At 33.6% G+C, this 57,671-nt stretch carries 45 protein-coding genes and 1 tRNA gene (1 of these 46 running past the window's edge); 30 read left to right on the top strand and 16 right to left on the bottom strand.

Going from position 1 to position 57,671, the window contains the following annotated elements:
- Positions 1-199 precede the first annotated feature (199 nt).
- Positions 200-276 (bottom strand) — tRNA-Gln (locus tag VDP25_RS06280).
- Positions 277-427: 151 nt separating this feature from the next.
- Here VDP25_RS06280 and VDP25_RS06285 point away from each other — a divergent pair.
- Both VDP25_RS06285 and VDP25_RS06290 read left to right on the top strand, forming a co-directional pair.
- Positions 428-3,826 carry a glycosyltransferase family 117 protein gene (locus VDP25_RS06285; protein WP_334467931.1) on the top strand — a complete coding sequence of 1,133 codons (3,399 nt, stop codon included), beginning with the start codon at positions 428-430 and terminating at the stop codon, positions 3,824-3,826.
- A gap of 6 nt (positions 3,827-3,832) precedes the next feature.
- Complete coding sequence (locus VDP25_RS06290; RefSeq protein WP_334467933.1) at positions 3,833-4,501, top strand: polysaccharide deacetylase family protein; 669 nt, start codon at positions 3,833-3,835, stop codon at positions 4,499-4,501.
- Positions 4,502-4,537: 36 nt separating this feature from the next.
- Here the strand turns inward: VDP25_RS06290 and VDP25_RS06295 are convergent, their stop codons facing one another.
- Complete coding sequence (locus VDP25_RS06295; RefSeq protein ID WP_334467935.1) at positions 4,538-4,834, bottom strand: thioredoxin family protein; 297 nt, start codon at positions 4,832-4,834, stop codon at positions 4,538-4,540.
- 108 nt (positions 4,835-4,942) lie between these two features.
- Positions 4,943-6,172, bottom strand: a complete 1,230-nt coding sequence (locus tag VDP25_RS06300; RefSeq protein WP_334467937.1) for a metallophosphoesterase — start codon at positions 6,170-6,172, stop codon at positions 4,943-4,945.
- 185 nt (positions 6,173-6,357) lie between these two features.
- Here VDP25_RS06300 and VDP25_RS06305 point away from each other — a divergent pair, with 185 nt between their 5' ends.
- From VDP25_RS06305 to VDP25_RS06330, 6 genes are all read left to right on the top strand, one after another.
- Positions 6,358-9,291: a GH92 family glycosyl hydrolase gene (locus VDP25_RS06305; protein ID WP_334467939.1), complete on the top strand. Its 2,934-nt coding sequence runs from the start codon at positions 6,358-6,360 to the stop codon at positions 9,289-9,291.
- Between the two features lie 108 nt (positions 9,292-9,399).
- On the top strand, positions 9,400-11,070 hold the full coding sequence (locus tag VDP25_RS06310; protein ID WP_334467941.1) for an MFS transporter: 1,671 nt from the start codon (positions 9,400-9,402) through the stop codon (positions 11,068-11,070).
- A gap of 15 nt (positions 11,071-11,085) precedes the next feature.
- On the top strand, positions 11,086-12,087 hold the full coding sequence (locus tag VDP25_RS06315) for an isoaspartyl peptidase/L-asparaginase family protein (RefSeq protein WP_334467943.1): 1,002 nt from the start codon (positions 11,086-11,088) through the stop codon (positions 12,085-12,087).
- A gap of 62 nt (positions 12,088-12,149) precedes the next feature.
- Complete coding sequence (locus VDP25_RS06320) at positions 12,150-14,075, top strand: tetratricopeptide repeat-containing sensor histidine kinase (protein WP_334467945.1); 1,926 nt, start codon at positions 12,150-12,152, stop codon at positions 14,073-14,075.
- A 103-nt stretch (positions 14,076-14,178) separates the two neighbouring features.
- The gene (locus tag VDP25_RS06325) at positions 14,179-14,868 is read left to right on the top strand and encodes a LytR/AlgR family response regulator transcription factor (RefSeq protein WP_334467947.1); all 690 of its coding nucleotides are present in this window, start codon (positions 14,179-14,181) and stop codon (positions 14,866-14,868) included.
- A gap of 218 nt (positions 14,869-15,086) precedes the next feature.
- Positions 15,087-16,601, top strand: a complete 1,515-nt coding sequence (locus tag VDP25_RS06330) for a hypothetical protein (RefSeq protein ID WP_334467949.1) — start codon at positions 15,087-15,089, stop codon at positions 16,599-16,601.
- Positions 16,602-16,831: 230 nt separating this feature from the next.
- On the opposite strand, the gene VDP25_RS06335 is transcribed toward VDP25_RS06330, so the two are convergent.
- A complete protein-coding gene (locus VDP25_RS06335; protein ID WP_334467951.1) occupies positions 16,832-18,244 on the bottom strand; it encodes an aldehyde dehydrogenase family protein in 1,413 nt (470 codons plus the stop codon).
- A gap of 277 nt (positions 18,245-18,521) precedes the next feature.
- Between VDP25_RS06335 and VDP25_RS06340 the strand changes: the two genes are divergently transcribed.
- Entirely contained in the window at positions 18,522-18,782 is a 261-nt protein-coding gene (locus VDP25_RS06340; protein WP_215927893.1) for a hypothetical protein, read from the top strand.
- A gap of 109 nt (positions 18,783-18,891) precedes the next feature.
- Here VDP25_RS06340 and cphA read toward each other — a convergent pair whose 3' ends face one another.
- Positions 18,892-21,534, bottom strand: coding sequence for a cyanophycin synthetase (gene cphA / locus VDP25_RS06345; protein ID WP_334467956.1), 2,643 nt, complete (start codon positions 21,532-21,534; stop codon positions 18,892-18,894).
- A 97-nt stretch (positions 21,535-21,631) separates the two neighbouring features.
- Here cphA and VDP25_RS06350 point away from each other — a divergent pair, with 97 nt between their 5' ends.
- Positions 21,632-22,495 carry a cyanophycinase gene (locus VDP25_RS06350; protein ID WP_334467958.1) on the top strand — a complete coding sequence of 288 codons (864 nt, stop codon included), beginning with the start codon at positions 21,632-21,634 and terminating at the stop codon, positions 22,493-22,495.
- Positions 22,496-22,726: 231 nt separating this feature from the next.
- Here VDP25_RS06350 and VDP25_RS06355 read toward each other — a convergent pair whose 3' ends face one another.
- Positions 22,727-24,733, bottom strand: a complete 2,007-nt coding sequence (locus VDP25_RS06355; RefSeq protein ID WP_334467961.1) for a T9SS type A sorting domain-containing protein — start codon at positions 24,731-24,733, stop codon at positions 22,727-22,729.
- Positions 24,734-24,814: 81 nt separating this feature from the next.
- Here VDP25_RS06355 and VDP25_RS06360 point away from each other — a divergent pair, with 81 nt between their 5' ends.
- Positions 24,815-25,141, top strand: coding sequence for a hypothetical protein (locus VDP25_RS06360; RefSeq protein ID WP_334467963.1), 327 nt, complete (start codon positions 24,815-24,817; stop codon positions 25,139-25,141).
- Positions 25,142-25,339: 198 nt separating this feature from the next.
- Here the strand turns inward: VDP25_RS06360 and VDP25_RS06365 are convergent, their stop codons facing one another.
- A complete protein-coding gene (locus tag VDP25_RS06365; RefSeq protein ID WP_334467965.1) occupies positions 25,340-26,269 on the bottom strand; it encodes an isoaspartyl peptidase/L-asparaginase family protein in 930 nt (309 codons plus the stop codon).
- Positions 26,270-26,634: 365 nt separating this feature from the next.
- Between VDP25_RS06365 and polA the strand changes: the two genes are divergently transcribed.
- The 4 genes from polA to VDP25_RS06385 all read left to right on the top strand — a co-directional run bounded on the left by polA (position 26,635) and on the right by VDP25_RS06385 (position 34,070).
- Positions 26,635-29,487 carry a DNA polymerase I gene (gene polA, locus VDP25_RS06370; RefSeq protein WP_334467967.1) on the top strand — a complete coding sequence of 951 codons (2,853 nt, stop codon included), beginning with the start codon at positions 26,635-26,637 and terminating at the stop codon, positions 29,485-29,487.
- 77 nt (positions 29,488-29,564) lie between these two features.
- A complete protein-coding gene (locus VDP25_RS06375; protein ID WP_334467969.1) occupies positions 29,565-30,791 on the top strand; it encodes a DNA cytosine methyltransferase in 1,227 nt (408 codons plus the stop codon).
- A gap of 1 nt (position 30,792) precedes the next feature.
- On the top strand, positions 30,793-33,168 hold the full coding sequence (locus VDP25_RS06380; protein ID WP_334467971.1) for a sensor histidine kinase: 2,376 nt from the start codon (positions 30,793-30,795) through the stop codon (positions 33,166-33,168).
- Positions 33,165-34,070, top strand: coding sequence for a hypothetical protein (locus tag VDP25_RS06385; RefSeq protein ID WP_334467973.1), 906 nt, complete (start codon positions 33,165-33,167; stop codon positions 34,068-34,070). Before VDP25_RS06380 ends, VDP25_RS06385 begins: the two co-directional genes overlap by 4 nt.
- A 337-nt stretch (positions 34,071-34,407) precedes the next feature.
- Here VDP25_RS06385 and VDP25_RS06390 read toward each other — a convergent pair whose 3' ends face one another.
- Both VDP25_RS06390 and VDP25_RS06395 read right to left on the bottom strand, forming a co-directional pair.
- Positions 34,408-34,773: an endonuclease domain-containing protein gene (locus VDP25_RS06390; protein WP_334467975.1), complete on the bottom strand. Its 366-nt coding sequence runs from the start codon at positions 34,771-34,773 to the stop codon at positions 34,408-34,410.
- A 345-nt stretch (positions 34,774-35,118) separates the two neighbouring features.
- Positions 35,119-36,045: a T9SS type A sorting domain-containing protein gene (locus tag VDP25_RS06395; protein ID WP_334467978.1), complete on the bottom strand. Its 927-nt coding sequence runs from the start codon at positions 36,043-36,045 to the stop codon at positions 35,119-35,121.
- Between the two features lie 614 nt (positions 36,046-36,659).
- Here VDP25_RS06395 and VDP25_RS06400 point away from each other — a divergent pair.
- Positions 36,660-37,826 (top strand): glycoside hydrolase family 3 N-terminal domain-containing protein, encoded by a 1,167-nt coding sequence (locus tag VDP25_RS06400; RefSeq protein ID WP_334467980.1) that lies wholly within the window; start codon positions 36,660-36,662, stop codon positions 37,824-37,826.
- Positions 37,827-38,361: 535 nt separating this feature from the next.
- Here the strand turns inward: VDP25_RS06400 and VDP25_RS06405 are convergent.
- Both VDP25_RS06405 and VDP25_RS06410 read right to left on the bottom strand, forming a co-directional pair.
- Positions 38,362-39,015 carry a hypothetical protein gene (locus VDP25_RS06405; RefSeq protein ID WP_334467982.1) on the bottom strand — a complete coding sequence of 218 codons (654 nt, stop codon included), beginning with the start codon at positions 39,013-39,015 and terminating at the stop codon, positions 38,362-38,364.
- A gap of 10 nt (positions 39,016-39,025) precedes the next feature.
- Complete coding sequence (locus VDP25_RS06410) at positions 39,026-39,943, bottom strand: hypothetical protein (RefSeq protein WP_334467984.1); 918 nt, start codon at positions 39,941-39,943, stop codon at positions 39,026-39,028.
- 333 nt (positions 39,944-40,276) lie between these two features.
- On the opposite strand from VDP25_RS06410, the gene VDP25_RS06415 reads away from it, so the two are divergent.
- Entirely contained in the window at positions 40,277-40,414 is a 138-nt protein-coding gene (locus tag VDP25_RS06415) for a hypothetical protein (RefSeq protein WP_334467986.1), read from the top strand.
- A gap of 7 nt (positions 40,415-40,421) precedes the next feature.
- Here the strand turns inward: VDP25_RS06415 and VDP25_RS06420 are convergent, their stop codons facing one another.
- Positions 40,422-42,053: an ABC-F family ATP-binding cassette domain-containing protein gene (locus tag VDP25_RS06420; RefSeq protein ID WP_334467988.1), complete on the bottom strand. Its 1,632-nt coding sequence runs from the start codon at positions 42,051-42,053 to the stop codon at positions 40,422-40,424.
- 167 nt (positions 42,054-42,220) lie between these two features.
- Here VDP25_RS06420 and VDP25_RS06425 point away from each other — a divergent pair, with 167 nt between their 5' ends.
- The 13 genes from VDP25_RS06425 (at position 42,221) to VDP25_RS06485 (ending at position 55,479) form a co-directional block, all read left to right on the top strand.
- Positions 42,221-42,364 (top strand): hypothetical protein, encoded by a 144-nt coding sequence (locus VDP25_RS06425; RefSeq protein WP_215927940.1) that lies wholly within the window; start codon positions 42,221-42,223, stop codon positions 42,362-42,364.
- A gap of 44 nt (positions 42,365-42,408) precedes the next feature.
- Positions 42,409-43,392 carry an L-threonylcarbamoyladenylate synthase gene (locus VDP25_RS06430; protein WP_334467992.1) on the top strand — a complete coding sequence of 328 codons (984 nt, stop codon included), beginning with the start codon at positions 42,409-42,411 and terminating at the stop codon, positions 43,390-43,392.
- Positions 43,393-43,551: 159 nt separating this feature from the next.
- Positions 43,552-44,007, top strand: a complete 456-nt coding sequence (rplM, locus tag VDP25_RS06435) for a 50S ribosomal protein L13 (RefSeq protein ID WP_215927944.1) — start codon at positions 43,552-43,554, stop codon at positions 44,005-44,007.
- A complete protein-coding gene (gene rpsI, locus VDP25_RS06440; protein ID WP_215927946.1) occupies positions 44,008-44,394 on the top strand; it encodes a 30S ribosomal protein S9 in 387 nt (128 codons plus the stop codon).
- Positions 44,395-44,606: 212 nt separating this feature from the next.
- Positions 44,607-45,392 (top strand): 30S ribosomal protein S2, encoded by a 786-nt coding sequence (gene rpsB / locus VDP25_RS06445; RefSeq protein ID WP_215927948.1) that lies wholly within the window; start codon positions 44,607-44,609, stop codon positions 45,390-45,392.
- A gap of 81 nt (positions 45,393-45,473) precedes the next feature.
- Positions 45,474-46,448 carry a translation elongation factor Ts gene (tsf, locus tag VDP25_RS06450; protein ID WP_215927950.1) on the top strand — a complete coding sequence of 325 codons (975 nt, stop codon included), beginning with the start codon at positions 45,474-45,476 and terminating at the stop codon, positions 46,446-46,448.
- Between the two features lie 216 nt (positions 46,449-46,664).
- Positions 46,665-47,372: a UMP kinase gene (gene pyrH, locus VDP25_RS06455; RefSeq protein WP_215927952.1), complete on the top strand. Its 708-nt coding sequence runs from the start codon at positions 46,665-46,667 to the stop codon at positions 47,370-47,372.
- A 45-nt stretch (positions 47,373-47,417) separates the two neighbouring features.
- A complete protein-coding gene (gene frr / locus VDP25_RS06460; RefSeq protein ID WP_215927954.1) occupies positions 47,418-47,972 on the top strand; it encodes a ribosome recycling factor in 555 nt (184 codons plus the stop codon).
- A 103-nt stretch (positions 47,973-48,075) separates the two neighbouring features.
- The gene (locus VDP25_RS06465; RefSeq protein ID WP_334467996.1) at positions 48,076-49,356 is read left to right on the top strand and encodes a DUF5686 family protein; all 1,281 of its coding nucleotides are present in this window, start codon (positions 48,076-48,078) and stop codon (positions 49,354-49,356) included.
- A gap of 76 nt (positions 49,357-49,432) precedes the next feature.
- Complete coding sequence (locus VDP25_RS06470) at positions 49,433-51,835, top strand: efflux RND transporter permease subunit (RefSeq protein WP_334467997.1); 2,403 nt, start codon at positions 49,433-49,435, stop codon at positions 51,833-51,835.
- A 36-nt stretch (positions 51,836-51,871) separates the two neighbouring features.
- On the top strand, positions 51,872-53,317 hold the full coding sequence (gene asnS / locus VDP25_RS06475) for an asparagine--tRNA ligase (RefSeq protein WP_334467998.1): 1,446 nt from the start codon (positions 51,872-51,874) through the stop codon (positions 53,315-53,317).
- Between the two features lie 76 nt (positions 53,318-53,393).
- Entirely contained in the window at positions 53,394-54,860 is a 1,467-nt protein-coding gene (rpoN, locus tag VDP25_RS06480) for an RNA polymerase factor sigma-54 (RefSeq protein WP_334468000.1), read from the top strand.
- 10 nt (positions 54,861-54,870) lie between these two features.
- Positions 54,871-55,479: a hypothetical protein gene (locus VDP25_RS06485; RefSeq protein ID WP_215927964.1), complete on the top strand. Its 609-nt coding sequence runs from the start codon at positions 54,871-54,873 to the stop codon at positions 55,477-55,479.
- Here the strand turns inward: VDP25_RS06485 and VDP25_RS06490 are convergent.
- The 4 genes from VDP25_RS06490 to VDP25_RS06505 all read right to left on the bottom strand — a co-directional run.
- Complete coding sequence (locus tag VDP25_RS06490; protein ID WP_334468004.1) at positions 55,474-56,181, bottom strand: porin family protein; 708 nt, start codon at positions 56,179-56,181, stop codon at positions 55,474-55,476. The two genes, VDP25_RS06485 and VDP25_RS06490, sit on opposite strands and share 6 nt — an antisense overlap.
- Positions 56,182-56,272: 91 nt before the next feature.
- Positions 56,273-56,737: an ExbD/TolR family protein gene (locus VDP25_RS06495; protein WP_334468007.1), complete on the bottom strand. Its 465-nt coding sequence runs from the start codon at positions 56,735-56,737 to the stop codon at positions 56,273-56,275.
- Positions 56,738-56,748: 11 nt separating this feature from the next.
- Complete coding sequence (locus tag VDP25_RS06500; RefSeq protein WP_334468009.1) at positions 56,749-57,384, bottom strand: ExbD/TolR family protein; 636 nt, start codon at positions 57,382-57,384, stop codon at positions 56,749-56,751.
- Positions 57,385-57,390: 6 nt separating this feature from the next.
- Positions 57,391-57,671 carry the 3' portion of a hypothetical protein gene (locus VDP25_RS06505; protein ID WP_334468010.1) on the bottom strand. The gene runs 160 nt beyond the window's last position, so 281 of the gene's 441 nt are visible here — the last part of the coding sequence; its start codon lies beyond the right edge, outside the window; it ends in the stop codon at positions 57,391-57,393.

The following is a 57,671-nucleotide window of genomic DNA, read 5'->3' on the forward strand; positions in this document are numbered from 1 at the left end:
ATCTTTCAATGCTAAAATAAAAGCGTTCAGGGCACAGTTTAGAGGGGTCAAGAATGTGGAATTCTTTCTGTTTAGATTAACTACAATCTTTGCTTAAACACAACTTTTGATCTTGATCCAAAATCAGACTAAATCTAAAATTAACTAATATTCTAAAATTAAAAAATCCTAATCAATTACTGATTAGGATTTTTTCTTTTGGTTGGCCTACTAGGTTTCGAACCTAGACTCTTCTGTACCAAAAACAGATGTGTTAGCCAGTTACACCATAGGCCAATCTCTCATTTTGAGGGTGCAAATTTAAAACAAAGTTTCACTTAGACAAAAAAAAACAATAAAAATTTTAAAAATACTTAACGTTAACTTAAAAATGTAGCCATTTAGGTAATAATTAGTAAATTCGCCAGCATTAATAATCAAGGTTTTCATGACAGATTTTAACTTTAAAAAGTGGAACAACATTCTAGGATGGTTTGTTTTTACAGTAGCAGTTGTAGTTTACGGGCTTACTATTGAACCAACAGTGAGTTTTTGGGATGCTGGCGAGTATATTTTAACTTCATCTAAGTTACAAGTAGGACATCCACCGGGAGCACCGTTATTTCAAATGTTTGGAGCTTTTTTCTCCATGTTTGCGTTAGAACCTTCACAGATTGGTGCCATAATGAACATGATGAGTGGTGTTGCAAGTGCATTTACCATTCTTTTTATGTTCTGGACCATTAGTCTTATGCTTGTAAAACTTACAAAGTACAATGAAGACAAAAACCCAGGTAAAGCATGTGCTATTTTAGGAAGTGCTTTAGTAGGAAGTTTAGCTTTTACCTTTACCGATTCGTTTTGGTTTAATGCCGTAGAAACCGAAGTGTACGCCATGGCTACATTAATAATGGCTATTCTATTCTATTTAGGCTTACGTTGGGAACAAGATATGAACAAGCCACGAGGTAACCGTTGGTTAATCTTAATAGCCTTTGTCATTGGACTATCTTTTGGTGTTCACTTTATGGGACTCTTAACGATTCCTGCCATAGGTCTTCTATATTACTTCAAGAATTACAAAACCATTACCGTTAAAAACTTCATCATAGCAAATATTGCTTCAGCTGCAATTCTGCTTTTTATATTTAAGTTACTACTGCCTTCAACATTAAAACTTTTTGGATACTTAGAAGTCTTTTTTGTAAACTCTATTGGTTTACCTTTTAATTCAGGAACTATTATTACTGGATTAATGGTTATCGCTTTATTTTATTTTGGGCTGAATTATACGCGTAAGAAAGAGTTGAAACACGCTAACACATTAGTACTATGCTTAATGTTCATCTTTATAGGATTCTCGTCTTGGATGATGCTTCCAATTCGTGCGAATGCGCAGGTTGTTATTAACGAAAACAACCCTTCAGATGCTAGAGAGCTTTTAGCTTATTACAACTTAGAACAATATCCTGAAACCCATTTATTTTATGGACCACAGTTTACAGAATCCTATTCTGGTGCAGATAAAGACGAACCCTTTGTAGACGACAAAAAGAATTATGAGCGTGATGATGAAGCTGGAAAATACGTCATTATTAACGATTGGGAAAAAAGCAAACAAAACTACAATCATGAGCATGCTTCAATTCTTCCAAGAATGTGGAGTGCTGAACATGCCGAAAATTATATGATGTTTACAGGTTTAATTGACTTTAGAGTTGATCCTAACCTACAAGTACGTGCCTACAACGAAGCAATGAATGCAGGTTTAACCGAAGACCAAGCTTCACAATATGCTTTAGGAGAAAAACAACAATTTGACCAGCTTGTTTATGATTTTAAGAGACGTGTTGCCGAAGGAGAAATTGACTATGAAGGTTATAATCAGTTTTTAAGAAACTACGGTCAGCAATATTTAATTGTTGAAAAACCATCATTTGTAGATAACATCATGTATATGTTTCAATACCAATTTGGCTACATGTACTGGCGTTATTTTATGTGGAATTTCACAGGACGACAAGACGACATTCAAGGACGATACACACATAAAAACGGAAATTGGATTTCTGGTATAAACTTTATAGACTCGTGGCATTTAGGGCTATCTCAAGATAATTTACCAACAGACGTTCTAGAAAACAAAGCCAGAAACACCTATTACTTCTTACCACTACTATTAGGTTTAGTAGGCTTCTTTTTCTTGATGTATTCGGATTTGAAACGTTTTTGGGTATTAGTCGTCTTCTTTTTGCTAACAGGCTTAGCCATTCAGTTTTACACCAATATAAGACCATTTGAACCTAGAGAACGTGATTATTCTGTTGTAGGCTCTTTTTATGTTTTTGCTATCTGGATTGGTTTTGGAGTTTACGCCATCTACGATCTTTTACAATCAAGTATAAAAACAAAATTTTTAGCTCCTGTTATTACTTTAGCTTGTCTTATTATTGTGCCAGGTGTCTTAGCTGCGAATAATTGGGACGACCACGATCGTTCTGGTAAGTACACCACAAATTCTATGGCTCGTAAATATCTAGAGTCCTGTGCACCTAATGCAATTCTATTTACCATTGGAGACAACGACACATTCCCATTGTGGTATTTACAAGAAATTGAAGGAGTACGTAGAGATGTACGTGTAATAAACACCAGTTTATTTCAAACAGATTGGTACATTGACCAAATGAAACGCAAGGCTTACGAGAGTGACCCTATTCCTTCACAGCTTACTCACAATCAATATCGAGGAGCCACAAGAGATGTTATTATTAGAAGAGAAATTACCAAGGACACATTACCTATTAAGGACTTTATGGATTTTGTATCTAGTGAAAAGCCAAGTACCAAACTCAAATATGTAGTTGAAAGACAAGGTGAAGACCCAGATCAATATCCTAAACACTTATTAAATTCTAATTATTACCCATCACGCTATATAAGCATTCCTGTTAATAAAGACATGGTTCTTAAAAAAGGAATTGTAAAACCGAAAGATGCAGACAAAATAGAAGACAATCTTTTTACTGAAATTAGCTCTAGCTACATTTATAAAAACAATCTATTAATGTTAGACATTATTGCCAACAATAATTGGGAACGTCCAATTTATTTTACTGGTGGTGCTTTTGGAGCCGAAGATTATATTTGGCTAAAAGATTATTTACAACTCGATGGCATGTGTTATAAATTAGTACCTATTAAAACACCTGTAGACAGAGCTAATCCTTATGACATGGGACGTGTAGATCCAGACCTTATGTACGACATGGTGAAAAACTGGGAATGGGGAGGCAGTGGAGAAGACCTCTATTATGATATTGAAACCAGAAGAAATGGAATTACCTATAGAGGCAATTTAGCTCGACTAATAGAACAGTTAATTAATGAAGATAAATTAGATAAAGCCGAAGAAATTGCAGACATCGCTATGGAAAAAATGCCTGTAGATAAATTTGGTTTCTATTCTTTATTAGAGCCTTATGTGAGTGCATATTATGAAATAGGAAACGTAGAAAAAGGACGTGCCCTTTACAAAGATGTCGCTAAAAAATACCAAGAAAACTTGGTATACTATAGCAGCTTAGATATAGAAGACCAAGAATTTATGGTTGGTGAAGAGATTTATATAGATATACAACGTTACAGAGCCTTAATTGATATTCTAGTTATATATAACGATAAAGATTTTGCATTACAGGAAACCAAAACATTTAATAGCTATTTAAGCTTGTTTGACGAACTTATGAATCGCTATAGTGACGAAGAGCTACCTGAAGTGCCAAACGATATTGATATACAAAGTACCATTAAAGACACTATTGAAAGAATAGCACCAGAGAATTAAACTCTAATGAAAATTATTCCAGCTAAAATACCAGGGTTTGTGAAAGCTTTATTTCCAAATTTTATTTGGAATATTGATACAACTAAAAAAGAACTCTTTTTAACCTTTGATGATGGCCCAACTCCTGAAATTACAGATTGGGTGCTTCAAACTTTAAAAGATTACAATGCAAAAGCAACATTTTTTTGCATTGGTAGTAATATTGAGGCAAATATTGAAATTTTTCAAAATATAATTAAAGAAGGACATTCAATTGGTAATCATACTTACAACCATTTAAAAGGTTGGAAAACGAAAACGAAAATGTATCTTGGGAATGTTGAACTTACCGACTCCGTTATTCAGTTTCAAATTCAGAATTCAAAATTTTTAACAGATAACAATAAACCGTCATCAAAACTATTTAGACCACCTTATGGTAAGTTTAAAAATAAACAAAGTAAAAAATTGTTGAAATTAGGATACAAAATCGTGATGTGGGATATTTTATCTTACGATTGGGATAAATCTGTATCAAAAGAAACTTGCCTTAAAAATATAACATCAGCAGCCAAAGAGGGAAGTATTATTGTGCTTCATGATAGTATAAAAGCATCACGTAATTTAAAATATGTACTCCCTAAGGTTTTAGAATATTACAGCAAAAAAGGTTATGAATTTAAGAGCATAACATAATACTTGATAGGTTTTATAAACCTTTATCAAAATCACCTAAACATACTCTTGAATAATATTAATCAACGTATTAGCGTCTTGTTCTCCACTATGGCGCCATTTCATTTCTCCATCTTTATAAATGATTAATGTTGGTAGACCTTTAACACGCAATGCTTCTGCAAGTTCTTTATTTTTACCGACATCAATTTTTATAACTTTAGCTTTATCACCTAATGAAGCCGCAACATCTCTAAGCACAGAATGCATAGCAACAGATTGATCATTCGCTTCAGTGTAAAAATCCAGAAGTACTGGAATTTCAACATCTATTAATTCCCCAAATTTTGACATACGTTTTAGTTTTAGTCAAATATACAAGTACTTCAAACTCACAAAAACCTAGTAATTTATATCCGTGAGTTAGGTACTCATATCATAAAAATAAGCAATTCTTTACAATTATGCACTTTTCGTTCCTCTTTTGAGCTCAATTACAGTGATTTCTGGCCAAATTCCAACACGTCCAGGATATCCTAAATAACCAAAACCTCTATTTACATTGATGTGCTGGCCTAGTTCTGTATAAATCCCAGCCCATTGCTTGTAACGCCATTTTGCAGGACTCCATTTTATCCAACCAGGAATCTCAATTCCAAATTGCATACCATGTGTATGGCCACTTAAAGTTAAATGATAATGATACGAATCATTAACCACAACTTTATCCCAATGACTAGGATCATGACTCATTAGTATCTTAAAATCATCTTTATGAACTTGCTCAGAAGCTTTCTTTAAATCTCCAGCTTGCTTAAAACCTCCTATACCCCAATTTTCAACACCGATTAAAGCAATACGCTGACCTTCTTTTTCAAGAAATCGGTTTTCATTTAATAACAAATCGAAGCCTATTTCTTTCTGAAGGGTTTTTAAATCTTCTAAATTTTGCTTTTTAGCAGCAGCAGAACTCCAATCTACATAATCTCCATAATCATGATTTCCTAAAACAGAATACAATCCATCCTTAGCTCTTAATTTTCCAAAAGTATCCTTCCAAGGTAACATTTCAGACGCTTTATTATTTACCATATCTCCTGTAAATAACAAAATATCAGATTCTTGTTCATTAATTAAATCTACGGCATACTCAATTTTTTCTTTGTTATCAAAACTACCCGAATGTATGTCACTTATCTGAGTTATTCTATACCCATCAAAGGCCTCTGGTAAATCCTCAAAATGAAGCGTATAATTAAGAACTCTAAAATTATATTTGCCTTTATACATGCCGTAAAGCAAAGATGAAAACGGAATAGCAGCCAAGCCTAAAGCAACCTGACTAATAAATTTTCTGCGTGATGGAAAATAGAATGCCTCTTTCTGAGTCATGGCCTTTTGGTACAGACCAATTGCTCCTCTTATAATATCTTCTCCAATTAAAATTGGGACTAATACCAAATTAAAAGCTAGAAATGTTAGTAAAAACCCAAATGCGTAACTTTTGCCTGGTGTCAGTACACGCCCTTCATTACCAGATGTAAACTGAAAAATAAAATTTCCCACAATAACGATAGCTATACCAAAGAATACATAGTATATCCAAGTTTGTTTAGTTACAGTTCTTATGGCCTGAAAACCATAAACCGTTAGAATTATAAATAAAATAGCAAATAGTATCCAGCGAATCATCTTGTTTTTTTGAGTTTACAAATTTAAAGCTTATAACAAGCGACCTATCTTATGAAAGTGTTAAAGATTTTTCAAGCTTAATACTCAGAACGTCAAAATAGAAACCAGACAAAAAGGACTCCCCTTAAAAACAGTCTTAATTTCATTTTACTATATTAGATGCATTATAATTAATTGTCTTTTTGATGAATTTTAAACCAACCGCTATTGTAATTGCGCTTACACTTCTTATAAGTTGTAATACCTCAACTTCAATTACCGAAGCTCAAAAAGACCAACCACTAACCCACTACGTTAATACCTTTATTGGCACAGGTGGTCACGGACACACTTATCCTGGGGCAACACTGCCTTTTGGGATGATGCAGTTAAGTCCTGATACACGCTTAGACGGTTGGGATGGTTGCTCGGGCTATCATTATACAGACCGTTATATTTATGGGTTTTCGCATACGCATCTAAGCGGAACAGGCATTAGCGACTATGGAGATGTGCTTTTAATGCCAACAAACGAAATCAATTTTAATAATGGAGCTGATGGCAAAAAAGGCTATCGTGCACATTTCAGCCATGATAATGAATTTGCAGAACCTGGCTATTATAAAGTCCATTTAGATTCAACAAATATTAATGTAGAACTTACCGTTGCTCAACGAAGTGGTGTTCATAAATACGAATTTCCAAGTTCTAAAAATCAATATGTGATTTTAGATTTAGTACATCGTGATAAGGTTTTAGATGCTAAGATTGAAAAAATATCGGACACTGAAATTGTTGGTTATCGCCATTCTGAAGCTTGGGCAAAAGATCAACGTTTATACTTTATTATAAAAACATCGCACCCGTTTAATGATGTGTTACAATCACCACCAGAAACAGGAATACCAGGAGCCAGACGATCTGCTTTAAAATTTATAAACCCAAACAACGAGCCTGTTTATATGAAAGTCGGCATTTCAGCCGTTGATATAGATGGTGCACGTAAAAATCTAGAAGCCGAAGTTTTAAACAAAGATTTTGAAACCGTTAAACAAGAAGCCCAACAGATTTGGGAATCGCAACTTGAAAAAATAGTAATTGAAAGCAACGATTTAGATAAAAAGACCAATTTTTATACAGCATTATACCATACTATGCTAGCACCACAATTGTATCAAGATGTTGATGGTCGCTATAGAGGCATGGATTTAGAGATTCATAAGACAACCGATTTTAATTATTACTCAGTATTTTCTCTTTGGGACACCTATAGAGCAGCACATCCGCTTTACACCATTATAGAACAAGACCGCACCAATGATTTTATCAAAACCTTTTTAGCAAAATATGACGAAGGTGGCATTATGCCTATGTGGGATTTAGCAGGAAATTACACGAATTGTATGATTGGCTATCACGCCGTACCAGTCATTGCAGATGCCTATTTAAAAGGCTTGCGCGATTACGATACCGAAAAAGCTTTTGAAGCTATGAAGTATTCGGCAACCAGAGATAAATTTGGACTTGAAGCATATAAAAAATATGGATTCATTCCTGTGGATGAAGAAAGCGAATCGGTTTCAAAAACACTAGAATACGCTTATGACGATTGGACCATTGCGCAAATGGCAAAAGCCATGGGTAAAACGGAGGATTACAAAACTTACATTCAGCGTGCGCAGTACTACAAAAATGTATTTGATCCGGAAACCAACTTTATGCGAGGACGTTTTAAAAACACCTGGTTTACTCCTTTTGACCCTTACGAAGTGAATTTTAATTACACCGAAGCCAACGCTTGGCAATACAGTTTTTATGTTCCTCAAGATATTTCAGGATTTATAGAACTACTTGGAGGAAAAGATCAGCTAGAAGAAAAATTGGATGAATTATTCAATGCCAAAACAGAAATATCCGGACGTCACCAATCGGATATCACAGGCTTAATTGGGCAATATGCGCATGGCAATGAACCTAGTCATCATATGGCTTACCTCTATAATTTTGTGAATAAACCCTATAAAACGCAAGAGAAAGTGCATCAAATTTTAACGGAGTTGTATCGTAATGATCCCGATGGCGTTTCAGGAAATGAAGATTGCGGACAAATGAGTGCTTGGTATGTGTTGAGCTCTATGGGTTTTTATTCCGTAACTCCAGGAAGTAATGAGTACATCATTGGAACACCTCTTTTTGATAAAGCAACCATAAGTCTTGAAAGTGGAAAGAAATTTTCAATAATAGCCAATAATGTTTCAGATAAAAATAAATATGTCGGTTATGTACTTTTAAACGGAGAGCTTCTAGACAGAAGTTACATTTATCATAATGAAATTGCGGAAGGTGGAATTTTAGAGTTTTTTATGACAGACTCTTATTCTCGTTGGGGAAGTGAAAAATGGCAAATGCCTATCACCAAAATTACAGATCATATTATTTTGCCTTCACCTTTTATTGCAAAAGGAGATATTACGTTTAGAGATTCGACCGAAGTTGTGTTATCTACCTCTGAAGTTGATGCTAAAATTTATTATGCTGTAGATGACAATGATTTCAAAATTTATGACACCCCATTTACTATTTCAGAAGATACACAAGTAAAATTATATTCCGAAAAAGGGAATTTAAAAAGTCCGGTATTAACCACATCATTTTTCAAAATTGATCCCAATTTGAGTATTACTCTTGAAAGTGATTATGCCAATCAATATAGCGCAGGAGGCAATGATGCACTTATTGATGGTATTAGAAGTACCAAAAATTACAGAACTGGAAGCTGGCAAGGTTATGAGGATAAAGATATGGTTGCAACTGTTAATTTAGGCACTGAGAAACCTATTAATTTAATCGCAGTTAACTTTTTACAAGATCAGGATGCTTGGATTTTTTACCCCACGGAAGTTCAGTGTTTTGTTTCAAAAGACAATAAAACATTTAAAGCTTTGCCTCCACAAACTATAAATTCGGCTGAAAAGAATAGTGCAATAGCCATTAAAACAATTGAATTTAAAATTCCAAAAACGAAATATAAATATGTAAAAATCGTTGCGAAAAAACTTGGCAAAGTACCAAAATGGCATGTTGGCTATCCTATGGATGGAAGAAGTTGGATTTTTGTGGATGAAATTTCAATAAAATAGCATAACATTCAATACTTTTAAATCCGATTAGAATTAACCATTTAAGATTGTATTAGCAACAAAACACAATTTAAGCAAGACCTTTAAACTAACTAACCATTTATAACAATGAACAATCAAAATAACAAATCAGCATTAGCAACTCTATGTACGGTTTTCTTTTTCTGGGGATTTATTGCAGCATCAAATAGTGTCTTTATTCCATTTTGTAAAACCTATTTTAATATTGACCAGTTTCAATCGCAATTAGTTGATTTTGCTTTTTATGGTGCCTATTATATTGGTGCGCTATCATTATTTGTAATGTCTAGTGCTGTAAAGCGTGATATATTAAATAATTGGGGTTACAAAAATGGTATTGTTTACGGCTTGCTGTTATCTGCAATAGGAGCTTTTGTAATGTATCCTGCAACTGCTGGTGCAGAACAAGGCCAAACAGAGGTATTCTATTTTGTGCTTATCGCTTTTTTCATTGTAGCACTAGGATTTTCATTACAACAAACTGCAGCAAACCCGTTTGCCGTTGCACTGGGTGATCCAAAAACAGGCTCACATCGCTTAAATTTAACAGGAGGTATAAATTCCTTTGGTACAACTATTGGCCCAATTGTAGTAAGTCTTGCTATTTTTGGATCTGCTTCTTGGTCTACTGAGCAATTAGCTGAAAAAATTAACACCAATGAAATTACCTTGGTCACCGTACAAGTTTTATATATGTGCGTTGGTGCTTTATTTTTAATTGCAGCAGCACTATTTCATTTTTCAAAAAAACTACCAGCTCTTAAATCCGAAACCGCTTTTGAACCCGCTAATAAAGCTAGAAACTTATTAATTATTTTAACCTTAGTTATCGTCGGTTGTTTTGGTTATATTTTTAGCACGTACTCAGGTGACGCTGTTGCTACTGAAGACATAGAGCACACTAGATTAATCATTTTGTTTATTGCACTATTGGCAGTAATAGCAACTGTTTTTATAGCAAACTCTAGTGCTTCTAAAAATCCGGATGGTTGGGGAGCCATGAAATACCCTCAACTTGTTTTAGGCATGCTAGCTATATTTACTTATGTTGGTGTAGAAGTAACCATAGGAAGTAATCTTGGAGAGCTTTTAAAGCAAGGTGTAGAAAACACTGGTTTAAATACTATAGGTTTACCTGTCTTAAATGATTCGGAATTAGGAAAATATATTTCCATGTATTGGGGAGGACTAATGATTGGACGATGGGTTGGTGCTGTTACTGTTTTTAATCCAAGTAAAGGGTTAAAAAAAGTACTTCTAATTATAGTACCTTATGTGGCCTTTGCTGTAATCATTTTGGCTAATTTGGTTAAATACAGTTTTACAGCAAATGAAATTCTATTTTTTGCCATCTGTATTGCGGTTCAAATTGGAGGTTTCTTTTTAGCAAAAGACAATCCTGTTCAAACTTTAAAAATATTCAGTCTTTTAGGAATGTTAGGAATGCTTATTGGTCTCTTTACTTCAGGTAATGTTGCTTTATTTGCCTTCTTGTCTGGTGGTTTATTTTGCTCAATTATGTGGCCTTGTATTTTTACACTAAGTATTGCTGGCTTAGGAAAATACACCTCTCAAGGTTCAGCTTTTTTAATTATGATGATTTTAGGTGGTGCTATTATTCCTCCTGTACAAGGAAAATTGGCAGACGTCTTTAATATTCAAACCTCATACTGGATTGCTGTAGCTTGTTTTGGGTATTTATTATTCTATGCCTTTAGAACAAAAACGGTTTTAGACAAACAAGGTGTTACATATTAATGAAAATAATTTTCGATGAAAAGACGCGATTTTATAAAAAACACATCGTTAACCGGAGTTGGTTTTGCTGTTGGTAGTACACTTGTAAATTGTGCAGAAAATTCTACTGAAACGAAAGCATCAATAGTTAATGTAGAAAAAGCCTCACTACCAATAGTCATTGCAACTTGGCATGTTGAAAACGCCACAGCCAAAGCTATGGAAATATTAAAAGAAGGAGGAAATGCTCTAGATGCCGTAGAACAAGGTTGCAGAATAGAAGAAGCTAACGAAAAAGGACAAACCGTTGGTATAGGTGGTTTGCCAGACAGAGATGGTAATGTTACTTTAGATGCCTCCATAATGGATAAACATGGAAATTGTGGATCTGTAGTATATCTTCAAAATATAACCCATGCCGTTTCTGTGGCAAGAAAAGTGATGGAAGACACACCACATGTAATGCTCGCTGGTGAAGGCGCCAAACAATTTGCCATTTCAAAAGGCTTTAAACCCGAAAATCTACTAACTGAAGCTTCAAAAAAAGCATGGGAAAAATGGAAAATTGAAGCCAAATACAAACCCATTATCAATATAGAAAATCATGATACCATTGGCATGTTAGCCATTGATAAAAATGGAGATATTTCTGGTGCTTGTACTACAAGTGGCTTAGCTTACAAAATGGGAGGACGTGTTGGTGATAGCCCAATAATAGGTTCTGGATTGTTTGTAGATAATGAAATAGGAGCATGCGCAGCTACTGGTTTAGGCGAAGAGGTCGCAAAAACTGTCGGTAGTTTTTTAGTTGTAGAGTTAATGCGGCAAGGCAAATCTCCTCAAGAAGCCTGTGAAGAAGCAATTAGCAGAATTGTAAATAAACCTAATAGCAATTACAAGAATTTTCAAGTAGGATATATTGCTCTTAATAAAAAAGGAGAAACAGGAAGTTATTCAATTCATCAGTGGTTTAGTATGACTAAATTTCAAGATGGAAAAAACGAACAAATTCAATCGGATTATTATAATAAAACATAAATGCTTAAATTGTAGGAAATTAACCAACCTACATAATATTGAAATATACTTATTTTATATTCTTGCTCAGTTTTTTAAGTTTTCTGCCAGCACAGAACAATTTAGATAAGCAAAAAGTCATAGACTCATTAATTAGCACTGTAGATACTTACACTGATAATTATGAAAAAATAAGAGTCCTTACAAGTAATGCTGGCCAATTTCGATACTCAAAAGATTCGCGTGCTTTAATTGATAAAGCCATCAGCATTTCTAAAACAAACAATGATGCTAAGCTATTTGCTAATTCATATTATTCCTTAGGAAACTTCTTCTATTACAACAGCCAATTAGATTCCGCTGAGATATATTTAGACAAATCTATTTCTTATATCAATGATGAGACAATGCCCTTTTTAAGAGCCTCTAACTTAATGACCAAAAGTGGTATTTATAGAAAACAAGGCAATATTCCCTTAGCACTTGCCACAATGTTGAATTCTAAACGTGCTTTAGATAAAATTGACACGTTAAAATTAGATAAAACTCAACGTCGCAAATTTAAAGGAGAAAGCTCTGTACTCAATAATTCATTAGCAAATTATTATAATCAAATGGAAGAATTTGACAAGGCTTCCATTTATTATGAAAATGCTTACAAAGCGTCTTTGAGTCTTGACTCTTATGTAAATGCTGGAATTATTATTTCTAATGAAGGTGAAATGCTATTAAATCAGGGACGTCTTCAAGAGGCTTTAAAACAATTTGAAGAAGGAAAAATATTAAAAGAAAAAGGGAAAGCTCCAATGCGTTTTATTATGAGTTCGGCCTTAAACATTGGAAATGCACATTCAAAATTAAAAAACTATGATGAAGCTTTAATCTTTTTGAAACAAGCTCATGATTATTATGATAAAGCTGGTGTTACAGAAAACTTAACCATTGCTAAAAATTATCTTGGTAATCTTTATTTCGAAACTGGAAAATACAATTTAGCTATAGAAAATTGTAACACTGCTAAAGATTTAGCCTTGAAAGCAGGAAATTTAGAATTAACTTCTGAAGCCTGCGATTGCTTATCCAAATCATATAAATCTATAGGAAGCTATAACTTGGCTTTAGAAAATTACCAATTATACACCAAGACTAAAGATTCTATTTTCAATGAAAACAACATTAAAAAACAAACGCAGCAAGAAATGGAATATGAGTTTAACAAAACTCAAGAACTTAATGCCATTGAATTAGAAGCTAAGGAAAAACAAAGTAAATTGTATTCTTACTTAGCTGCATCAGGCTTGCTGTTAGTTTTAGTTTTAGGGTTTTTCTCTTATAGAAATAAAAAGCAGAGTATTACACTAGCCAAACAAAAGAAACTATTAGAAGCATCCGTAGATGAAAAAAATGTACTACTTAAAGAAACACATCATCGCGTAAAAAATAGTTTTCAAATTGTATCTAGTCTCTTGTATTTACAATCTGAAAGTGTTGTAGATAAAGAAGCTAAAATTGCCATAAAAGAAGCTGAAAACAGAGTCCGCTCTATGGTATTAATTCATCAAAAATTATACAATAAGGATGAATTGGTAGGCATTAATACGCAAGATTATTTCAATGATTTAGTACGCGATATTTTTGAAAGTCATCAATTTGAGTCAGAAACCATTACATACGAACTAAATGTAGAACCTTTAGTTTTAGACATTGAAACCGTTACTCCAATAGGCTTAATTTTAAATGAGCTTATTGTAAACACCATAAAACACGCTTTTGATAAGGTGACACCCAAAAGTAAAATTAGTATTCAGTTTTATAAAGAAGCAGCACAATTAGTATTAAAAGTCATTGATAATGGTAAAGGGTTTGAGGGAGAAATAAAAAGTACTTCTTTTGGTATCACTTTAATGAAAGCATTGTCTAAAAAGCTCAAGGCTACTTTAAATTATAAATCAGAACTAAACAAAGGTACAGAAGCCACCTTAGTTATAAATAAATACAAGCTTCTTTAGGAATACTAAAAATCTTATTCACTAAATAAAATGAGGCATTCACTAAAAAAAGAGACCATTAACAAAGCGTTTAAACTAGATTAAGACTCTAAATAAATAAAGTTTGAAATCCCTAAACATCTTTATCGTTGAAGACGAACCTTTAATAGTTTCTACTATTGAAGTCGCATTACGCAAACAAGGTTTTTTTGCTGTTGGTGATGCTGAAGATTATACAACCGCTCTGCGAGATATAGAATTACTAAAACCAGACTTAACGCTTCTTGATATTCAACTTTCTGGAGATAAAGATGGTGTAGATTTGGCTATAGAGTTAGATAAAAAAAACATCCCTTATTTATTTCTTTCATCTCAAACGGATCCTAATACCATAGAACGTGTTAAACACACCAATCCACTTGGCTATATTGTTAAGCCTTTTACAGAAACCAGTTTAAGAACCAATATTGAATTGGCATGGCATAATTACAACGAATCAAAGCAACATTTTTTAAGTATAAAACACGAAGGCAGACTGCATCGTATTAATCAGAATTCAATACAATATTTAAAAGCATTTGATAACTATTGTTACATAGTTACCAAAACTGAAACTTACTTAGTACCACATACGCTCAAACACATTTCCGAACAATTACAAGGCAATGATTTTATTAAAGCACATCGTTCTTATGTGGTCAACTTAAAACACATTCTTAGTGTTAACAAAAACACCATCTCTCTTATTGACGAAAGTATTCCTGTAAGTGCTTCACAGAAAAGTTTAGTCGTTAGTAGGCTAAAAAGCCTATAGTTAAGATTAACGGAACTCAGTAAAAAACACATTTCTTACGTTAATCTGTATTCACTATAAAAAAAAGTGCATTCACTAAAAATAGCAGTCTAAAAGACTGATTTTAAACTAGATTTATTTTAGCTATTAATCAGTCTTTATAATTGAAAAAACAATTTCTCTACAAAAATCATCACTCAAATTGTTTTTAGAAGAAGACTACTCAAAAACGTGCTATTATGAAAACAAAATTACGACTTTCATGTTCATTTACCTTTCTATTTATTCTTTCCGTTGCGGCACAAGTAGGTGTTGGTAATACTAATCCACAAGCCCAATTAGACATCTCTGCAAGCAGCACTTCTAGTCCTGCAAACAGTGATGGTATTTTAATTCCACGTATGAGTAATTTCCCATCTACACCAGGTGCCACAAGAGATGGTATGCTTATTTTTTACACAGGAACAGGAGCTTCTGGTAAGGGGTTTTATTATTGGAATCAAACCACTATGTCTTGGAGTGCTTTGACTGTTAAAAATGCCGATTGGTATGAGTTTGGGACATCAACTCCACCTAACTCTATCTATGACAATATTTATAATGCAGGACAAGTACATATTGGGATAGGATCCGTTAGTGCACAAGATTCTAAACTTTCTATCGTAGATATAGACAACACGCTTAATGCAGGTATCAGCCTCCAAAGAATTCACACTAACAATACATCATATGGACATAATGGAATCTCTCAATTCTCTCGAATAGAAGGCACAGGTGGTTATAATGGAATAAGTAGTACGCTACAATCTATTACAACGTCATCCGGTAATATTAATAACTATAATGCAGTTAACAATATCTCTAGAGGTGATGGAAGCCAAGCAAATACCTTATACAAAGGAACTTTCAATAGTAGTACAGGCACTTCATCGGCGTCTAAAAGTTATGGAACAAATATTCAGTATTCTGCTAATGCCACTTCGGTGGGTGATAAATATGGCTTTTATATAGATATCGATTCATCTTTACCAGCAACACATTACGGAGTTTATAGTGATGTACAAAATCCAACAGGCTATGCTGGATATTTTTTAGGACGCACTTCATTTGGAACAGCAACAACAAATAGATACGTATTACCTGAAGCCGATGGAACAGCAGGCCAAGTAATGACTACAGATGGATCCGGAAACACAAGTTGGCAAAATGCAACAGTTCCTTTTGAACTAAAAAACCCACAATATCCAGACGGATTTACGGGAATGACACCTGTAATTATTACAGATTTACGAGATTCACCCTATACTATTCCAGCTGGTAAAAATTTATATATTACTAATGTTTTTAACTACGGAGGCGCATACTTAAATTTTTCAGGAAGTAATGTTCTTGGAGGCGTACATAATCAAGCTAACTATGAAGCATTAACAAACCCCTTAATAGCAGGTAATGGGATTATAGTTGATGCCAATCATTTAACAACAGCAATATCTGGCTTTTTAATTGACGCAAATGTAGAACCTGTAACGGCAAGTAGCACTTATACAGTTCCTGCAAATAAGATTTTGGTCATCTTAAATACGACTCCTGGTAATATTCAAATAAATAGTATAACTATTTATGATGGAGATGGAAACACTCATACAACATATCCTAGTAATGGTTTAAGTTCGTTTGTAAATCCAATTTTTGCTGACGAAGGACAGGTATTAACATTAGGTGGCACCATAAATGGTTACCTTATTAATAAATAGAATAGCAGTAGTTTTATAGCGCTGTTAAGTTTTTTGAGTGGAAATTCAATGTAAGGGGCCTTTTCATTTTTATAACATCAAATTGTTCCTAACATTATTCACTAAAAAAATCTATTCATTTACTAAAAAAACCTAAACCCTTAACTTACTTAATGTAATTTTATAGAGCTATTATTTTAGTAGAATTATATATTTAGGTAAAAGTCGCTGTAGGGAGCGGCTTTTTCTTTTTAAAACCACTTTATAGTCCATCTTGCCAATTTCTCCTTAAAACCACTATAAGGCGGAAATAGCAATTCAGTAACTCCAAACGTATGCTGTTTTAAAACGGAACGTTCGTTACTAAAAGATTGAAAACCATAAAAGCCATGACTCTTACCAATACCACTATTGTTTACACCTCCAAAAGGTAAATTATGATTAGCATAATGCAACACACTATTATTAATACAGGTCCCTCCTGCCCTAGTATTATTCATGATTTTTCTAGTATTAACTTTACTTTTACTATAAATATAAAGTGCCAATGGCCTCGGTTTAGAATTAATGTATTTAATCGCTTCATCTAAATTTTCATAAGTGACTATAGGTAAAATAGGCCCAAATATTTCATCTTCTAATAATTTAGCTTCAGGTTTTAAATCGGAAATTAAAGTCGGCTCAATATATTTTGAAGCACTATCGGTTTCACCTCCTACTTCAAAAGTTGCCTTTAGAGTTCTTGCATTTTCGAGATAAGAATTTAAACGTTCAAAATGCTTGTCTGTTACTATTTTTCCATAAGAATCTGATGTTTTTGGATGATCATTATAATAGCTTTTAAGCCATTTTTTACACGATGTAATAAATTGAGTTTTTATACTTTCATCTATTAAAACATAGTCGGGAGCCACACAAATTTGTCCACAATTCAGAAATTTTGCCCACATAATTTTCTTTGCAGCTTTATCAATATTAGCCGTTTTATCTACTATGGTTGGAGATTTCCCTCCAAGTTCTAAAGTTACAGAAGCCAAATGTTTAGATGCTGCTTCCATAACAATTTTCCCCACATTTGGAGAACCGGTAAAAAAGATATGATTAAAAGGGAGTTTTAACAACTGCGTAGAGACCTCAACCTCACCTTGCACCAAAGCCACTTCATCTTCTAAAAACACATCTGCAATAATTTTAGACATTAATGCAGAAGAATGCGGTGTCATCTCAGAGGGCTTTATAATTGCCGTGTTTCCAGCAGCTATAGCTGATACTAAAGGACCAAAAGTAAGATTGAAAGGAAAATTCCAAGGAGAAATAATTAAACAAACCCCTTTGGGCTCATATGTAATATAAGAACTAGATCCCAACATAGACATTGGTGTTTCTACCCTTTGCTTTTGAGTCCATTGCTTTAAATGCTTTTTAGCATGTTTAATATCTCCTATGATGGCAAAAATTTCTGTAAGTTCTGTTTCTACCACAGGTTTCCCTAAATCTTTTTGCAGAGCCTCCTGAATTTGAGTTCTATAAGTAACTTCAATAGCACGCTGAAGTTGGGTTAAAATCTTACGCCTTTCTTTATAACTACGATTCCCTACTGCATATTGGTTTTCTCGTTGTTTTAAAAACAGTTTAAAATATGGATTACTATTAACATCATTCATAATAAAATGTCTATTTATAAGTGTTTCAAGTCCGTTTAATGTATTTCGTCGATAAAAAATATTATAATATGCTTTTTATCTTAAAAACAAGATCGTTTAACATAAATACCAACGTATTTAAAGGGCTAGCGGCGCAATTTATGCATTTCAACGATGTTTTTTGTCGCCATTTCCCATTTAACAGTTTATCGATATACTTCATCTAAAAATTTTAGCCACGCTCTCAATGTTATGTTTCTTTGACTCGAAGTTAAAACAAATATAACTTCTTACGATTATGAAAAACGCTTTAATCTTCTTATTATTCTTAACAGTATCTTTTACTGGATTTGCACAACAAGACGTAACAGCTAATACTGAAAATGAAATCGTAGAAACTGTTAAAGTTGAAAAAGTAGAATCTAAAACAATTGAAGCTTCTGCTAAAATTAAAGCTAAGGTTTTAAAAATGAATCGTAAAAAAAGTAACGAAATCATCAGTATTAAAGCGTATAGAAAAAGTCTTCAAATTAAAGTTAAGACTGTAAAGCTTTGTTAAACCTAACAAGAAATGCTATTAACCATATATAATGCTATTAACCATATATTGTTAAAAAAAGCCGAAACTCACGTTTCGGCTTTTTTGTTTTTGTAAGATTATAAAATCATTAATCTGCATAATTCAGTTCACCTCTAGCTTCTTGCTCTTTAAATTTCTTTACCAATTCTAAAGCATCTGGAATTACATCACTACACAATATAATAAGCGAACCTTTTACGGCATTCTTAACCGCATATTTAATCGCTTCTTTTTCTGATGGAATTATAGTCGTCTTCTTATTAGGATCTCGTTTCTTTATCCCATCATCTAGCATTTTAATTAACTCCTGCTCAGTTTTTCCTCTTAAGCGTTTGTCTTGTCTAATAATAATTTCATCAAACATATCGGCAGCAATAGCGCCCATTTCGTTATTATCTTCAACACGTCGGTCTCCAATACCTGCAATGATTCCTACTTTTACCGTTGCTTCAAGTTCATTTGTAAAGTTCTGTAAAGCTCGCATTCCGGCTGGATTATGTGCATAATCTAATAAAATAGTAAAGTCTTTAAATTCAAATAGGTTTAATCGTCCTGGCGTTTGTGCTGCTGAAGGTATAAAGGTTTCTAAACCGGCTTTCATATCTTCTATACTTATGCCTTGCACATGGGCTCCTAAAACTGCTGCCAACACATTCTGAATCATAAATGTTGCTTTTCCGCCGTAGGTTAATGGAATATTCTCAGCTTTCATTATTCGCATTTTCCATTCGCCTCTACAAATTGTCACATAACCATTCTCATAAACCGCTGTAATACCATTTAAGCGCTGCAAAGCTTTAATGTGTGGATTATTCTCATCCATAGAAAACAAGGCCACATTACAGTCTAAACTGCGTCGCATGTCATACACCAAATCATCATCAGCATTCAAAATCGCATAGCCATCTGGTAATACCGTTTCTGGCACCACTCCTTTTACTTTTGCCAACTGCTCTATGGTATGAATGCCTTTTAAGCCTAAGTGATCAGCTGCCACATTGGTTACAATAGCCACATCACATTTTTTAAAGCCCAAACCGGCTCTTAATAAACCACCTCGTGCACATTCTAAAACCGCAAAATTCACCGTTGGATCTTTTAAGACAAACTCTGCACTTGCAGGACCTGTACAATCACCTGTCATTAATAAGCGATTCTGAATATAAACACCATCACTGGTTGTATAACCCACACGATAGCCATTCATTTTAGCGATATGAGCCATTAATCTAGAAGTCGTTGTTTTTCCATTAGTTCCTGTAATAGCTATAATTGGAATACGACCTGTATCTCCCTTTTGAGGAAATAATTTATCAATTACAGGAGCCGCCACATTACGAGGCAATCCGGATGTTGGTGCTAAATGCATTCTAAATCCAGGACCTGCATTAACTTCCAATACAGCTCCTCCTGTTTCTGAAAGTGGCTTAGAAATATCGGTGGTCATAATATCAATACCACAAATATCTAAGTCAATAATTTTTGAAATACGTTCTGCCATACTCACATTAGATGGGTGAATAATATCGGTAATATCTTCAGCGGTACCTCCTGTGCTTAAATTAGCCGTATCTTTTAAAATTAAACGTTCACCATCTGCAATCACAGAATCCAAAGTATAACCAGCATCTTTAATGATGGTTTTGGTTAATTCGTTTACCGTAATCTGTGTTAATACATTTTCATGTCCAAAGCCACGACGCGGATCACTATTCACTTTATCAATCAATTCTTGTACTGTAGACGTACCATCTCCAATAACATGAGCAGGAGTTCTAATCGCTCCAGCCACTAACTTATTATTAATAACCAACAACCTATAATCCTGACCTACGATAAATTTCTCAACGATAATCGCTCCACTTTTAGAACTTTCTTTAGCATGATGAAACGCCGCTAAAGCATCCTCATAATTTTGAATATCTACAGTAATACCACGACCGTGATTGCCATCAATGGGTTTAATAACTAAAGGGTAACCAACATAATCACAAGCCTCTTCTAAACTGCGTTCTCGTCTAATAATATCTCCACGAGGCACTTCAACCTCAGCTTGTTCTAATAAATACTTGGTATCTTCTTTATCACAGGCCAACTCTACTCCAATACTACTTGTTTCACTGGTCACTGTAGCCTGAATACGTTTTTGATTCGCACCATAACCCAACTGACAAAGCGAATATTTATTAAGACGAATCCAAGGAATACCTCTAGCTTCGGCTTCTTCAACAATAGAACCTGTACTTGGCCCTAAACGATCGGCTTCACGCAATTCTCTCATCTCCTGAATATCATCAGTCAAATCATAAGCTTCACCTGCAATTAAGGCTTCACATATTCTAACGGCAGCTTTAGCAGCAAAGCGTCCAACGGATTCTTCCATATATGAAAAAACAACACTATACACCCCTTTTTCTCCATAACCACGTGTACGTCCAAAGCCCGTATCCATTCCCGCAAGGGTTTGAATCTCTAAAGCAATATGCTCAATAATATGCCCCATCCATGTACCTTCATCAACACGCATAAAAAAACCACCTGCACAACCTTCGGAACAACGATGCGAATACATACTCGGAAACATGGCTTTTAAGCGCTCCGGAAAGCCTTCAATCTTGTTAGAGGGTAATTCTTCCATCTCTTCAAGATCGAGAACCATTACAATTAATTTATGTCGCCTTACTGACCAGTAATTAGGTCCTCTCATCGCATTAATTTCGCGTATTTTCATGTTAGTTGGTTTGTTTTAGTTATTGAAAGATTCTAAATATAGTATTTTTCACTAAAAAAATTGGCTTATTTTTGCGCAATATTTTTAGATAAAAATTATGCAGAAGATTAAAGGAACCTTAATACCAATTGGCGGAAATGAAGATAAAGGTATTGAGGAAAGTGAAATTTACACTTTAGAATTTATTGATGATGGTATTTTGTTCCACGTGGTAGAAGCCGCTGGTGGCATTGAGGCTAACATTGTAGTAATTCCCACAGCATCAAGTATTCCGGTTGAAGTTGGTGAAAATTACTTAACTGCATTTTCTACTTTAGGTTGTAAACATGTTGAGGTCTTAGACATTCGTTCTAAAGAAGATTCTGAAACCGAACACGCTATTGAGCTAATCAAAAATGCGGATTGTGTGATGCTTTCTGGTGGTGACCAATCTAAAATTACAGACAAAATTGGAGGCACAACGATTCATTCCATTTTAATGGAACGTTATAAAAACGACGAAGGTTTTGTTATCGCTGGCACCAGTGCTGGCGCTATGGTAATGGCTAATGAAATGATTGCAGGCGGAAGCGCTTCGGAATCCTTTATTAAAGGTGCCGTAAATATGTATAAAGGTTTAGGATTAATTCCTGAATTGATTATAGACACCCATTTTGTTCGTCGTGGTCGTTTTGGAAGACAATCTGAAGCCGTTGCTAAATTCCCTAATTTAATTGGATTTGGACTCGCTGAAGATACAGGTATGATTATTAAAAACGGAAATGATTGTACCGTAATTGGATCAGGAATGGTCATTGTTTTTGATGGTAGTACACTTACCCATAACAATGAGAAAATCTTAGAAGAAGGTACTCCTATGACGGTTGCTAATCTTACTATTCATGTGCTTTCTAATGGTGACGAATATGATATTGCTAGCCGAAAAGTGAAGGTATTGCCTATTGAAGCTCCTTTTATCTAAATTCCTGCGAAGGCAGGAATCTCATTACTTTTTACTGGATTTTTCTGTTTTAGGTAAATCTTAACACAGAGATGCCTAGAGTTTTCGCGGTAATGCTCAGAGAGAAAAATCTAAACAAGAAACAATTTACCGACTTCTCATTACCCATAAATAAAAACATCAGCAACTCCTTTCAAAGATTTCTGACCACGATACATCCCGAGAATACTTTATTCACATCTATTAATAAGTTTATGTTTTGGTGAATTTTATGAATGTTTTGTTTTCTTCATCAACTGACGACAGACCTAAAATATACACTCCAGAGGCTAGGTAAGAGACTGATATTGTTTCATGATTTTCATTAGATAATTTAGAAAACACCTGTTGCCCTATGAGATTGTAAATAGTTATCGTCATACTGTTTTTTAAATTAACGATTTCAATAAAATCATCGGCAGGATTAGGATATACCCGAATTGCATTATCATAGACAGGATCTTGAACAGACATTGTATCGGTGTTATATTCAGAAGATATGTACATACAATTGCAATCATCCCAAAACTTTACGGTATATATTGCAGATTCAGAATCATTAAGTTCCAAATATTCATTATTAGCATCTAAGATGTCTGTGCCATTTTTTGTCCACTGATAGTCAAAGAAATTGAAGGGAGCGTACAGAACATTATCAACTTCTGTAATCAAAAATTCATCACGCAGACAATGGTTAAAATCAAGTTTTGCAATAAACCCTGAAAAGCTTCCCTGTACTTTGGTTTCTTTATGAGCACCACTTGTGGCCAAACCATCAATATCTGTAACTCCTGTTGCGTAAAAACTGTCATGCCCTATTGAACTTATGCTATTGATACCCTCATCAAATGGCTTACTCCAGTTAAGATTCCCAGTAGTGTCCAATGACGCAATAAACCCTTTATAATTACCTGTATGCGGCACATAACTGCATTCTGTGTCGAAATAAAAATCTGTACTTTGAGTACCTCCCGCTATTTGAAGTTCTTCATTGCCATAAGTGCCTTCAACAACCATAGAGTTAGTAAAGCCCAATAAGGTTCCCACTCCGCTCAAATAATTAGTCTCATTACCATTACCACCAATATACGACCCCCATTGTTTTTGCCCTAACTCATTGTACTTCAGCAAAATCATATCCCACTGCCCTCCACCGTAATCAAAACCATAGGTACCTGTAGTACCAAGGTCAGTACTACCTACCAAGCCGTAAACAAATACATTTTCCTGACCTGTTAATTCGTTGCTTGTAGTTTTTATATCAAAATACCTATCAACACTGCCATCACCGCCTAAAAACGTACTCCATATTCTATTACCTAAAGTGTCAAATTTTGCTAAAAACCCTATAGAATTGTTGGTGTTCGCTTCTCTGGTATCGATTTCCGCTCCTGGTGATGCAATGTTGGTTGCACTTTTGGTGCTTCCACAGATATAAAGATAACCTTCCTTGCTCAGCGTAATGTTATGAATTTGATCTGAGTCTTCTCCACCAAGATACGTGCACCAGATTCTATTGCCAGCACTGTTAAACTTTGCAATAAACCCATCTGAGTGTCCTCCAAAATATTCAGATTGAAATGTTCCGGAAGTACCCAACCCTTCATAGGTAGAGGTTCCAGTAATATAAATATCATTGTTGGCAGTATCTATGGTCACCCCTGAGTATAAATCATTACCTCCTAAACCAAAATAAGTACTCCATAACAATGTACCATTTTGCGAAAATTTTGCCAAAAAAATGTTTGGGTTAGGATCTCCTGACTCCCAGACGGTAAACTCTTGAAAAGCTCCTGGAGTTGTGATGTTGGCATGACCCTGATTAGATCCTGTGAGGATAATATTGCCATCAGCATCAAGAGCCATATTATTCAATCTATCTGTAAAAGCCCCTCCATAATAGGTGCTCCAAACCAGATTCCCCGCAGTATCCCATTTGGAAAGGAACATATCTCCATGCAGAGCAAAATTTGGGTTATTATCATAGTCATAAAGTTGTTCTTGATGTGCTCCTGATGTCGCAATCCCTAAAGTATCGCTAGTAACACCCGCTACGTATATATAATTGTTTATGCTGTCAAACACTACTTGAGATGGATGTGTACGACTGTAAGTGTAACTATCGTTTTGTATGCCGTAATAAGTGAGCCATTCTAGCGAAGCCTGCCCAAACAAAGCTGAAGAAAGAAAAAAAGAAAATAATGCGGTAAAATATTTCATTTTTTATCATTTTTTTTTAAAATTTATAAAAATTATACAACAAACCTTATAAAAAAACTTATTTTAACATTAGTATTTGTAATGACTACAGTCATAGTTTATGCAAATAGCTTAACGGTAATTAATACAACTGGATGCACATATACCATATATACGGATGGTGGGTGGTTTACTATTGCCCCTTCTGGAAATGCATACTATGCATCTCCTTATGATATAGGAAATGGAACACCAGCAGATGGCGACTTTCACGTTGTAAAAGTAGCACTTGGTTCTGATGCGACTCATGTTACCGAGTATGGTCCTTTTACCAATACAAGCGCAAATAATCATGCCTGCAATGGTGGTTCGCCATTTAATATTATGTGGAGTGCGGCAGGACCTAATGTAGTGGTCACTATCTATTAAATTTTAAAAGATTGGTATTGTTAAATTTCACAAACCTTTTCTGGAATCTGAAAAGGTTTGTGAAAATAATGAGTTTAAAATAGTATAGTTTTTAAATGGATGGCAATAGTATCTCAAACTCACACTACTTAAAAATATTTATAAGCTTAGGTATAAATTATTCCGTATTCTAAAGTACGTTTTATCTATTTAATACTATTACCCATAAATAGATACTTCATCAATCCCATTCGAAGATTTCTGACCACGATACATCCCTTCGGTATTAAAAGGCATCGCTATGTTTCCTTTTGCATCTACTGCGATTAATCCACCATCGCCTCCAATCTCTAAGATTCTTTTATTGATGACTTCTTCTGAAGCTTCTTTTACAGACATACTCTTGTGCTCCATTAAACACGATACATCGTAAGCCACAACACCTCTAATAAAAAACTCACCACTACCTGTACAACTAATTGCACAAGTTTTGTTGTTGGCGTAATTTCCTGCTCCAATCATTGGTGAATCTCCTACGCGTCCCCATTTTTTATTGGTCATACCACCTGTTGATGTTGCTGCTGCAATGTTTCCATCTTTATCGCAAGCAACCGCTCCAACAGTTCCGAATTTTGAATCTTTCTTCTTAGCATGATCTAACTGAAAACGGTCAGTATCCTTAATCTCTAACCATTGGTTATGTCTAAACTCATCATAAAAATAAGACGCATCTTCCAACTTATAATCGCGTTCTTTAGCAAATTGCATGGCTCCATCTCCTGCTAAAAACACATGTTCGCTTTTTTCCATCACATCACGAGCCAAAGACACCGGATTTTTAATTCCTGTAATTAAACTCACTGCTCCTGCATTCAACGTTTTTCCATCCATAATACTCGCATCCATTTCGTGAGATTCGGTAGCTGTAAAGACTGAGCCTTTTCCGGCATTAAACAAGTGGGAATCTTCGAGTAACTTAACGGCAACCTCTACAGCTTCAACAGCGGTTTTTCCGGCTTCCAAAACGTTGTAACCAGCATCTAAGGCTAATTGTAATGCCGCTTTATATTGCGCTTCTAGTTCTGGTGTCATCATGCCTTTTACTAAAGTTCCTGCTCCTCCGTGAATGGCTATTGAGAATGTTTTCATGCGTATCATTTAAGTTTGGAAAATTACGAATTGCTTTTTAAATAAACGCTTTAGTTTTTGTAATTTGCAGGCTGTTCTCATTAGCACAATCAAAAACATTTTACACTATTAGTTTTAAACACATTTGAGAAATGTCAAAAGCTATAGTACTTAAGCATTTCGACTGCGCTCAATGTGACATTCATTTTCAAATTAACGCAATATCATTTTTTGTTTAGGTTAGCTGACATAAAAAATGATGATTTTTTTAGATGATGCGAGAAAGAAAAATTAAACATAGCCATAGCTACGTTTCATTTTTATTTTGAAGCAGAAATGAAAAAAGGGTGTTTTTTGAAGCTCACTTAAATAAAATATGATATAACATGTCAGACCAAAAACGTCTCTTTCTCGTCGATGCCTACGCCCTAATTTTCCGTGGCTATTACGCATTTATAAAAAACCCAAGAATCAACTCTAAAGGAGAAGATACCTCAGCCATTATGGGCTTTATGAATTCCCTTTTAGATGTCATTAAACGTGAGCGACCAGATCATTTAGCCGTTTGTTTTGATAAAGGAGGAAGTGCAGACCGTGTAGAAATGTTCGAAGCTTACAAGGCTAACAGAGATGAAACTCCCGAAGGCATCAAAACCGCTGTGCCTTATATTATGGAAATTCTTAAAGCCATGCATATTCCAATCATGGTAAAAGAAGGTTACGAGGCTGATGATGTCATTGGTACCTTAGCTAAAAAAGCCGAAAAAGAAGGCTATAAAACCTTTATGGTGACTCCAGATAAAGATTTTGCACAACTCGTTTCAGAAAACATTTTTATGTACCGACCAGTTTTTGGTGGTGGTTACGAAACTTGGGGAATCCCAGAAGTACAAAAGAAATTTGAAGTTACCGATCCTCTACAAGTCATTGACTTTTTAGGAATGATGGGAGATGCTTCTGATAATATTCCTGGACTGCCTGGTGTGGGTGAAAAAACAGCAAAGAAATTTTTAGCGGCTTATGGCAGTATGGAAAACCTTTTTGCAAATTCACACGAGCTAAAAGGCAAGATGAAAGAGAAAATTGAAGCCAATCAAGAACTCGGTTTATTATCAAAACAACTCGCTACCATTATGCTCGACGTCCCTGTAGAGTTTAATGCAGAAGATTTTGAAATGTCAGAACCTGATATTCCAAAAGTGACTGAAATTTTCCAAGAGTTAGAATTTAGACGTCTCATTGATAATTTTAATAAAACGTTTTCAGCTGAAGCTATGCAATCTGCTGGAACCTCAACTCCAACAGCAGATAAAAAGGAAGCTCCCAAAACAACACCTATAGAAGAAAAATCCGCAGGAGCTGGTCAATTCTCCTTATTTGGTGGCGCAGAACCATCAGCAACCGAAGCTGTATCTGAGTTTACGCGTAAAACAGCCGAGACCACCTCACATTTTTACCAAAGTGTAGCATCTGGAATGGCCACCAAATTGTTTGTTAAGAACCTAATGAATCAAACGTCGGTGTGTTTTGATACCGAAACCACAGGCTTAAATGCACTAACCGCAGAATTAGTTGGGATTGCATTTTCGTGGGAAGTAGGTAAAGGCTTTTATGTACCATTCCCCGAAGATAGAGCCGAAGCACAAGAACTTATTGAAATACTAAGACCATTTTTTGAAAGCGAAACCATCGAAAAAATCGGTCAGAATTTAAAATACGACATCAAAGTATTAGCCAAATATAACATTACCGTTAAAGGCAAACTCTTCGATACCATGTTAGCGCATTATTTAATCAATGCCGATATGCGTCACAATATGGACGTCTTAGCAGAAACCTATTTAAACTATACACCAATTTCTATTACAGACCTCATTGGTAAAAAAGGAAAGAATCAATTGTCTATGCGCGATGTACCGTTAGAAAAACTAACCGAATACGCTGTAGAAGACGCAGATATTACCTTACAATTAAAAGAACATTTCACCACGGAATTAGGCGAAGCCAATACCCAAAAATTATTCGATGAGATTGAAATTCCGCTACTACGTGTCTTAGCAGCTATGGAATTAGAAGGGATTAACCTTGATAAAGACTTTCTAGACTCCTTATCTGAAGATTTGAATAACGACATCGCAACACTAGAACAAGAGATTTATGCCACAGCAGGCGAAGAATTCAACATTGCCTCACCAAAGCAGCTAGGGATTGTGTTGTTCGAAAAAATGAAATTGGTCGACAAACCAAAGAAAACCAAAACAGGGCAATATGCAACTGGCGAAGATATCTTATCCTATTTAGCAAAAGACCATGATATCATTCAGAAAATATTAGATTTCAGAGGCCTTTCAAAATTAAAGAGCACCTATGTAGATGCTTTACCTTTACAAGTAGAATCCTCTACAGGTCGTGTGCATACCGACTATATGCAAACCGTTGCAGCAACAGGGCGTTTAAGTAGTAATAACCCGAATTTACAGAATATCCCAATTCGTACCGAGCGTGGTCGTCAAGTGCGTAAAGCCTTTGTTCCAAGAAACGAAGACTACATTTTACTAGCTGCCGATTATTCGCAAATAGAATTACGAATCATTGCTGCTTTAAGTGAAGAAGAAACCATGATTGAAGCCTTTAAAAACGGCGAAGATATTCATGCCTCAACCGCATCCAAAGTCTTTAATGTCCCATTGGCTGAAGTCACCAGAGAGCAACGTAGCAATGCCAAAACCGTTAATTTCGGAATCATCTATGGTGTGTCTGCCTTTGGGTTAAGTAACCAAACCGATTTATCGCGTAGTGAAGCCAAAGAACTTATTGATACCTATTACGAAACCTATCCAAAATTAAAAGCCTACATGAGTAAGCAAGTCGATTTTGCTAGAGATCATGGCTATGTCTCTACCGTTTTAGGTCGTCGTCGTTATTTAAAAGACATCAACTCACGTAACGCTGTGGTGAGAGGTGCTGCAGAACGAAATGCCGTAAACGCACCCATACAAGGAAGCGCTGCCGATATCATTAAAATAGCAATGATTAATATTTATAACAAGCTTAAAGCTGGTAATTATAAATCGAAGATGCTCTTACAAGTGCATGATGAATTGGTCTTTGACATCTACAAACCAGAACTCGAAGAACTCACTACCTTAATTAAAACGGAAATGGAAAGTGCGTTTACCTTAGAAGTGCCGTTGGATGTTGAAGTGGATACTGGTTTGAATTGGTTGGAGGCGCATTAGGAATTTTCCTACTCAAAAATAGATTTTTTTACATTGATTAAGTTAATATATTTGTATTATTCACTTTTTCAATATATATGCCCAATAAAAAAACTTATATCGATTTATTTGCAGGTTGTGGTGGACTATCGCTAGGACTATATAATTCCGGTTTATGGAAAGGACATTTTGCAATTGAAAAAAGTCCAGATGCCTTTAAAACTTTTAATCATAACCTGATTGAAAACAACAATCATTTTGATTGGCCTGATTGGTTACCAAAATCGAATCATGACATTAATGAAGTTATCAAAAACTATGCTCCTGAACTTAAAGGTCTGAGAGGAAAGATTGATATGGTTGCTGGTGGCCCCCCTTGTCAAGGTTTTTCGACAGCTGGTAAACGCGACGAAAATGATTTAAGAAACAAATTAATTAAATCTTATATCAGATTCATTAGACAAGTACAGCCAAAGGTTATCTTTTTCGAGAATGTTAAAGGTTTTACACAAAAATTTGACAAGAATAAAATAAAAGGAATCGTTTATTCTGAATATGTTAAAAGAGCATTACGCTATACTCCAAAAGACAAAAATTATCTTGGATATAATGTAGAAGGCAGACTTATAGACTTCTCAGAATATGGAGTACCTCAAAAAAGAACGCGTTTTATTCTTGTCGGTATAAGAAAAGATATTGCAGAGAAGACAAATCCAATAGAGTTTTTTGATGCTATAAAAAAAGAAAGAGAACAGTTTTTAATTAATAAAGGAATCGGTTTAACAAACACATTAGAAGATGCTATTTCTGATTTGTTAAGAAAAAATGAAACCATTTCTCCAGATACGGCTTCATTTAAAACTAGCTTTTACAATAAAGCCACCTCTAATTATCAAAAACTTTTAAAAGGAGATGTTAGCACCAAAATACCTGATAGTCATAGATTTGCTAAACATACTAATCGTACTATCGAAAAACTAGAATATATTTTAAAACACGCAGATAAAAACAAAACCTTATCTGATGAAATCAAAGAAAAGTTTAACCTTAAAAAGCGCACTATAATTCCTTTATCTGGAAAAACACCTACTCCTACAATAACAACTTTACCAGACGATTACGTTCATTATTGTCAACCTAGGATTTTTACTGTTCGAGAATATGCAAGAATTCAATCTTTTGATGACTGGTATGAGTTTAAAGGAAAATATACAACTGGAGGAAAAAGAAGAACACAAGAAGTTCCTAGATATTCACAAATAGGTAATGCGATACCACCTCTTTTCGGTGAACAAGCAGGCATAACAATTAACAACCTTATCTAGCATGCAGAAACCACTTCAATTTAAAATTAGTTCTGCATTAAAAAATATAATTGGTAGAGACTTAATTACTGACGACTTTATTGCGGTATTTGAATTAGTCAAAAATTCTTATGACGCTCATGCCACAAAAGTCGAAGTGATTTTTGAGAATATTTATACCGACAAAGGAAAAATCATTATTAAAGATAATGGCAAAGGAATGGGTTATCAAGACTTGCTTGATAAATGGCTTTTTGTGGCTCGTTCATCAAAAAAAGAAGGTGACGAGGAAGACAGTTATAAAAACTTTAGGGATAAAATAAAAGTAAAGAGAGCATATGCAGGAGCTAAAGGTATTGGTAGATTTTCTTGTGACAGACTAGGGAGCGAACTATATCTTGAAACTATAAAGGATGAAAAAAATGCTAAAATCGAAGCTCTAATAACTGATTGGAACAAATTTGAAGAAGATAGCAATAATGAATTCGTAAATGTGAGTGTTTTGCACGAGACATTAAAGAAAAGTTCATACGGAATTGATAACGGAACTGTACTAGAGATTTCAAATCTTCATAGTGAATGGGACAGAAAGAAATTCGAAAGACTAAAAGATTCACTTGCAAGACTAATTAACCCTTCAACTATTCAAGATGAAGACTCCTTTAAAATTTTTCTATCTGTTGAAGATGAAAAAGAGGGTGATTTAAAACAAAAAAAGAAAAATAAAAAGGATTTTGAAAAAGGAAGTTTAGATGAGTCAGAGATAGACTATTTCCATATAATTAATGGTGAAATTAAAAATCCAATTTTTGAAACTTTACAGTTAAAAACCAGCTATATAGAGTCCGATATTCAGAAAGACAAAATTATCACTACTTTATTTGAAGGAGGCCAGCTAGTTTATAAAGTAATAGAAAAAAATCCATTTAAGAATTTAATTAATATTCACTATTCAATTTACTTCTTAAACCATTCTGCTAAGCTAACATTTGCAAGAAGAATGGGTGTAGACTCAGTAGAATATGGTCATATTTTCGTCTATAAAAATGGTTTAAGGATTTATCCATATGGTGAAAGAGGAGAAGACCCTTTTAAGATGGATAATAGAAAAGCTCAAGGATATAGCAGGTATTTAGGTACCAGAGAAGTTCTAGGCTATATTTCTATTAATGGAGAAAATAATAACCTTAGAGAAACTTCAAGTCGTGGAGATGGTTTTATTAGAACTAAATCTTATGAAAATTTGGAAACTCAATTCTATGAAACATTAAAAAAATTAGAAAAGTATACCATTGAAATTACAGATTGGGGGAATTTCTTATCTGAGAGTGATTATATTAATATTAACGAATCTTTTATCAAAAACGAGGGAAAAGACAATGAAAGAGATTTTAATGTTAATGACAATTTAAGTAAACTAATTTCAAGCTTAACAAATTCTAAATCTGTTGTTAGTTTTGAAATTGCTCCAAATATTTTAAACCTTTTAGACTCAAAAAGTAAAGATTCCGCAGAAGGAATATTAAAAAGCATTTCAGATTCTTTAGATGAAAATGATTTTGATAAAAATGAAGTCAAAAAGACCATCAAAAGTGTAGAGAAAAAACTTTCTGATTTAAAGAAAAGCAAAGAAGAAGCAGAGGAAGAAGCTCTTGAAAAGCATATTGAAAATGAAGGTCTTAAAGCTGAACTAGATACAGAAATTGCTAATCGTTTGTTTAGTGATTCAGTTATAGGAAGAGAAAAGAAAGACCTTTTAAGCCTTCAACATCAAATAACACATACAGCAAATAATATTTCCTGGTCGCTAGACAAACTAACCGAACTTATTGAAAATGAAGAATCAAAGGATAAACTTTTGAATCGTGTTCAGAATATTAGTTTAGAGGTGCAAAAAATAGTTAGTTCTTCAAGATTTGTCACCAAAGCTAATTTTAGCACTGAAGCTAGTCGAATTACTGAAGACATTGTTAGCTTTATTAATCACTATATCGAAAAAATATATGTCCCAAATGATTCTTACATACATTCACGGAATCAAATCGAAATAAACATCAAAACTCCAAAAAACCTTAAAAAAGTAATGAGTTTTAGGCCACTTGAAATTACAGTGCTACTTGACAATTTATTTGTCAATTCAAGAAAGGCAGATGCTACTAAAATTGATATAACCTGGAGCAAGAGTAAAGATAATCTATTGTTAAATTTTAAAGATTTTGGTAACGGGATACCTGATGATATTTTAAGTAAAATTTTCAACTTTAAATTCAGCACAACTGATGGTTCCGGAATAGGGTTATATCACACGAAAAAAATACTAAAGAAATATAATGGAAATATTATTGCCTTAGAAAATATCTCTGATGGTGCTGAATTTCAAATAACATTACCAATATGAAAATAGATTACAAAGTTATATGGATTGACGATAAATTTGAAGAAGAAGAAAGTCCGTTCACAGACATTAGAGATTATTTAGTTGATTATTTAAAAACGGAACATTATTTCCAAGTAGACATTAAAACATTTGAAAATGTTGAAAATTTCAAGAAAGCCGTAATAAAAGATGATTTTGATTTAATAATCACTGATTATCATTTAAATGATGGTAAATTAGGAAGTGAAGTAATTGACTTCGTGAGAAGAGAAAATAACATTTCCACTGAAATATTTTTCTATTCTGCCAAGCAAGATTTGGGAGTTGATACCAAATTAATTAACAATAATAGAGTTACATTCTATACTTTAACTGGCAATAGTTATAGGGATTTGCGTAGTGAAATTAAAAACTTAATTGATTTAACATTACGAAAATTCAACCACATTGTAGCTATGAGAGGTATGATTATGCACGAAACAAGTAACCTAGACGAAAAATCTCTTGAGATTGTTAATGAATATTTTGAGAAAAAAAGTGATGTGGATATCAGCAATGCTTTATTTGATGAAATAATATCTTTCCATAGAGAGAAATTAGGTAAAGCAGAAAAATATAAGAAAAATTCAAGGCTAGAAAAAATTATTGGAGACCCAGTAGCATTTTCTGCAACCCAAAGAGCAAATACTTTATCTAATATTATCGATAAGGAAGGTCTCGTGAATTTTATTGCGGATTATAAAAAGGAAATTCTGTTGGTTAGGAATCAATTTGCTCACGCAATATTAGATGAAGAAAAACAGGTTTTTAGAACCAAAGGAGGTGAAGAATTTAATGAAGACCTTTGCAAAAAAATTAGAAAAGATATTAATGTACATATCGCTAATATTGATGACTTAAGTTCTAAATTAAGTCCCAAATAAACAGTGCTTCATATTCGCGTAGCTTCCCACCTATAAAACAAACCTTTCATTAAGACACTATCAAATTAAACATCAAAAGATTTTCAAAATCATTTAATTACCCAATATTCAATCACACCCCTAAAGTCCCCTCTAGGGGACAATCCTAACCAAGAAACATAAGCATAAAAAATGAATTTTATGTACCCAATACACGATCTAAAAATCCTATAAATACTATATTTTCCTTTATCAAATGTCCCCTTGAGGATTATTGAGATGAAAATATATTTTCATTGAAGATACCGAGCGTAGCTCATTAGGGGTGTTTAGGAATATTTTGAGATGTTCCCTCTAGTTAATCACGCAATTCCCCAACCTTCACCTCAATAACCAATAACACAGAAAACATATTCTTTTTAATGGCGTCATTAGAAAACCTCAAAAAAGTAACACTATAAGCCTCTAATTCAGCTTGCCGTTTTGCATCATATATAAAACGATGCTCATGACAATCACCATCAATTTCAATAGCTAAACCTATTTCATGGCAATAAAAATCTACAATGTAATTTAGCATTGGCACTTGCCTATTAAACTGAACACCGTAAGCACGTTGTTTTATATGTTGCCAAAGTAATACTTCGGGCAGCGTACTATGTTTCCGGAGTTGTCTAGCCAGTGCTTTTAGTTCTGGATTGTATGGAATGATTTTGTTTTTCATTTTACTAATTTATCACTCTTCTTTTTACACCCCTAAAGTCCCCTCTAGGGGACAATCTAGACCAAGAAACTTTTGTGTAAAATTAGTTTTTATTGATACCATTCATAATATACAATTTTATGAATAACATGTTTTCCTTAAACAAATTTCCCCTTGAGGATTATTAAGGTGAAAGAATTCTTTTATCAAAAATACCGAGCGTAACTCTTTAAGGATGTTATCCAACCAATCCTCTAACATTCTCTTCAAGATTAAACAACACACCAATTTATCAAAAAACATCAAACAAAAAAAAAGCCTCAATTATAAAATAATCAAGGCCATTTCAATAAGATTTACGTAACGCTATTTTTTCAAAAGCTTATCTGTATGGGTCTTACCATCTGTGGTAACAATAGTTAACATATAAACGCCACCAGAAAGACGACTAACATCTAATGCATCTACAGAAGTACGTTCCATTAATTGCTGTCCATTTAAATTATAAACAGACACCTGCGCAATCTGCTCTCTCTGAATACCTGTAATTTGTAATTCATCAGTAACCGGATTTGGATAGATACGCAATGTTGAACTATCAGCAACATCATCAACACCTAAGGTACCCGTTTCAAAACTAAAATTATCGTAATAAGCATCACCACCATAATTGTTATGCAACATATTAAAACCTACAATATCAACAGACGTAAAATTGCTACGTGTATGCACCAAAACATCATTTAAGTAATACTTTAATTCTGTGGCAGTCACTTCAATTTTAACATGTAACCAAGTATTTGGAGTCCAATCGGCACCTTCAAGGTCAACAGTTCCATAATTTATATCATCTATGGCATAAATAGATCCTCTATATTCCATAATAACGCCTGCAACAGGAACAAAATCATCATTAGCATCAATACCAAAAAGCGTCATTTCAAAATCCGATCCATCACTTTCTGTTACCTTAACATCATACGAAAATGTAAAATCTTCAAATAATTTTGGAGCGTCAAAGTTTTTTGCAGCACCAAAAATTGAGTAAAACTGAGGATTAAAACTCGGCTCATAAGAATTTTTAAAGGCATAAACACCGTCTGAAGCTTCCTCATCAGACACCACTTGATTCTGAAGAAAAGCGCCATCTCCACTTTCTGTAACTTCCCAACCATTTTGATTATTTAGGGTTCCTAAAGTGTAAGATTCACTGGTTTCAAAGGAAATTGTTTCCTGACTAAAGACGCCTCCTGTAAGTAAGAACATAAGGCCAATTGCGTAATTTTTTATCATATTTTTTATTATTTAAAGGAATAAAAATAATATAAACTCATTGGAATTACGAAACAATTAACACTTCAAAAAGGTTCAAAATGAGTAGTTAATTGAGTTTCTGACACCTAACAAGAATTGCATTTTTTTAGGATGTTATAATTTTAATACTTTTCAAATAATAGCAAACGACATTGGCTTTCCAACGGAAAAAGAACCGCAAAGCCATATACATAAAACCACTAAGTAAGAGTTCACCCGTACCTAAGTCGGGTTAACCTCGGGTATGCGTCGGGTATGCGTCGGGTGTGCGTCGGGTGTGCGTCGGGTAGAACCCAACTTAATATAAGCTAAAACTAAAAGAATAAATAATATAACCCACAAATCAGACTGAAGTAAACAACTTAAGACTAACAAAGCTTCCTCTTTTTACATCTCTCCAACACGCTCATTAACACCCAATAAGAAACCGATATAAAATAAAAGCTTAAATTAGCAAGCGCGTATATTTTGCAAGCAACTATCGTTCTGTTTCAACCGTTTTGTGGCTTCTTAGGGATAAAGATCATAATTCTAGTAAACTGTGGTTGATACTAGTCGTAATTGGTTAAAAGCTCATTAAATATTATCACATTATGAAGTACCGTTTTTTAATTTCCATTTTAATACTTAATGTTCTATTAACGTCTTGTAATGGAAATAAAACCAACCAACCTGTTATTAGTGCAGATGAATTACAAAAAAACAACATCTTACCTAGTGATAACGCAAAAGAGTTCTCTTTAAAAGACTTTTACACTTATGATAGCAGACTAGCCTATAAAACGGATAGTATTTTTAACACCATGACCGATTCAGAACGCGTGGCACAGATGATAATAGCTTCTATTGGCGAATTAGGTCATGATTTAAACAAAGCCAAACTCCTTGTAGAAAACAAAAAAGTTGGTGGCTTTGTCATCTTAAAAGGCATCAAAGAAGATCACAAAAGCGCTATCGAAACACTTAATGCTACAGCTAAAAAGCACAATTCATTTGGCCTTTTATTTAGTGCTGATGCAGAACCAAGCCTTTTTAACAGCCGTATTGTAGGATCGCAACCCGTAAAAAACACAGTGGATTTAACATCTATTAGCGAAGTAGATGCAGTAGCTAAAACCATAAGTGACGAATTGCGTTATCTTGGAGTGCATCAAAACTATGCTCCGGTTTTGGATGTTAGTGAAAATAATTCAGCCATAACCAACAGAAGTTTTGGCGCTAATCCTAAAGATGTGATTAACAAGAGTAACGCATTTGTAGAACGCACCCAAAATGAAAATATAGTAGCCACCGTAAAACATTTCCCAGGACATGGTTTAGTCACAGGTGACTCGCATTTCAATACGGTTTTTATTGATGGTGATTTACTAGAACTCGATAATTATAAACCCATAATAGACAATGGAGTCATAAGTGTCATGGTTGCTCATATTTCGATAAAGAACAATCCTAAATACAATACGTTTAATGTTCCAGCATCTTGCTCTAAGAAAATAGTAACTGGACTTTTAAAAAACGAATTAAACTTTAAAGGTCTCATTGTTTCCGACGGCATGAAAATGAATGGTTTACAAAACATTCCAAAAGCAACATTAGAAGCCTCAAAGGCAGGTTGTGATATTATTTTAATTCCTAAAAACGAAGATGATACAGCCCAATTAATTTTAAACGAAATGAAAACTAATGCAGCTTATAAAGCTCAAGTATATGAATCTGTAATGAAAATAATTCGCTTAAAAACGTGCTTAGGTATTGAATAAATAGAACACCATGACGACGAGTTTAATAAAAAAAACACTTTGGATAATTTACGGAACCGTGGCATTAATTGCAATCGATTCTATCATAACAGCTATTGTATATTACCTATTCCATCTCACTATAGAAAATAACTACCAATTTTCCTCAAAAATAAAAAGCTATCTATTTATCGCGACCTTGAGTTTATATGTATTGTCAGCATGTATAATCGCCTTTTGGGTTACAAAAAAATCACGATTAAAGCATTACAAGGGTAAAGAAAACATGCCTCTACTCCCCTTCTTAGCGCTTTTAATTAGCGCTATAGTGGTTAAGCCATTCACATTCTATAGTTCTGATAAAAAACTTGAAAGCGCGCTTAATGACATGTCTAATACGGATTATATAAGTTCTCTAAACTTATCGAGTATTAGTGAGTTTATTACAAATACGATTTACATTTGTAAGTGGTCAACCATCATCCTTTTAGTATTGTATCTTTTTATTTTGAATAGATACATTAAGAAACAGTAATAGACGATCTAACAGACATCTTTAGTTAATTGCGATGCCATAAAATGAATATTCATCTACATTGCAGCCGCAGGTTAATTTAAAAGCTATAGTCAATACTACAAAAATGAAAAATACAACAAGTATCAGATGATTCGTTAGTTTTTTATATTTCCATTTTATTTTACCAAATAGATGAAGAATAACCACACACAGCAAGACCACACCAAAAATCACTATTGGTAATATCTTACTATTTGTAGTTACAACATTATAGATGTGGCTGTACTCTCCCATACACACATAACCAAAAAACTTTATAATCATGCTCACTTCTGGTAGATACACGTAATAATGTTGTGCCCTAAATTTAATCAGTAAATCTTTTGTTTGCCTTGTATTTGAATCGAGATTATGATTAACAATCTCTGCATTAACCTGCTTTGCTAGCATTGACATCACAACGTTTCCTTTCATGACATTAGCAGCATTTAAACTATCGGTTTTCATTTGTAAAGCGTGATCAAATGCCTTAGAATAATCATCTATAGTGTAGCCACTAAAATCTATAGTCCCAACTTCTGTCAAATAGCTATAATCTATAGTTTTAGCGCTCATTGCATCTGTTGTTTGTCCAAAAAGACTCCATTGAAACAAGGCAATTAATGTAACTAATCCTATTTTTAAATATTTCAAATTAGCGCTTTTATTTATCCGTGTAAAAAACAATGAGACTAGAGGCTCTTTCAATTCTAGCGAGTTTTGTGGATGGGTTCTGATTTAAATTCTCAAGATGTTGACCGTTATTAACATGGAGTATATTTTTACTTCCAGTATCTAAATTGAGTATAAAATTGACATCGTAGTTTTTAGCTCTAAGATGCGTTAAGACATCTTTAGCAGCCTTTAACATATAGTCCTTCGCTTTGGTGCCTATTATTAGATTTTTTAATTCCCCATTTTTTGAAGCAACAACAAGAAATCGTCTTTCTTTACCATCAGCACCTACCAAAATGTTTTTAAAATTTTCGTCGTCCTTTTTTAAGTGAGAATACACCAATTGTGTTTGAAAAACAGAAAGTTTATCGGTTTCAACCTTATTATAAAAGACATAAGAATCCAATGCATTTTCCCTAGGATTAAGATGCTGATGCGCATGATTAGATGTCATTAGGAGATCGCATTTTTTACTTGTAAAATCTAGATCTATAATATCTTGTGTCGTCATTAAACCTTCTGAATTAATAACGACCAAGCCATCCATTGTTTGATTTGGCATTTTATTAAGAAATTGCCCTTCATAAGCACAAAGTCCAATCGGAGTGCCATCACTAAAAAAAGCTGAGGTAAAAGAGGCCGAGGTAACTAATAAAATGTCTTTGCTTTTTTGAAGATCCACAAACTTAGTATAAGCGTCACCCACCAAAAACTTGATTTTTACATTTTTACTATTCAAATGCTTATGACCAAATTCATATAATTCAAAATCATTATCAGAAGCACTGATAGCGTTGAATGTTTTGAGCCTTTCATTTTTTTCTAATCTTAACGTTTCATTTCCTATCGAAAAAAATAAAACTAAAAAAACCAAGCATGACAAGGCTATTACAAGGAATGATTTCATAATTAAGTCATTAACAATTATTCCAAATCTAATTTTACTAAACGATTTACAATAAAAAAACTGCTAAAAGGACTATTATGAAGATAAACATATCATTTTACAGGTTTCTAGCTATAAAATGAACATAATACATTCATTTCCAACAACTGTTATCACATTTCAATTTTAATGTTACAGCCCCCCTTTTAAAACCTATTTGATGAATCTGCGCTTTAAAGCAATAGCAACATAAATTAAAACCACAGCCAATCCAAGGAAGAGCACATACCAATACGGTGAGAAGTCAAAAACTAGATGTTTAACACATCTAAAAACGTTATTTAAAGTTAACTAATGAATGCGGAACTATTCATACAAAACTATATAGCAAATAGATTACCGGAAGCCGATAAAGCTAAAGTTGAGCATTTGTTAGAAACAGATTCAGCATTTAAAACTAAAGAAAGAAAAGCGCTTCTAGAAAAATTGTAAATCGCTGTTATAAATCCAACCCTTTCAAACTTTCAACACGATTTCTAATTAAGAAATCATCTATAGTTTCAAAGTGTTCAATTACGCGTTTTTCTTTAAACTCAAATACTTTATTAGATAATCCTTGTAGAAAATCTCTATCGTGAGACACGAGTATTAATGTGCCATCAAAATTCTTTAAAGCCTCTTTTAAAACATCCTTCGATTTTAAATCAAGGTGATTGGTAGGCTCATCGAGAATCAATAAATTCACAGGTTCTAATAAGAGTTTTACCATAGCTAATCTGGTTTTTTCACCACCAGACAACACACTTACTTTCTTTTCAATATCGTCACCTCTAAACATAAAGCCACCCAAAATATTTTTAATCTGCGTTCTTACATCTCCTTGAGCAACTTCATCAACGGTTTGAAAAATCGTTAAGTTTTCGTCTAACAAAGCCGCTTGGTTCTGCGCAAAATACCCAACCTTAACGTTATGACCTAAAGCACAAGTCCCTTCTACATCAATTTCACCTAGTATGGCTTTAATCATCGTTGATTTCCCTTCTCCATTTCTTCCTACAAAACAGACCTTCTCTCCTCTAGCAATAGACATATTAGCATTATGAAACACCACATGATCACCATAAGACTTAGACACCTCCTTAACCGTAACAGGATAGTCACCCGAACGCTGTGTTGCTGGAAAACGCAACTTTAAAGCTGATGTATCGATCTCATCAATTTCAATCCTTTCTAATTTTTCAAGCATACGCTCTCGTGACAACACTTGGTTGGTTTTAGAATAGGTCCCTTTAAAACGCTCTATAAATGCCATATTATCAGCAATAAACTTTTGCTGCTCTTGATAGGCTTTTATTTGATGTGTACGTCTATCTTCACGCAACTGAAGGTAATGCGTATAATTAGCCTTATAATCGTAAATACGACCCATCGTTACCTCGATAGTTCTATTGGTTATATTATCTACAAAGGCACGATCGTGAGATATAACCACAACAGCGTTGGCTTTATTCAATAAAAAATCTTCTAACCAAATCACCGATTCAATATCAATATGGTTGGTGGGCTCATCTAATAAGATTAAATCGGGCTTTTGTAATAAAATCTTGGCCAATTCAATTCGCATACGATAACCACCTGAAAACTCATTGGTTTGTCTTGTAAAATCGTCTTGTTTAAAACCTAAACCTTTTAATGCTTTTTCAACTTCGGCATCGTAATTGACATCCTCTAAAGCATAATATTTCTCACCCAAATCAGACACACGTTCAATAATTTTCATGTAGTCGTCAGATTCGTAATCGGTTCGCGTTTCCAATTGTTTATTGAGCGCTTCCATCTCATCACGCATTTCAAACACATGCTTAAATGCTTTTGATGCTTCATCAAAAACAGTCGTATTATCTTCGGTTAACAAATGTTGTGGCAAATACGCAATAACGGCATCCTTAGGACACCTTACGTTACCACGAGTTGCTTTTTGAACACCTGCAATAATCTTCATCATGGTCGATTTTCCCGCACCATTTTTACCCATTAAAGCAATTTTATCATTGGCATTAATCGTAAATGACACCTCACTAAAAAGCGTATGCCCACTAAATTCTACGGCTAAATTATCGACTGAAATCATATTTTGAATTTTAAAGATGCAAAACTACTAAATGGGAAGTCATTATTTATAATTGTAGTCAAAATAATATCACAACTGTTATAAGCTAATCCTAGTCTCTATTCAGTCAAGATGTAAAGATCTAATCCATTAATTTTAGAACATAATTAAGATATAATAAAACAATTATGATACTAACAAAAGTTTTAGGGTTAACAAGCGCATTAACCAAAAGCAAAAAAGCCAAAATAGCCCTTTTAAGTCTCGAGATCGCTGTATTAGGTTACGCACTTTACCAACAGAAAAAGGAAAATAAGCGTATTAAATCTTAGTCGTATGAGATTTTGAAGTAATTTTGTAATCGCATTTTACGACTATGAGCATCATTTCAAAAGACATATCAAAAGCGATTCAACTATTAACGGCTGAAGACATTGTTGCTATTCCAACAGAGACTGTCTATGGCTTAGCAGGAAATATTTATAGCGAGAAAGCTATAAAAGCTATTTTTGAAACCAAGAAGCGCCCTTTTTTTAATCCGCTTATTGTTCATATTCCTTCTATAGACAAACTTTCCGACATCGTTGAATATATTCCTAAAAAAGCGCAGTTATTAGCCGAAGCTTTTTGGCCTGGCCCCATAACTTTGGTTTTAAAAAAGAAAGCTATAATTCCAGATTTAATTACTGGTGGAAAAGATACGGTTGCAGTTCGTGTTCCTAATCATCCCACTACAATAGAATTATTAAAACAATTAAATTTCCCTTTAGCAGCACCAAGTGCCAATCCTTTTAGTAGCATTAGTCCAACGACAGCAGCACATGTAGAAACCTATTTTAAAGATACTATTAAAATGGTTTTAGATGGAGGGGCTTGTACAAGCGGAATAGAATCTACCATTATAGGTTTTGAAAATGACGACCCTATTATTTATAGATTAGGCTCAACAGCTTTAGAAGACATTGAAGCCATTGTTGGAAAAATTAAAATAAAAAACATGGCTACTGAGCGTAGTCAAAATAATAAAGAAATAAGTCCGGATGCTCCTGGTATGTTAGAGAGACACTATGCACCAAAGACGACGACGATCTTAACAGACAATATTCCTAACACATTAGATAAATATAAAGCGAAACGTGTTGGACTCATAACGTTTCAATCCCAAATTGAAAATAACGCAATCGAAGTACAAATTGCGCTTTCAAAATCTGGCGACTTAGCCGAATCGGCTTCAAAACTTTACGATGTTTTACATCAGTTAGATAAAATGCATCTGGATGTTATTATTGCCGAAAAATTCCCAGATCATGGCTTAGGAAAATCCATAAATGACAGACTCACAAGAGCTACAAAAAACTAAATTAGAATACACATTTCCAAACCATCTGATTTTCAGTACAAAAAATATATTCATCAAGGTTTGGTAAATCAATTGTTTATCGTAAATTTGCAAACTCTTTTTTAAAGAGGAATGTTTAATCTTTTTGCGCTGTGAAGCGTAAATATAAATCAAATTAGTGTGGATACATTAAGCTACAAAACAGTTTCAGCTAACAAAGCTACCGTTAATAAGGAGTGGGTTTTAGTTGACGCTGAAGGACAAACTTTAGGTCGCTTAGCTTCGAGAGTAGCAATACTTTTAAGAGGTAAGCACAAACCTAATTTTACGCCACACGTTGATTGCGGTGACAATGTAATTGTTGTTAATGCTGAAAAAATCAACTTAACTGGTAACAAATGGACGGAAAAAAGTTACATCCGTCACACAGGTTATCCAGGTGGACAAAGAAGTCTGACGGCTACTGAAATGTTTGAGAAAGACCCAACCAGATTAGTAGAAAAGTCAGTGAAAGGAATGTTGCCTAAAAACAAATTAGGATCAGCCCTTTTTAGAAATTTAACTGTTGTTTCAGGTACAGAGCACGCTCACGCAGCTCAAAAACCTAAAGCAATCAAATTAAACGAAATTAACTAAATGGAAGTAATTCACAAAATTGGCCGTAGAAAGACGGCTGTTGCTCGTGTGTACGTTGCCCAAGGTAGTGGCAAAATCACAGTGAACAAAAAAGACATGGCGGATTATTTTACTACTGCAACATTGCAGTATAAAATAAACCAACCTTTAGCCTTGACTAACAATGATGGCAACTTTGATATTACTGTTAACGTATATGGAGGTGGTATCACCGGCCAGGCAGAAGCAATACGTTTAGGATTAAGTCGTGCAATGTGCGAACTAGATCCTGAAAACAGACTAGTATTAAAGCCAGAAGGTCTATTAACGAGAGACCCAAGAATGGTAGAGCGTAAGAAATTCGGACAGAAGAAAGCGCGTAAGAAATTCCAATTCTCGAAACGTTAATATCCAACAATTTTTTATTATTCAGAATCTGCTTCGGCAGGTTCTGGATTATTATTTTTTATTAAAATTAAATTAACTTGAAATCGTTCAGGTTAATAAAAAGATCTCAAAATAAATTTGAGACAAGGTTTAGCATCTAAATGAAGCCAACAGCTAATAACCATTAGCTTAATGGAACATTGCTAATTTAACAGAACGTAAACTATTACAACATGGAAAAAGTAGAAGTAAAAGAATTACTTGAAGCAGGTGTACACTTCGGTCACCTTACACGTAAGTGGAACCCAAACATGGCTCCTTACATTTATATGGAACGTAACGGTATCCATATTATCAACCTTTACAAAACAGCGGCAAAAATTGAAGAAACTTCTGAAGCTTTAGCTAAAATAGCAGCATCAGGAAAGAAAATCTTATTCGTTGCTACTAAAAAACAAGCTAAAGACATCGTTGCTGAAAAAGCAGGTGCAGTAAACCAACCTTACATTACTGAGCGTTGGCCTGGTGGAATGTTAACTAACTTTGTAACTATCAGAAAAGCGGTAAAGAAAATGGCTGCTATTGATAGAATGAAAAAAGATGGTACATTCAACTCTTTATCTAAAAAAGAACGTTTACAAGTAGATCGTTTACGTGCAAAATTAGAAAAGAATTTAGGTTCTATTTCTGACATGACTCGTTTACCAGGTGCTATATTCGTAGTTGATATTATGCGTGAGCATATTGCCATTAAAGAAGCACAAAAATTAAATATCCCAATCTTTGCTATGGTAGATACAAACTCTGACCCTCGTGAAGTTGATTATTTAATCCCTGCTAATGATGATGCTTCTAAATCTGTAGATAAAATTTTATCTATCGTAACATCTGCAATTGCTGATGGTTTAAACGAAAGAAAAAATGAGCGTGCAGAAAAAGATGCTAAATCTGCTAAAAAAGACGCAAAACCAGCTAAAAAAGCTGAAAAAGCGCCTGTAGCATCTCAAGAAGAAGAATAAATAACATTTATACAATATTAAAAGTCATTTGGTTCTTTTCATTTTGAAAATTAATTAAATGACTTTTTAAATTTAAAAACTATGGAAAATACTGTAAAAATTACAGCAGCAGAAGTCAACAAGCTAAGACAAGCAACTGGTGCTGGTATGATGGATTGTAAAAAAGCTTTAGTTGAAGCTGGTGGTGATTTTGATAAAGCCATCGAAGTTTTACGTAAAAAAGGACAAAAAGTTGCAGAGAAAAGAGCAGACAGAGATTCTTCTGAAGGTGCTGCAATCGCAAAAATAAATGCAGATAACACATCTGGTGTTGCTATTGTTTTAGGCTGTGAAACTGATTTCGTTGGTAAAAACGAAAACTTCGTAGCATTAGCTAACCAATTAGCTGATATCGCATTAAACTATGACACAAAAGAAGCATTTTTAGCTGCTGATTTTGGTGGAATGACTGTTGCTGATAAATTAATTGAGCAAACAGGAGTTATTGGTGAAAAATTAGACATTACTGCTTTTGAAAAATTAGAAGCACCTTACGTAGGTCAGTACGTTCACATTAACAAAATTGCTGCTTTAGTTGGTTTATCTGCTAAAGTTGATAACGTTGAAACTTTAGTAAAAGACGTTGCAATGCAAGTAGCTTCAATGGGAGCAACTACATTATCTTATAAAGATTTTGAGCCTGAATTTATCGCATCAGAAACTGAAGCTCGTATTGCTGTTATTGAAAAAGATAATATCGAATTAGGACGTTTAGGTAAAACATTAAAGAATGTACCTAGCTATATTTCTATGGCTCAATTAACTCCAGAAGTTATCGCTGAAGCTGAAGAAGCTGCAAAAGCAGAATTAAAAGCTGAAGGTAAGCCAGAACAAATTTGGGATAGAATTTTACCAGGTAAAATGGAGCGTTTCATTTCTGATAACACAACTTTAGACCAAGAAAAATGTTTATTAGACCAGAAGTTTATTAAAGATGAAAAGCAAACTGTTGCTGATTATGTTAAAACTTATGGTGATGTTTCAGTTACAGGTTTCAAACGTGCAACTGTTGGATAATTGACATTATTCAAATTACAATAATTAAAAAAGCTTCTCAAAATTGAGAAGCTTTTTTTTTGCTTTTTTTTCACTTTTACAGATGCTAATAATTACGTAGTTTTGCTAAACTTTCTAAACCCACATAAAATGAATCAGAATCATATAGTAAATTTTCACCAATATGATGCTTGGCACATTCTATTAGACCATAAAATAGCAATAGAAACTATCTAAATGAAATATAAAAGAATACTACTCAAATTATCTGGCGAAGCCTTAATGGGAAACCGTCAATATGGTATTGATCCTGAAAGATTAACAGAATATGCTAAAGACATTAAAGAAATAACTGATTTAGGTGTAGAAGTTGCTATAGTAATTGGTGGCGGAAATATTTTTAGAGGTGTTGCTGGTGCCATGAACGGTATGGATCGGGTGCAAGGTGACCACATGGGAATGCTAGCTACTGTAATTAACGGATTGGCATTACAAAACGCACTAGAAGATGCTGATGTAAAAACGCGTTTGCAAACAGCTATCAAAATCAATGAAGTTGCAGAACCTTTTATCAGAAGAAAAGCAATGAGTCATCTAAGAAAAGGACGTGTTGTAATTTTTGGAGGTGGTACAGGTAACCCTTATTTTACAACAGATTCAGCAGCCGTTTTACGCGCTATCGAAATTGAAGCAGATGTCATTTTAAAAGGTACACGTGTAGATGGTATTTATACTGCAGACCCTGAAAAAGATATCAATGCCGTTAAATTTGATAATATTTCATTTAAAGATGTCCTAAGCAAAGGACTTAAAGTAATGGACACAACAGCGTTTACACTTAGTCAAGAAAATAACTTACCAATTATTGTTTTTGATATGAATAAAAAAGGAAACTTATTAAAAGTAGTTTCTGGAGAAAATATTGGTACTAAAGTCAACCAATAATTTTTGGCTTAAATTTTGATAAATCGTAATTAAAACTTCAACATTATGGACGAAGACATTAAATTTATAATAGACACAGCAAAGGAATCTATGAATGCTTCTATAAAGCATTTAGAAAAACAACTTACAAATATTAGAGCTGGCAAAGCTAGTCCTGCTATGCTAGGTAGCGTTATGGTAGATTATTATGGTTCTCAAACGCCTCTTAGCCAAGTTGCCAATGTAAATACTCCAGATGGAAGAACAATAACAGTTCAACCATGGGAAAAATCTATGCTTCAAGAAATTGAACGTGGTATCATGCTTGCTAATCTTGGTTTTAACCCAATGAATAATGGCGACACTATTATTATCAATGTTCCACCATTAACAGAAGAACGACGAAAAGATTTAGCAAAACAAGCCAAATCAGAATCAGAAGATGCTAAAATTGCAGTTAGAAATGCGCGTAAAGATGCTAATAATGATATAAAAAATTCTGAAGTTTCTGAAGATTTACAGAAAAATGCAGTAATTGATATACAATCACTAACAGATTCTTTTATCAAAAAAATAGATAGTATTCTTGAGGTTAAAGAAAAGGAAATTATGACTGTTTAATTTATTAATTAATAAAGTTACAAACCTAAAAACATTATCAGCACAAGTAAGCTAAGAGGTTAACCCCTTTTATATTTTTCTCTAGCTTTAATAACAATTTTAAATGTTACAGCGCCTGTTTGTTGTTTTTTTTATGACAATTGCAACGCATAGCTTTGCACAACAGCCTGTTAAAACAGATAAAGATTCTGTTAAAGCTGTTCAAGACTCTATCAAAAAAAAAGTATTTGTAAAAAATATAGGTAACGGCTATCTCCCTTTTAATTACTTTAATCTGGATTTACGTTACTTAATAAAATTTAATCAGTACGAAGGTTTCAGAACAGGATTAGGAGGTATAACAAATAATCGCTTTTCAGAACGCTATAGAGTTAATGGCTATCTGGTTTATGGTGTTAGAGATAAACGTCTAAAATATAAAATAGGTGGTGGTTTTAGAGTTAATGAAGCTTCAAACACATGGGTAAACTTAGACTATGTTGATGATTTACAAGAAACAGGAAGTTCAAAATTTTTAACTGATAAGCGTTTTTTTACTTTTTTTGAACCACGATTATTAAATATAGATCTATTTCATAGACATATTACAAAATCAATTGCTTTACAGCATAAGGTTTCTAATCACCTGCTTTCAGAATCTCAAATAGCACTTTCTAAAATAAATCCAACATACAACTATACTTATGTTTTAGGCGAAGACTCATATAAAACATATGATTTAAGCACTGCCAAGGTTAGTTTGCAATGGAGTCCGTTTAGCCACTATGCCATAATAAATGATAAAATAAAAGAAACTAAAGACGGTTATCCAAAATTTACACTTCAATTAACACAAGGATTCAAATCTATCTTTGGAAGTGATTTTAATTTTTCAAAGCTCGATTTTAGAACCTTGCAAAAATTCTATCATAAAAACGATGCTATAACAAGTATTACATTTGTTGCAGGAATTGCTGGTGGAGATACTCCTTTAACCCATTTGTACCATGCGTACCCAAACAACATCTCTAAAGAAACTATTTTACAACGTTTTTCTGTTGCAGGTTTAAACAGTTTTGAAACCATGTATTTTAATGAATTTTTTAGCGACAAGTTTTCAACACTACAATTAAAACACACGTTTAAACCTTTTAAAATAACAGAACGTTTTAAGCCTCAGCTTGTATTAATATCTAGATATGCAGTAGGAGAAATGAAGAGCATTAGAAGACATCAAGGTATAGAATTTAACACTCTTGAAAAACTATATTCAGAATCTGGCGTAGAAATTAATAAATTGTTCTTTGGCTTTGGATTGAGTTTTGCCTATAGATATGGTAGTTATCACCTACCAAAATTAGAAGATAATATGGCTTTTAAGTTCACCTTCAACATCTCATTATAATCAAAATTATAATACTGTTAATTACCTTACTAATCCTTAGCTTTTTTCTACCTTTGCGGCTTATTTTAATTGGCGCATGTTTAAACTTTTAACAACAGGATTTTGGGAAGCTATTGCGAGACTTATTCTTCGTAATAAAATTTTTATACTTATTGCCATCATACTAACCACTGTGTTTTTCAGCTTGCAATGGAAACACATGCGTTTTACCTTTACTGAAGCCAATCTTTTACCAGACGACCACGAAGTAAATCTTATATACAATGATTTTTTAGACGTTTTTGGTGAAGAAGGAAATCTAATTGTTTTAGGCGTTAAGGATTCTAGTCTATTTTCAGTAAAACAACTCAATGCTTGGAACAAGCTTTCAGATTCGTTTAAAGGTTATGACGAAGTGGAAACCGTTTTATCCATAAAAGACCTTCAGAAATTAGTTAAAAACACTAAAGAAGAGCAATTTGATTTAGTGCCATTTATTAAGGATTCTATTTCTAGTATCGAGGAAATAGAGCGACTTCAAAACGAACTATTTAAACAATATCCCTTTTACGATAATTTCCTATTTAATGCAGAAACGAAAACTATTCGTACGGCCATATACATGGAAAAAGACATCGTAAATACATCTGCCAGAAAAGATTTTATCCTCGATGATTTTTTACCAAAAGTTGAAAAATTTGAGGCAGAAACAGGATTAGATGTTAGAATTTCGGGAATGCCTTACATCAGAACCTTAAATGCAACAAGTATTGTTGATGAAATCCCTATTTTTATTGGTGCGGCGCTTTTTGTAACCTCTCTAATATTTTTTCTTTTCTTTAGGTCGTTTAGAGCCACTTTTATTTCGCTTATTGTGGTTTGTTTTGGAGTAATGTGGACCTTTGGAATTATAGGTTTACTCGGTTATGAAATTACAGTCCTAACGGCATTGATTCCGCCTTTAATAATTGTTATTGGTATTCCAAACTGTGTGTTCTTAATTAACAAATACCAACAAGAAGTAAAATCGCATGGTAACAAAGTAAAATCTTTACAACGTGTTATTACTAAAGTTGGTAATGCAACTTTAATGACCAATGTAACCACAGCTTCTGGTTTTGCTACATTTATACTTACAGAAAGTAAGCTCCTAAAAGAATTTGGAATTGTAGCATCATTGAGCATTTTGGCAATTTTCATGCTGTGTTTACTCATTATCCCTATTCTATACACATTTCTACCTTATCCTAAAGAACGTCATTTAGAACATTTAAATAAACGCTGGATTGGTGCTTTTGTAGATTGGATGGAACGTATGGTAAAGCACAGAAAAATTACCATCTATATCACAGCACTTATTTTAATTGTTGGTAGTATTATTGGGATTCATCAGATTAAAATTTCTGGTAGTCTTATTGAAGATATGCCGCAAGACACTGATTTCTTTAATGATATTCGGTTTTTTGAATCTGAATTTAATGGTATTATGCCATTAGAAATTATGATAGATACCAAACGTAAAAAAGGGGTGATGAAACTAGCCACTTTAAAACGAATGGAAGAGCTAGAAGAACTCATTAATGATATACCAGAACTATCGCGTCCAATTTCTGTAGTTAGCTTAGTGAAATATAGCAAGCAAGCCTATTACAATGGCAATCCAAAATATTACCAATTACCTTCAAGCCAAGAGAACACATTTATCTTATCTTATGCTAAAAACTCAACCTCTAATGTTGATATGTTGAGCAATTTTGTAGATAGTACAGGGCAATATGCACGTATTACTACCTTTATGAAAGACATTGGTACGGATAAGATGGAGCGTATTCAAGAAGATCTTCAAACAGAAATAAACAAGTTGTTTCCAGAAGAACGTTATGAGGTTATTATGACAGGAAAAGCTTTAGTTTTTCAAAAAGGAACTAAATATTTGGTTAAAAACTTAATCATTTCATTAACACTTGCCATTGTACTTATAGCCTTATTTATGGCCTACCTTTTCCGTTCTTTTAGAATGATTGTAGTTTCATTAATCCCCAACCTATTACCACTTTTAGTTACAGCAGGTTTAATGGGATATGTTGGAGTTCCTATTAAACCATCAACAATATTAGTATTTAGTATTGCTTTTGGTATTTCTGTAGATGACACCATTCACTTTTTGGCAAAATACAGGCAAGAATTACAAGCCAACCATTGGAAAATTAGAAAATCAGTTTACGCAGCACTTAGAGAAACTGGTGTGAGTATGATTTACACCTCTATAGTATTATTCTTTGGGTTTTCGGTATTTACAATTTCTAGTTTTGGAGGTACAGTAGCTTTAGGAGCTTTAGTATCTATAACACTATTATTTGCTATGCTTTCTAACTTACTATTATTACCTTCACTATTATTATCTTTAGAGCGTAATATTGCCAATAAGGAAGTTTTAAGAGAGCCTTCAATAAATATTATTCCTTCAGAAGATGAAACTGAAGACCATAAAGAAAATTAAGATTAACAATATATTAGCATTCAAAATTATTAAACAATGACTTCAAAAACTGTAGCACAATTATTATCGCAAGATGTCACCTTACAAGATGTTACCATAAAAGGTTGGGTAAGAACCTTTAGAGCTAACCGATTTATTGCCTTAAACGACGGTTCTACCATAAATAATATTCAATGTGTTGTCGATTTTGAAAATTTTGACGAAGCACTTTTAAAGCGTATTACTACAGGAGCTGCTATTCATGTTACAGGAGAACTTGTAGAAAGTCAAGGAAAAGGACAGTCCGTTGAAATTGTTGTAAAAACATTAGAAGTTTTAGGTGATTCTGATCCTGAAACCTACCCTATTCAACCTAAAAAGCATTCGTTTGAATTCTTAAGAGAAAATGCACATTTACGTACTAGAACAAACACCTTTAGTGCTGTAATGCGTTTACGTTCGTCATTATCATTTGCAGTTCACAAATATTTTAATGAGAATGGCTTTAATTACATGCACACCCCAATTATAACAGGAAGTGATGCTGAAGGTGCTGGTGAAATGTTTAAAGTAACGAATTTAGATGTAAAAAATCTGCCATTAAACGAAGATGGTTCTGTAAATTACAAAGAAGATTTCTTTGGAAAAGAAACTAACCTAACTGTTTCTGGTCAGTTGGAAGCCGAAACTTACGCCATGTCTCTAGGAAAGGTTTATACTTTTGGACCAACCTTTAGAGCCGAAAACTCTAATACATCACGCCATTTGGCCGAATTTTGGATGATTGAACCAGAAGTTGCTTTTATGGATTTAGCGGGCAACATGGATTTGGCTGAAGATTTTATGAAGTCTGTTTTATGTTATGTACTTGAAAACAATAAAGAAGATTTAGAGTTTTTAGAAAAACGTTTACTAGACGAAGAAAAAACAAAACCACAGGCAGAACGTAGCGATATGAGTTTAATTGAAAAAATTAAATTCGTAGTTGATAATAACTTTAAGCGTGTTAGCTATACCGAAGCTATAGATATTTTAAGAAACTCTAAGCCAAATAAAAAGAAGAAATTCAATTATATCATTAAAGAATGGGGAGCAGATTTACAATCTGAGCACGAGCGTTTCTTAGTAGAAAAGCACTTTAAGTGTCCTGTAATATTATTTGATTATCCAGCAAATATTAAAGCCTTTTACATGCGTTTAAACGAGCCAGACAGCGAAGGAAGAGAAACTGTAAGAGCGATGGATATTTTATTTCCTGGTATAGGTGAAATGGTTGGAGGCTCTCAAAGAGAAGAACGCTTAGACGTTTTAAAAGAAAAGATGAAAGCCTTAGACATTGATGAAGAAGAATTATGGTGGTATTTAGATTTACGTAAATACGGAACAGCTGTTCACTCTGGATTTGGATTAGGTTTTGAGCGTTTGGTTATGTTTGCTACAGGAATGAGTAATATTAGAGATGTCATCCCTTATCCTAGAACACCGCAGAACGCTGAATTTTAATTGTTAAATGATAATCCTGATAGGTTTTAGAAACCTATCAGGTTTTTTTATTACATTTATAATCAACAGAAATTTTATGTCTCTAAAGCAATTTTTATCATTTAAGCTTTCACAAAAGCTCTCTCCGCAACAAATTCAACTTATGAAGTTGATTCAGTTGCCTACACAAGCTTTTGAACAACGTTTAAAACAAGAATTAGAAGAAAATCCTGCCTTAGATACTGGAAAAGAATCAGAAACATCTGAAGATAATTTTGATGAGTTCGATAATTCTGAGGAAGATTTCAATGACAGCGAAACTATTGAAGCAGATGACATCAATATTGATGAATATTTAAGTGACGACGAAATTCCTGAATATCGTACCCAAGCCAATAACTATAGTGCAGATGACGAAGATAAATCAGTACCTTATGCTGCAGGAACTTCGTTTACACAACATTTAATAAATCAATTAAACACCTTTCGTTTATCTGATCAAGAAGAAGAAATTGCCTATTTCTTAGTTGGTAGTGTTGATGAAAGTGGTTATATACGTCGTGCATTATCCGATATTACAGACGATTTAGCCTTTACACAAAATGTCTATACAACAGAAGAAGAAGTTGAAAAGGTTTTACAAATTGTGCATCAATTAGATCCTGCTGGTGTTGGTGCTCGTAACCTTCAAGAGTGTTTAAGTATCCAATTACATCGAAAAGAACAATCTCCAGATGTAGAGTTAGCTACTACTATTATTGATAATGGCTTTGATCAATTCACGAAAAAGCATTATAAAAAATTAATGCAGAAATTCAATATTGATGAAGAACAACTCAAAGGTGCAATTGAAGAAATAGAACGACTTAACCCAAAGCCAGGTGGTTCTTATGCTGGAAATAACAAAATTGTTGAGCATATTGTTCCTGACTTTGCGATAAGAATTGTAGATGGAGAATTAGAACTTACGCTGAATGGCAGGAATGCTCCTGAGCTTCATGTGTCTAGGGAATATAATAACATGCTTAAAGGCTATAAAGAGACTAAAGATAAGTCTAAAGCCCAAAAAGATGCTGTTATGTTTATTAAACAAAAGTTAGATGCTGCAAAGTGGTTTATTGAGGCCGTAAGACAACGTCAGCAGACTTTATTTGTAACTATGAGTTCTATTATGCATTACCAAAAAGAATACTTCTTAACAGGTGATGAGCGTAATTTACGTCCTATGATATTAAAAGATATTGCTGACGAAATTGAAATGGATGTTTCTACAATATCACGAGTAGCTAATAGTAAGTATGTAGACACACCTTATGGCACAAAATTGATAAAAGAATTCTTTTCGGAATCTATGACCAATGACCAAGGTGAAGAAGTCTCTACAAGAGAAATTAAAAAAATCCTTGAAACTGTTATTGAAGAAGAAAGTAAAAAGAAACCAATGACAGATGAAGCACTTTCAAAAATATTAAAAGAAAAAGGCTATCCAATTGCTAGACGTACTGTTGCTAAATACAGAGAACAATTAGACATACCTGTAGCGCGTTTAAGAAAGGAATTATAAGAAACATTGGATGAAAAACTTTATTTTAAAGAGCATATCGTTTGTGTTTCACCCTTTGATTATGCCATTATTAGGTCTGCTGTTTTATTTTTCTAAAACACCTCGATTTATTCCAGAGCCTGTTATGAAGGCTAAAATTTTTTCGATTGTTATTCTTACTATCATTTTACCTATTCTACTTTTCTTTCTACTTAAAACGATTAATAAAGTTGATTCTATCTATTTAAAGAGTACAAAAGAGCGCCTAATTCCGTTGTTTATAAATTGTATTATTATTCTACTGATTCTAATACGCGTATTAACACCAAGCGAAATTATTGAATTATACTACTTCTTTTTAGGGATTCTTTGCTCTACACTAACCTGTTTAATACTGGCTATTTTTAAAATAAAAGCAAGTATTCATATGATTGCAGCTTCAGGTTTTTTGATGTTTGCGATTGCTATAGGTATACACTATCATATAAATATAAACGGCTCTATTGCACTTATGATGATTATTTTAGGGGCTATTGCTACATCGCGTTTGCATTTAAAAGCGCATACAAACCAAGAGTTAATTTTAGGGATTTTTACAGGAGTTACTCCTCAACTTTTTTTATGCAGTTATTGGCTATAGAATATAAAACATAAGTCCAATTTTTAAGGATTTCATGTCTATAGTTTTAGTGTTGAGTTTTGAATTGGAATCAAAAATTGGATTTAATCCGTAATACACATGAAAGTTCCAAGTACTATATCCTGCACTTAAAGTTAAGCCATATTGAAACTTATTAAAACTGTCAATATTAGAGAGTTTTACATTTTCTACTTCACTCATAAACTTTGTAGAATTATACAGCAAATAGCCTACTTTAAAGCCTGTGTATATACGCCAAAAGTTATAATCTGTTGCATTAGAAGTTCTCCATCTAATTTCTAAAGGAACTTCGAACAAATAGGTTGTAAATTTATTTTTTGAAACATTATACTCACTTTCGTCAATACTGTTAAATTCAATTCCATTATTACCCTCTTCAATGAGTATATTTTTCTGATTATATGAATTTGAAGAGATCCCTAGACCTAATCCTATAGCAACATTACGGCGTTCGTTAATTGGCATATCTCTAATAAAACCTAAATGAAAGCCTGAAGAAAATCCATTTTGAGAAATTCCATCTGGTTTTTCATTAATCAAATTATAGGTTACTGAGGCGTAGAATTGATCTTCTCTATAATCCTTATAAAGTTCTGACTTATATCTATTATCAATATCTTCATTTTGAGAAAACCCAATGAATACTGAACATATTAGTAAAAGAAAAATATACTTTTTCATGTTTATAAAACTACGAAATCTTTAATATCTATTAAACAAAAAAACGTCCCGATTACTCAGGACGTTTTATCTATAAAATTAAGAATCTATATTAATTCTCAGTTTTTGTATTTGCAATGTACATTACTTTTAATGCATTTGCTTTACGTAACTCTTGCTTAATATCTGACACTAAACCGGCATTGGTTTCTTTGTCAACCTTTAAACCAATAACGACTTTACTTTGTAAATCTTCATTTAATTCAGAAATAGCCTGAATAACTGAAGGTCTAACATCATCTACACCAATAAAAGCATCATTGAATTGAATTCTTGGTTCTTCTCCAAATTGCTTATACTGACTGCTTGGTTTACCACCATATATAAATACGGTTCTGTCCTTTTTTAATTTTTCAACTTGATCTGCACTTGGCAATCTGTTTTCAATCATTAAAGAACTATCTCTCATTACAGTTGCAACCATAAAAAAGAAAAGCAACATAAATACAATATCTGGAAGTGACGCCGTTGAAATCGCTGGCAATTCACCTTTATCTTTATTTCTAAATTTAGACATATTTGTTTCTTTTAATTTTTATCAGGTTCTGCTTCAGACAATTTCATTGGGAATAATTTCTTAATGGTTTCAATACGTTCATTAAGCTTTTCATCCTTATTAAATTGATTCTTCTCTTTTTCTTCTAGCATTGCAGTAAACACTTTATCTGCATCTGGATAATACTTTTTGTATAGTCGTGTTGCTTCACGTTCTCTAAGAACATTGTAAGCAGCGACTAATTCGTTTTGTACATCCATGTACTGCTCGTAAGAAGTTTCTCTATCATGCTTCATAGAGATAATTGCTTTATCAGGATGGTCAGAGGAATCCTCTAAACGTTTTCCTTTACAATAATCACAAGATTCTCCTGCGGCATTTGTACCACCTCCGTTATCTAAAAAGTCAATTGCTGCTTGTCTTAAATCTTTTAATTCCATTTGCTCGTCTTCTACTAACAATTGGTTATTACGATTTATTAAAACAGTAAATAGATTTTTTTGCTTAATAATAGGCGGTTCAACTTCTGTGTCATCAATAGGTGGCAAACTTCTTAATAATCCTTTGTCTTTCTCTATCGTTGTTGTTACTAAGAAAAAGATAAGTAGTAAGAAAGCAATGTCAGCCATTGATCCTGCATTTACTTCGGGTGCTGCTCTTTTTGCCATACTATATTATTTACTAATTACTTTTTTAACTCCTGAGAAAATCATGGTTATAGCAGCAACTGCTAATAATATATAGAACGCAATTAAACCAGCTCCAACCATAGTAGATTCACCAGATGTAGCAATAGTATCTCCATTTTTATATTCTAACGGTAAATCACTACCTGATAGTGCATAAGAAACAACTAATACAGCAACAAATGCACCTACACCTATAAGTGTATTCTTTAAATCTGAAGTATTTGTAAACAAGTTTTTTAATACAAAAACTAAAACAAACAATACTG

The sequence above is a fragment of the Winogradskyella sp. ECml5-4 genome (genome assembly GCF_036903175.1).
GTDB lineage: Bacteria > Bacteroidota > Bacteroidia > Flavobacteriales > Flavobacteriaceae > Winogradskyella > Winogradskyella damuponensis.

Excerpts from the sequence above, each read along its gene's own strand:
- VDP25_RS06285 (WP_334467931.1), top strand. The coding sequence starts at position 428 with ATGACAGATTTTAACTTTAAAAAGTGGAACAACATTCTAGGATGGTTT.
- VDP25_RS06290 (WP_334467933.1), top strand. The coding sequence starts at position 3,833 with ATGAAAATTATTCCAGCTAAAATACCAGGGTTTGTGAAAGCTTTATTT.
- VDP25_RS06295 (WP_334467935.1), bottom strand. The coding sequence starts at position 4,834 with ATGTCAAAATTTGGGGAATTAATAGATGTTGAAATTCCAGTACTTCTG.
- VDP25_RS06300 (WP_334467937.1), bottom strand. The coding sequence starts at position 6,172 with ATGATTCGCTGGATACTATTTGCTATTTTATTTATAATTCTAACGGTT.
- VDP25_RS06305 (WP_334467939.1), top strand. The coding sequence starts at position 6,358 with ATGAATTTTAAACCAACCGCTATTGTAATTGCGCTTACACTTCTTATA.
- VDP25_RS06310 (WP_334467941.1), top strand. The coding sequence starts at position 9,400 with ATGAACAATCAAAATAACAAATCAGCATTAGCAACTCTATGTACGGTT.
- VDP25_RS06315 (WP_334467943.1), top strand. The coding sequence starts at position 11,086 with ATGAAAAGACGCGATTTTATAAAAAACACATCGTTAACCGGAGTTGGT.
- VDP25_RS06330 (WP_334467949.1), top strand. The coding sequence starts at position 15,087 with ATGAAAACAAAATTACGACTTTCATGTTCATTTACCTTTCTATTTATT.
- VDP25_RS06335 (WP_334467951.1), bottom strand. The coding sequence starts at position 18,244 with ATGAATGATGTTAATAGTAATCCATATTTTAAACTGTTTTTAAAACAA.
- VDP25_RS06340 (WP_215927893.1), top strand. The coding sequence starts at position 18,522 with ATGAAAAACGCTTTAATCTTCTTATTATTCTTAACAGTATCTTTTACT.
- cphA (WP_334467956.1), bottom strand. The coding sequence starts at position 21,534 with ATGAAAATACGCGAAATTAATGCGATGAGAGGACCTAATTACTGGTCA.
- VDP25_RS06350 (WP_334467958.1), top strand. The coding sequence starts at position 21,632 with ATGCAGAAGATTAAAGGAACCTTAATACCAATTGGCGGAAATGAAGAT.
- VDP25_RS06355 (WP_334467961.1), bottom strand. The coding sequence starts at position 24,733 with ATGAAATATTTTACCGCATTATTTTCTTTTTTTCTTTCTTCAGCTTTG.
- VDP25_RS06360 (WP_334467963.1), top strand. The coding sequence starts at position 24,815 with ATGACTACAGTCATAGTTTATGCAAATAGCTTAACGGTAATTAATACA.
- VDP25_RS06365 (WP_334467965.1), bottom strand. The coding sequence starts at position 26,269 with ATGAAAACATTCTCAATAGCCATTCACGGAGGAGCAGGAACTTTAGTA.
- polA (WP_334467967.1), top strand. The coding sequence starts at position 26,635 with ATGTCAGACCAAAAACGTCTCTTTCTCGTCGATGCCTACGCCCTAATT.
- VDP25_RS06375 (WP_334467969.1), top strand. The coding sequence starts at position 29,565 with ATGCCCAATAAAAAAACTTATATCGATTTATTTGCAGGTTGTGGTGGA.
- VDP25_RS06380 (WP_334467971.1), top strand. The coding sequence starts at position 30,793 with ATGCAGAAACCACTTCAATTTAAAATTAGTTCTGCATTAAAAAATATA.
- VDP25_RS06385 (WP_334467973.1), top strand. The coding sequence starts at position 33,165 with ATGAAAATAGATTACAAAGTTATATGGATTGACGATAAATTTGAAGAA.
- VDP25_RS06390 (WP_334467975.1), bottom strand. The coding sequence starts at position 34,773 with ATGAAAAACAAAATCATTCCATACAATCCAGAACTAAAAGCACTGGCT.
- VDP25_RS06395 (WP_334467978.1), bottom strand. The coding sequence starts at position 36,045 with ATGATAAAAAATTACGCAATTGGCCTTATGTTCTTACTTACAGGAGGC.
- VDP25_RS06400 (WP_334467980.1), top strand. The coding sequence starts at position 36,660 with ATGAAGTACCGTTTTTTAATTTCCATTTTAATACTTAATGTTCTATTA.
- VDP25_RS06410 (WP_334467984.1), bottom strand. The coding sequence starts at position 39,943 with ATGAAATCATTCCTTGTAATAGCCTTGTCATGCTTGGTTTTTTTAGTT.
- VDP25_RS06415 (WP_334467986.1), top strand. The coding sequence starts at position 40,277 with ATGAATGCGGAACTATTCATACAAAACTATATAGCAAATAGATTACCG.
- VDP25_RS06420 (WP_334467988.1), bottom strand. The coding sequence starts at position 42,053 with ATGATTTCAGTCGATAATTTAGCCGTAGAATTTAGTGGGCATACGCTT.
- VDP25_RS06425 (WP_215927940.1), top strand. The coding sequence starts at position 42,221 with ATGATACTAACAAAAGTTTTAGGGTTAACAAGCGCATTAACCAAAAGC.
- VDP25_RS06430 (WP_334467992.1), top strand. The coding sequence starts at position 42,409 with ATGAGCATCATTTCAAAAGACATATCAAAAGCGATTCAACTATTAACG.
- rpsI (WP_215927946.1), top strand. The coding sequence starts at position 44,008 with ATGGAAGTAATTCACAAAATTGGCCGTAGAAAGACGGCTGTTGCTCGT.
- rpsB (WP_215927948.1), top strand. The coding sequence starts at position 44,607 with ATGGAAAAAGTAGAAGTAAAAGAATTACTTGAAGCAGGTGTACACTTC.
- tsf (WP_215927950.1), top strand. The coding sequence starts at position 45,474 with ATGGAAAATACTGTAAAAATTACAGCAGCAGAAGTCAACAAGCTAAGA.
- pyrH (WP_215927952.1), top strand. The coding sequence starts at position 46,665 with ATGAAATATAAAAGAATACTACTCAAATTATCTGGCGAAGCCTTAATG.
- frr (WP_215927954.1), top strand. The coding sequence starts at position 47,418 with ATGGACGAAGACATTAAATTTATAATAGACACAGCAAAGGAATCTATG.
- VDP25_RS06465 (WP_334467996.1), top strand. The coding sequence starts at position 48,076 with ATGTTACAGCGCCTGTTTGTTGTTTTTTTTATGACAATTGCAACGCAT.
- VDP25_RS06470 (WP_334467997.1), top strand. The coding sequence starts at position 49,433 with ATGTTTAAACTTTTAACAACAGGATTTTGGGAAGCTATTGCGAGACTT.
- asnS (WP_334467998.1), top strand. The coding sequence starts at position 51,872 with ATGACTTCAAAAACTGTAGCACAATTATTATCGCAAGATGTCACCTTA.
- rpoN (WP_334468000.1), top strand. The coding sequence starts at position 53,394 with ATGTCTCTAAAGCAATTTTTATCATTTAAGCTTTCACAAAAGCTCTCT.
- VDP25_RS06485 (WP_215927964.1), top strand. The coding sequence starts at position 54,871 with ATGAAAAACTTTATTTTAAAGAGCATATCGTTTGTGTTTCACCCTTTG.
- VDP25_RS06490 (WP_334468004.1), bottom strand. The coding sequence starts at position 56,181 with ATGAAAAAGTATATTTTTCTTTTACTAATATGTTCAGTATTCATTGGG.
- VDP25_RS06495 (WP_334468007.1), bottom strand. The coding sequence starts at position 56,737 with ATGTCTAAATTTAGAAATAAAGATAAAGGTGAATTGCCAGCGATTTCA.
- VDP25_RS06500 (WP_334468009.1), bottom strand. The coding sequence starts at position 57,384 with ATGGCAAAAAGAGCAGCACCCGAAGTAAATGCAGGATCAATGGCTGAC.